This is a genomic window from Escherichia sp. 93.1518, from assembly GCF_013368915.2.
GTDB classification, from domain to species: domain Bacteria; phylum Pseudomonadota; class Gammaproteobacteria; order Enterobacterales; family Enterobacteriaceae; genus Escherichia; species Escherichia ruysiae.
This window is the reverse complement of record NZ_JABWMT020000009.1, coordinates 1-57,671: the sequence shown is the minus strand read 5'-3', so window position 1 is coordinate 57,671 and position 57,671 is coordinate 1. Positions and strand designations below refer to the sequence as shown.

Genomic DNA, 57,671 nt, shown 5'->3' with positions numbered 1-57,671 from the left:
TCTATTGTGCCAGGTTTGCTTTATCACATAGAGCAAATACGCATAAAAATTTGTTAAATACCGTTTTTTAATTACAGCTATAGTTTCAAACCCTGGCTAAAGTTATTCTTGCGAGGCTTTTATATAGCGAGCAATGCTGGCCGGGAGAGAGTTCTCTTTTCTTGCACCGCGCCGATAAAAAATATGCACGTTTATTGCATATCTTTCAGTGTGACAACTTTTGTTCGTTTGTTAACGAACTTTCAGAAGGAAAGAGATATGACCGCCTTAAATAAAAAATGGCTATCGGGTCTGATTGCGGGTGCTCTGATGGCCGTCTCTGTCGGCACGCTCGCGGCTGAACAAAAAACACTCCACATCTATAACTGGTCTGATTATATCGCCCCGGATACGGTGGCAAATTTTGAAAAAGAGACCGGTATCAAAGTCGTCTACGATGTTTTTGATTCCAACGAAGTGCTGGAAGGCAAATTAATGGCGGGGAGTACCGGCTTTGATCTCGTTGTGCCGTCAGCCAGCTTTCTTGAACGCCAGTTGACTGCGGGAGTATTCCAGCCACTGGATAAAAGCAAATTGCCGGAGTGGAAGAATCTCGATCCAGAACTGCTGAAGCTGGTTGCCAAACACGATCCCGACAATAAATTTGCTATGCCCTATATGTGGGCGACTACCGGGATTGGGTATAACGTCGATAAAGTCAAAGCGGTGCTGGGCGAAAACGCGCCGGTCGATAGCTGGGACTTGATCCTCAAACCTGAAAATCTGGAAAAACTGAAAAGCTGTGGCGTCTCTTTCCTCGATGCGCCGGAAGAGGTTTTTGCCACTGTCTTGAATTATCTCGGTAAAGATCCCAACAGCACTAAAGCGGATGATTACACCGGACCGGCTACCGATCTGCTGTTAAAGCTGCGCCCGAACATTCGTTATTTCCATTCATCTCAATACATTAACGACCTGGCAAACGGCGATATATGCGTCGCTATTGGCTGGGCGGGCGATGTCTGGCAGGCCTCAAACCGCGCGAAGGAAGCGAAGAATGGCGTGAATGTCTCTTTCTCAATTCCGAAAGAAGGGGCGATGGCATTCTTTGATGTATTCGCCATGCCTGCCGATGCCAAAAATAAAGACGAAGCGTATCAGTTCCTGAATTATTTGCTGCGTCCGGATGTGGTGGCACACATCTCTGACCATGTGTTCTATGCCAATGCGAACAAAGCAGCTACGCCGCTGGTGAGCGCGGAAGTGCGTGACAATCCTGGTATTTATCCTCCGGCAGATGTCCGCGCCAAAATGTTCACCCTGCAAGTGCAGGATCCGAAAATTGATCGTGTGCGCACCCGCGCGTGGACCAAAGTGAAGAGCGGAAAATAATCCGCAGCCTTAGATGCCGGACGGGCGCACCACCCCCGCCGGCAATTCGCACCATCATGGTGCGCTTGCACACATTAAATGCCGGAGAGCAGCCGTGAATGACGCTATCCCTCGCCCGCAGGCGAAAAGTCGTAAGTCTCTGACACCACTATTAGAAATCCGTAATTTGACCAAATCTTACGATGGTCAACATGCGGTCGATGATGTCAGTCTGACCATTTATAAAGGCGAAATCTTTGCACTGCTGGGCGCATCCGGCTGTGGCAAGTCCACACTGCTGCGTATGTTGGCAGGTTTCGAACAACCTTCTGCCGGGCAGATTATGCTTGATGGCGTCGATTTGTCACAGGTTCCGCCTTATCTGCGCCCCATCAACATGATGTTCCAGTCCTACGCGCTATTCCCCCATATGACCGTGGAGCAAAACATTGCCTTTGGTCTGAAACAAGACAAGTTACCAAAAGCGGAAATTGCCAGTCGGGTCAACGAGATGCTGGGGCTTGTGCATATGCAGGAGTTTGCCAGACGCAAACCGCATCAGCTTTCCGGTGGTCAACGTCAGCGAGTGGCGCTGGCCCGAAGCCTTGCCAAACGCCCGAAACTATTACTGCTCGATGAACCGATGGGCGCGTTGGATAAAAAACTGCGCGACCGGATGCAGCTTGAAGTGGTGGATATTCTGGAGCGTGTCGGCGTGACCTGTGTGATGGTAACGCACGATCAGGAAGAGGCGATGACCATGGCGGGGCGCATCGCGATTATGAATCGCGGTAAATTTGTTCAGATTGGCGAGCCGGAAGAAATTTATGAGCACCCGACCACGCGATATAGCGCCGAGTTCATTGGATCGGTCAATGTTTTCGAAGGACTGCTAAAGGAACGCCAGGAAGATGGCCTGTTGCTTTATTCGCCTGGGCTGGTGCATCCGTTGAAAGTCGATCCCGATGCGTCAGTGGTGGATAACGTGCCGGTGCATGTGGCGCTGCGTCCGGAAAAAATCATGCTCTGTGACGAACCGCCTGCTGATGGCTGCAATTTTGCAGTGGGAGAGGTGACACATATTGCCTATCTCGGTGATTTGTCTGTTTATCATGTCCGCCTGAAAAGCGGGCAGATGATCAGCGCCCAGTTACAAAACGCCCATCGTTTTCGCAAAGGGTTACCGACCTGGGGCGATGAAGTTCGTTTGTGCTGGGAATCAGACAGTTGTGTGGTGCTGACGGTTTAAGGAGCAAAGATGAGTACACTTGAACCTGCTGCCCAGCCGGGTGGATTAAAGCAATGGCTTACACAGTGGCAAATGAAGCACGGGCGCAAACTGGTGATTGCGCTGCCGTATATCTGGTTGATTTTGTTGTTTCTGCTGCCATTTCTGATTGTCTTTAAAATAAGCCTGGCGGAGATGGCGCGCGCTATTCCACCTTATACCGAACTGATGGAGTGGGCTGACGGGCAACTTTCCATCACTCTTAATCTCGGTAATTTTCTGCAACTGACTGACGATCCGCTCTATTTCGATGCTTATCTCCAGTCGTTACAGGTGGCGGCGATTTCGACCGTTTGTTGCTTATTGCTCGGCTATCCGCTGGCGTGGGCAGTGGCGCACAGTAAACCGTCGACCCGCAATATCTTATTGCTGCTGGTGATCCTGCCTTCGTGGACCTCATTTTTGATCCGCGTTTACGCCTGGATGGGGATACTAAAAAACAATGGCGTGCTGAATAATTTTCTGCTGTGGCTGGGGGTTATCGATCAGCCGCTGACCATTCTGCATACCAATCTGGCAGTTTATATCGGCATTGTTTACGCCTACGTACCGTTTATGGTGCTGCCGATCTACACCGCCTTGATTCGTATTGATTATTCGCTGGTGGAAGCCGCGCTGGATCTCGGCGCGCGTCCGCTGAAGACTTTCTTTACGGTGATTGTGCCGCTTACCAAAGGTGGGATTATCGCCGGATCAATGCTGGTTTTCATTCCGGCGGTGGGTGAGTTTGTGATCCCGGAACTGCTCGGCGGCCCTGATAGCATCATGATCGGGCGCGTTCTGTGGCAGGAGTTTTTCAATAACCGCGACTGGCCGGTGGCTTCTGCGGTGGCGATCATTATGTTATTGCTGCTGATTGTGCCAATTATGTGGTTCCACAAATATCAGCAAAAAAGCGTGGGGGAACACGGATGAATAATTTACCGGTCGTTCGTTCGCCCTGGCGAATTGTGATTTTGTTGCTGGGCTTCACCTTTCTCTATGCGCCGATGCTGATGCTGGTCATCTATTCATTTAACAGTTCGAAGCTGGTGACGGTGTGGGCCGGTTGGTCAACGCGCTGGTACGGTGAGTTATTGCGTGATGATGCGATGATGAGCGCGGTCGGCTTAAGTCTGACGATTGCCGCCTGTGCGGCGACGGCGGCGGCGATCCTCGGGACTATTGCGGCGGTCGTGCTGGTACGTTTCGGGCGGTTTCGTGGATCGAATGGCTTTGCTTTTATGATCACCGCGCCGTTAGTCATGCCTGATGTGATCACTGGCCTGTCGCTGTTGTTATTGTTCGTTGCCCTTGCTCATGCCATCGGCTGGCCTGCCGATCGCGGTATGTTAACTATCTGGCTGGCGCACGTGACTTTCTGTACGGCTTATGTGGCAGTTGTTATTTCTTCGCGTCTGCGGGAACTGGATCGCTCCATTGAAGAAGCAGCGATGGATCTCGGCGCGACGCCGCTGAAGGTGTTTTTCGTCATTACACTACCGATGATCATGCCGGCGATCATTTCTGGTTGGTTGCTTGCTTTTACTCTGTCGCTCGACGATCTGGTGATCGCCAGCTTTGTTTCCGGGCCGGGAGCCACCACGTTACCGATGCTGGTCTTCTCCAGCGTGCGGATGGGGGTGAATCCGGAAATCAACGCCCTGGCAACATTGATTCTCGGTGCGGTCGGAATTGTCGGATTTATCGCCTGGTATTTAATGGCGCGCGCAGAAAAGCAGCGGATACGCGATATCCAGCGTGCAAGACGTGGCTGAAGACACTAAAATTTGCCAACCTGGCTACATAATGCCGCGCATGTCGCGGCATTGTTTTCATGGAAGACGAAACGTTGGGATTTTTTAAGAAAACATCTTCATCACATGCTCGCCTGAATGTGCCTGCACTGGTGCAGGTGGCGGCGCTCGCCATTATTATGATCCGTGGCCTCGACGTGCTGATGATTTTCAATACGCTGGGCGTGCGCGGTATCGGCGAGTTCATTCATCGCAGCGTACAAACCTGGAGTTTAACGCTGGTCTTTCTAAGCAGCCTTGCGCTGGTTTTTATTGAAATCTGGTGTGCGTTTTCGCTGGTGAAAGGGCGTCGCCTGGCGCGCTGGCTGTATCTGTTGACGCAAATCACGGCCGCCAGTTACCTGTGGGCAGCTTCGCTCGGTTATGGTTACCCTGAGCTGTTCAGCATTCCTGGTGAATCGAAACGTGAAATCTTCCATAGCCTGATGTTACAAAAGCTGCCGGATATGCTCATCTTATTGCTGTTGTTCGTTCCCGCCACCAGTCGGCGGTTCTTCCAGTTGCAATAATGTGTATAATCCTCGCCCCTGATGATGTGAAGGTCAATGTATGCAGTGCGCACTTTACGACGCGGGTCGCTGTCGCTCCTGTCAGTGGATAATGCAGCCGATTCCAGAGCAACTCTCCGCTAAAACCGCCGATCTTAAAAATCTGTTGGCCGATTTTCCGGTTTCGGAGTGGTGTGCGCCGGTGTCTGGTCCGGAACAAGGGTTTCGCAATAAAGCCAAAATGGTGGTGAGTGGTAGCGTTGAAAAACCACTGCTCGGAATGCTACACCGCGACGGTACGCCAGAAGATCTTTGCGATTGCCCGCTTTACCCTGCCTCATTTGCGCCCGTTTTTTCGGCGCTAAAACCGTTTATCGCCCGTGCGGGTCTGACGCCCTACAACGTGGCGCGCAAGCGTGGCGAACTGAAATATATTCTGCTGACTGAAAGCCAGATAGATGGCGGTATGATGCTGCGCTTTGTACTGCGTTCTGAAACCAAGCTGGTGCAACTGCGTAAGGCGCTGCCGTGGTTACAGGCACAACTGCCACAGCTAAAAGTCATTACCGTCAATATTCAGCCAGTGCATATGGCGATAATGGAAGGGGAGACGGAGATCTACCTGACCGAACAGCAGGCGCTGGCAGAGCGTTTTAATGACGTGCCGCTGTGGATCCGCCCGCAAAGTTTCTTCCAGACAAATCCGGCGGTCGCCAGCCAGCTGTATGCCACCGTGCGTGACTGGGTGCGGCAATTGCCGGTAAATCATATGTGGGATCTGTTCTGCGGCGTTGGCGGTTTTGGTTTGCATTGCGCAACGCCAGAAATGCAGTTAACGGGGATTGAGATTGCGCCAGAAGCGATTGCCTGTGCGAAACAATCTGCTGCTGAACTGGGTCTAGCGCGTCTGCAATTTCAGGCGCTGGACTCCACTCAGTTTGCCACCGCTCAGGGTGAAGTGCCGGAACTGGTGCTGGTTAATCCACCGCGTCGCGGCATTGGTAAACCGCTGTGTGATTATCTTTCGACGATGGCACCGCGTTTTATTATCTACTCAAGCTGTAACGCCCAAACGATGGCGAAAGATATCCGCGAACTGCCAGGATATCGCATTGAGCGGGTACAGCTTTTCGATATGTTCCCCCACACCGCACATTATGAAGTGCTGACGCTGCTGGTGAAGCAATAAAAAAGCCGCATCTGCGGCTTTCTGAATCTTACTGCGGGAACCACTGATCGCTGATTTTCTGATATGTACCGTCTGCTTTAACGGCTGCCAGTGCCTTATTCAGTTTCTCCAGCAGAGCTTTGTTATCCGGACGTACAGCGATGCCCAGACCGGTGCCGAAGTACTGCGGATCGGTTACTTTCTCAGTCGCAACGCCCAGTTGCGGATTGGTTTTCAGCCACTCATTAACTACCGCTGTATCACCAAATACCCCATCAATACGACCATTTTTCAGGTCGATAAATGCATTCTGATAACTGTCATAAGAGACGGTTTTCACTTCCGGATGCTGATCCTGAATATATTTCTGGTGAGTGGTGCCGTTTTCCATACCAATACGTTTACCTTTCAGGTCGGCAAAAGTCTTATAGGTATCTTTTTTGGCAATCACGACGGCTGAGTTTTCGTAATAGGGGGTGGTAAAGGCTACCTGCTTGCTACGTTCCGGTGTGATGTCCATCCCGGAAATCACTGCGTCATATTTTCTGAATTTCAGTGACGGGATCAGGCTGTCGAAAGCGTGATTAGTAAAAGTACATTCTGCCTGCATTTGTTTGCATAACGCCTTTGCCAGATCGATATCAAAGCCGACGATCTGGTTATTTGCATCCATCGATTCGAATGGTGGATAAGTGGCAGAGACGCCGAAATTGATTTTCTCTGCGGCAGAAGCGCCGAATGCACAGGATGCAAGTAATGCGGCAAGAACTAGCTTTTTCATGATGGAACTCCCGTCTGTCAATCTTATGATTATTAGCCGTGTCTGCGGCATGGATTTACAATGCCATCAAATGAATTTATATGCAATAAATATGATTAAATAGTTTGTGCTAGATAAAAAAAAACGGACAACTTAGTGGGTTGTCCGTCTTCATTATAAGGATTTATGCACTATGTACGCCGCATCCGGCACAGGCCCCGTGCAGGTGTCTGATGCGACGCTGGCGCGTCTTCTCAGACCTACAAACCCCCCCGGCGAATGTGTACGCAGTCACATTAATTCCGACGTTCAAATGCCAGTGCTTTACGCTCAATCAGACGCATCATCAGCGTCAGCAGGCCGTTGACGACGAGGTAAATAATCCCCGCCGCGCCAAACACCATTACGTCGTAGGTACGTCCGTACAGTAACTGGCTGTAGCCCATCACTTCCATTAGCGTAATGGTGTATGCCAGAGAGGTACTTTTGAACACCAGCACTACTTCGTTGGAATAGGAAGAGAGCGAGCGTTTAAAGGCATACGGCAGGAGGATCGCCAGCGTATCTTTTTTGCTCATTCCCAGCGCGCTACAGGACTGCCATTGACCTTCCGGGATCGCGCGAATCGCCCCGTAAAACAGTTGCGTGGTATACGCCGCACTGTTCAGCGACAACGCAATTAGCGCACACAGCCACGGTTCCGACAGCAAATGCCACAGCGCCGGATACTCCTGCAACGTCGGAAACTGACCCGGTCCGTAGTAAATCAGGAAGATCTGCACCAGCAGCGGCGTACCGGTAAACAGCGTGATATAGCCACGCACCAGCCACACCAGCACCGGTGTTTTCAGCGTCAGGATGATGGTAAAAATCAACGCCAGAATCAGCGCCACAATCAGCGAGGCAACCGTCAGCGTCAGGCTGGTATGCAGCCCTTTCATCAGTTCGGGTAAATACTCAAGCATCAGCCAGGTCTCCGCTCAAAACGTGTCGCGCGCAGGTCAATGCGTTTGAGAATGTACTGGCTCAACAGGGTAATCACCAGGTAAATCGCCGCCGCCACAATGTACCAGGTAAACGGTTCCTGGGTACGGGTGGCGATGCTTTTGGTTTGCAGCATTAAATCATTCACACTAATCAAACTGACCAGCGCGGTATCTTTCAGCAGTACCAGCCACTGGTTGCCGAGACCAGGCAGCGCATGACGCCACATCTGCGGCATCACCAGACGGAAAAAGATAGCCGATTTCGACAGCCCCAGCGCCTGACCCGATTCCCACTGACCCACCGGCACCGCTTTCAGTGCGCCACGCAGAGTTTGCGAAGCATAAGCGGCATACAGCAGTGACAGAGCGATAACACCGCAAAGGAACGGGCTAACGTCGAAGTTCTCAATGTCCATCTGCACCGGGATCTGCACGAATCCAAGATTGATGGTGAAGCCATCCGCAAGCGTCAGCAGTAACTGCGAGGAGCCAAAGTAGATAAACAGCACCACCAGAATTTCTGGCAGGCCGCGTAGAATCGTCACTATCGCCGAACCTGCCCACGCAACAGGGCGCCATTTTGCTGACTCCCATACTGCAAAGAACATCGCCAGCGCCAGTCCGACAATCAATGCACAAACGGCAAGGCCGACGGTCATCCCGGCGGCGCTTGCTAAAGGAAAAAATTCATTCATCAGGAATTACTTCTGGAACCATTTGTTGTAGATGGTTTCGTAAGTGCCATCTTTCTTCACTTTTTCCAGCGCAGTATTAAATTTCTGCTGCAGTTCAGTGTTGCCCTGACGTACTGCGATGCCGAGGCCAGTACCGAAGTAATCTTTATCGGTCACTTTGTCGCCCACAGCCGCCAGTTTTGGATTATCTTTCAGCCATTCGGTTACCACTGCGGTGTCACCGAATACACCGTCGATACGCCCGTTTTGCAGATCCAGTTTTGCGTTCTGGTAGCTGTCATACGGGACTGTAGTGATTTCCGGATGTTTATCCATAATGAATTTCTGGTGTGTCGTCCCGTTCTGCACACCGACTTTTTTACCTTTCAGCTGATCAACGCTGGTGTATTTACCTTGCTGACCCACAAACAGGGCGGAGTTGTCATAGTACGGAGTGGTGAACAGCACCTGTTTTTCACGCTCTGGAGTGATATCCATACCTGCCATAACGGCGTCCACACGGCGGAATTTCAGACTCGGGATCAGGCTGTCAAATGCCTGGTTGGAGAAAGTACAGGTTGCATCAATCTCTTTACACAGTGCCTGTGCGAGGTCGACGTCAAAACCGACGATCTGGTTATTTGCGTCTATAGATTCAAACGGAGGATAGGATGCTTCGGTAGCAAAACGAATGGTTTCGGCAGCTGTGGCGGAAAGACTAAAACCTGCAATTAACGCGGCAATCAGAACTTTTTTCATTGTCGTTATCCCGAATCTTTAGTGAGAGAGATAGTTTTTAAATGCTTCGGTTTGCGGCTCGGAAAAGCAGCGCGCGTCGCCTTGTTCAACGATGTGACCGTTTTCCATATACACCACACGGCTGGCGGTTTTACGCGCCACTTCAACTTCGTGGGTGACGATCACCTGGGTAATATTGGTCTCCGCCAGCTCACGAATGATGCTGACGATCTGTGCCGTAATTTCCGGGTCCAGCGCGGCGGTCGGTTCATCAAACAGCAGTACCTGCGGCTCCATCATCAGCGCACGGGCAATAGCAACACGTTGTTGCTGACCACCAGAAAGGTGCAGCGGGTAACGATCGCTATAAGGTTTGAGACGCAGACGCTCAAGCAGTTTTTCTGCGCGAGCCAGCGCCTGATCTTTACTCAAGCCAAGTACGCGGCATGGCGCTTCGATCAGGTTTTGCTGCACGGTGAGATGCGGCCACAGATTGTATTGCTGAAACACCATGCCGACGTTGCGACGCAGGTCGCGAATCGCTTTGTCAGACGGTGTTTTGGTGAAATCGAAATGGTTGCCTGCAATGTTGAGCGTACCGGAGCGCGGCATCTCAAGCAGATTGAGTACACGCAGCAGCGAGCTTTTCCCCGCGCCGCTGGGGCCAAGTAACACCAGCGTTTCGCCTTGCGGGCAATCCAGCGTGATATCGAACAGCGCCTGGTGTGCGCCGTAGAAGCAATTAATGCCGTTTAATTGAATACTCATTGACACTCGTATACTGGCAGTCTGATAGCTATTGAGGTCGAAGATAGTACCTTTGACAGAATAATTATGCAATATTTCTGCTTTAAAAGTTAAAAGCAAAGCGCATTATTCAATAAACATAGCACAAAATAACGAGGGCGTTGTTCGGCGAGCATAAATGTCGGCATTCCTCACAGAATGCCGGACAATTTATGGGGGTTATAATCTAATCAAGGGATTAACGGTTCTCAATGGACTGGCGTAATGTCCCCGCTTTGGCGTGAACGCTGCCACCTAAATAGCGCACATCGTCGATGACCCAACACTGGCCTTCCTGAATCATCAGCACCTCATCCTGCCAGCTCTGGTCGCCTTGTTTCAGATCCACGCGCAACGGAATATTACGTGCATCGCGATTCGGGATGGTAGAAGCACTGGCGACGCGGGCGCTGTCTGGCAAGGTGGTACGACTGGAGAAGGGATCGCTGCTTAACAATTCACGTTGGTTGTTATTGCGGTTGGCATCGCTGAGCAGTGCCGCCAGTTTGTCACTCAAATACGGGCGCAGAGCGGTAATGTCGTTACTGCGATGCTGAATACGGTAGTCATAGAATTGCTGAGCCACGCTGTCAGGGCCGCCCTGGACGCAAGAACCTGTGCGGGAGCCGTTGTCTTTATAGGCTGGCGTGACGGTGGTGCAAGCACTGAGTAACAGTGCGCAAGGGATAAGCATGGTCAATTTGCTGTAGCGCATAATGATTTCCTTATAAGCGAACACCTTGAAAGCGTTCTACGATAATAATGATATCCTTTCAATAATAGCGTATCAGTCCGATAATGCTTTTGAGATCGAAGGCTTAGCATACAAGGAGATCGATCATGCAATTTTCCACAACCCCAACACTTGAAGGTCAGACCATCGTTGAATATTGCGGTGTGGTGACGGGCGAAGCGATTTTAGGCGCCAATATTTTCCGTGATTTCTTTGCCGGTATCCGCGATATCGTCGGCGGTCGTTCAGGGGCTTACGAAAAGGAACTGCGCAAGGCACGAGAAATTGCGTTTGAAGAATTAGGTTCCCAGGCACGGGCGCTGGGAGCGGATGCAGTGGTCGGCATTGATATCGACTACGAAACGGTCGGGCAAAACGGCAGTATGCTGATGGTCAGCGTCAGCGGAACGGCGGTGAAAACGCGTCGATGAGAAGAGTTTTCTGGCTGGTTGCGGCGATCCTGTTACTGGCAGGGTGCGCAGGGGAAAAAGGCATTGTCGAGAAAGAGGGATACCAACTCGACACCCGACGCCAGGCGCAGGCGGCATATCCCCGTATTAAAGTGCTGGTGATCCACTACACGGCGGATGATTTCGACACGTCGCTGGCGACGCTGACCGATAAAAAAGTCAGCTCGCACTACCTCGTGCCAGCCGTGCCGCCGCGTTACAACGGCAAACCGCGTATCTGGCAACTGGTGCCGGAACAAGAACTGGCCTGGCACGCGGGGATCAGCGCCTGGCGCGGGGCGACGCGGATTAACGACACCTCTATTGGCATTGAGCTGGAAAATCGCGGCTGGCAGAAATCAGCGGGGGTGAAATATTTTACGCCGTTTGAACCAGCGCAAATTCAGGCGCTCATTCCTCTGGCGAAAGATATTATCGCCCGCTATCACATCAAACCAGAAAACGTAGTGGCACATGCGGATATTGCCCCACAGCGCAAAGACGATCCGGGTCCACTGTTCCCGTGGCAGCAACTGGCGCAGCAGGGGATTGGTGCCTGGCCCGATGCATCGCGCGTTAGCTTTTATCTGGCCGGGCGCGCGCCATACACGCCGGTAGAAACCGCATCGTTGCTGGAACTTTTGGCACGCTACGGTTATGACGTAAAACCTGAAATGACGCCGCACGAACAGCAGCGAGTGATTATGGCGTTTCAGATGCACTTCCGCCCGACGTTATATAACGGCGAAGCGGATGCAGAAACTCAGGCGATTGCCGAAGCGTTGCTGGAGAAATACGGCCAGGATTAGCGCGGCAGTTTTCCGTGGTCGCGCAGCCAGGCGGCAGTTTGCTCAATACCTTCATTTAGCGTGATGATCGGCTGATAACCTAACTCTTCCTGCGCACGCGTAATATCCAGTGTAAAGTCAAAATTCAACTTGGAGACGCCGTAATGGGTCAGCGGCGGCTCTTTTGCTGACTTGCGTCCTAAACGCTCCATACTACGGGCAATCATATCCAGCATCGGGTAAGGCACCGACCGGATACGGCAATCAATGTTCAGTTCGTCGATCAGTTTCTGCACGATGCTGCGCAGAGTGCGATGTTCGCCGTTGGTAATGTTGTACGTACGACCAGAAGGCAACTTATCGCACGCTTCCTGACTCGCCAGCCACATAGCGTGCACGGCATTTTCATAGTAGGTCATATCGACCAGCGCGCTGCCGCCGTGGGGTAACAGAATGCTGCCGTAGTGGTGCATCATATGTGCCAGACGGGGAATAAAAACTTTATCGTGCGGGCCGAACAGACTTTGTGGGCGCAGAATAGTAAAGCGCGTTTGTGGGTTGGTCTGCGAAAGCATATTGATCACCTCTTCGCTGGCGGCTTTGCTGCGGGCAAATTCGTTGGCGAAGCGGTGAGGGCGAAAATCTTCTTTGATATCGCGATGGTGGTGATAGTCGAAGTACAGGGAGGGGGAAGAGATATGAATAAAATTACGCACGCCCCAGGCGACAGCCCATTCGCCCAGGCGGCGAGTGGCGCGAACGTTTGCCAGATCGAAAGCCTGCTGCGTTCCCCACGGCGAGGTAAAGCTGGAACAGTGCCACAGTGTATCAATGCCTGCGAGCATCACCTTCGCCTGCGATGAGACCAGCTCGGTCAGATCCGCATGGACAAACTCTGCACCTATTTTTTCCAGCAATTTGCCCATCGCTTCGTTGCGACCGGTTGCTCTCACACTGATGCCTTTCCGGCATAAAAACTCAACCGCGTTTCGACCTAAACCGCTGGTGGCGCCGGTAACCAGTACCTTCATATCATTCCACTGTTGTTGATAAAACGACGAGCGCATTCTTCCGTGATTTCCTCCTTGATGCAATGGGAAACGTGAAAGAATAACGCAGGTTTTTTTCGATTAATCTGTGCTTTGTTCTGCCAGTCTGGCGATTCGTTTTGCCATGCCGCGAAAAATAAACAGATGCGCGGGGATCATCAGTAGCCAGTAAAACAACCCTGGCATACCGTGAGGATGCCAGAAGGCGCGTACATCAATAGTGCGATAGTCGCCTTTATCTTCCAGCGTAAAACACAGTCGCCCAAGTCCTGGCGCTTTCATGCCAAATAACAGGGTAAGTTGTTTTTCCGGCTCGACGACAATCACTTTCCAGCTATCCACCGCATCGCCCGTTTGCAGATATTCCCGTGCGGGGCGACCTTTCGCCAGTTTGTGACCTATCGCGCGATCCATTAGCGCCCGGGTCTGCCACAAAATATTGCCAAAGAAATAACGTTCTTTACCGCCGATTTGATTCACCACCTGCCATAAAGCCTGAGGGCTGGCGGAAGTTTTAACGGTAAACCCCGCCTGTTTGGCGAAATAACCGTATTCTGGTCGCCAGCGGGCAAAAGCCTGAGCGTCGTATCCCCAGTCGCTGGAGTTAACCAGTTTTTCTTCTTCTTTCAGGGTGCGACGTACCGCGTCATCGAAGGCGATCAGCGGTTGTGGGATGAGCGCACGTAACGCGGTGTCATCCGCCAGCAGATCGTGTTTCAGCCCCTGAATCAACGCTTTGGCAGTAGTAGAGGGAACGGAGGTAATCACATTGAGAAACCACACCGAAATCCAGCGGGTGGGGAAGGGGACTGGAATCAACCAGCGATGTTTACCGCTCACCGCCATAAAATGTTCAAACTGCTGCTGATAGCTGAGCACCTCTGGTCCGGCGGCTTCGAATACCCGATGTTCGCTGGCCGGATGCTCCAACAGCGCCACCAGATAGTGCAGCAGGTTTTCCAGCGCGATGGGCGTGGTGCGTGAACGTACCCAGCGTGGCGGCGTTAACACTGGCAGGTTGTAAACCATATCACGCATCACTTCGAACGCTGCTGACCCGGCACCGACGATAATTCCGGCACGCAATTCGGTAACCGGTACATTCGCTTCACGCAGTATGTCCGCCGTAGCCTGACGAGCGCGCAGATGATCCGATTGCTCATGGGGCGGGGCTTGCAGTGAACTGAGAAAAATTAATTGCTTAACCGGCACTTCGCGCAGCGCATCGCGGACGTTGAGAGCCACCTGGCGCTCCTGCGCGATAAAATCGCCGCCTTCGCCCATGCTGTGCACCAGAAAATAGACGGTATCGATATCCTGCAATAGTGCCGGAAGATTATCCGGCCAGCTAAGATCGACTTTATGGCAACTGACATTAGCCAGTTGCAGCTTCGAAAGTCTGTCGACGTGACGTGCCGCCGCCAGAACCTGATGCCCCTGCTGGCTGAGTGTGCGCACCAGATGCTGACCAATGTAGCCACTGGCACCGAGAACTAAAATGCGTTGCGGCACGTCTCTCTCCTTAACGCGTCAGGAAAGCGCGCCAGTGGGCGGCAACTTCAGCCAGTTGTTCACGCGAGACGTCAAGATGCGTCACCAGGCGGACAATCGGCGAGGCGTTGATCAGTACGTTTCGCGCTTTCATGTATTCGCCTAACGCGGCAGCATTTTCTTCCCCGACGCGGACAAACAGCATATTGGTGTCCTGACGCATCACATCCGCGCCTGCCTCACGCAACTGCTCCGCCATCCAGGCGGCGTTGTCGTGGTCTTCCTGCAACCGTGCGACGTTATTTTTCAGCGCATACATCCCGGCGGCAGCCAGAATGCCGGACTGGCGCATCCCGCCGCCGGTCATTTTCCGCCAGCGGATGGCGCGTTTAATGTAATCACGATTGCCGACCAGTAACGAACCGACTGGCGTACCAAGACCCTTCGACAGACAAATGGTGAACGAGTCACAATATTGCGTGATCTCTTTCAGTTCGCAGCCGTAAGCCACTACGGCGTTAAAGATGCGCGCACCGTCAACGTGTAATGCCAGATTACGCTCGCGGCTAAATTCCCATGCTTCTTTCAGATATTCACGCGGCAGCACTTTGCCGTTGTGGGTGTTTTCCAGACTGAGTAATTTGGTGCGGGCGAAGTGAATATCGTCGGGTTTGATTTTCATCGCCACTTTATCCAGCGGCAGCGTGCCGTCAGCAGCAGCGTCGATGGGTTGCGGCTGAATACTGCCCAGCACCGCTGCGCCACCAGCTTCAAACAGATAGTTATGCGCGGCCTGACCGACAATATACTCTTCGCCGCGTTCGCAGTGACTGAGCAGAGCGACCAGGTTAGCCTGGGTGCCGGTCGGCAGAAAGATGGCGGCTTCTTTACCGGAAAGCTCTGCGGCGTAGTCCTGCAAAGCATTAACGGTAGGGTCGTCTCCGTAAACGTCGTCCCCAACCGGGGCGGCCATCATCGTTTCGAGCATGGCGCGGCTCGGTCGGGTTACGGTATCACTGCGTAAATCAATCATGGCATGTCCTTATTTATGACGGGAAATGCCACCCTTTTTACCTTAGCCAGTTTGTTTTCGCCAGTTCGATCACTTCATCACCGCGTCCGCTGATAATTGCCCGCAGCATATACAGGCTAAAACCTTTGGCCTGTTCGAGTTTGATTTGCGGCGGAATGGCTAATTCTTCTTTGGCAACAACCACATCCACCAGCACCGGACCATCGATGGAGAAGGCGCGTTGCAGGGCTTCATCGACTTCAGATGCTTTTTCCACGCGAATACCCGTAATGCCGCACGCTTCGGCAATGCGGGCAAAGTTGGTGTCGTGCAGTTCGGTGCCGTCTGTCAGGTAGCCTCCGGCTTTCATCTCCATCGCCACAAAGCCCAGCACGCTGTTGTTAAAGACGATAATTTTCACCGGCAGTTTCATCTGCACTACTGAGAGGAAATCGCCCATTAACATGCTAAAACCGCCATCGCCGCACATGGCGACCACCTGACGTTCCGGCTCCGTCGCCTGAGCACCCAGCGCCTGTGGCATAGCATTAGCCATCGAACCGTGGTTAAACGAACCTAACAGGCGACGCTTGCCGTTCATTTTCAGATAACGCGCTGCCCATACTGTTGGCGTGCCGACGTCACAGGTAAAGATGGCGTCATCGGCAGCAAAATGGCTAATTTGCTGCGCCAGATATTGCGGATGAATTGCTTTCTCGCTCGGTTTAGCTAAATCGTCCAGCCCTTTGCGGGCATCGCGGTAATTTTCCAGCGCCTTATCGAGGAACTTGCGATCGGTTTTTTCTTCCACCAGCGGCAGCAATGCACGCAGAGTCGATTTGATATCGCCGACCAGTGCCATATCCACCTTGCTGTGCGCACCAATGCTCGCTGGGTTGATATCAATCTGAATAATTTTGGCATCGGTTGGGTAGAACGCGCGGTAGGGGAACTGCGTGCCGAGCAGCACTAACGTGTCGGCGTTCATCATGGTATGAAAACCCGATGAGAAGCCGATTAATCCCGTCATTCCAACATCATACGGGTTATCGTATTCGACATGTTCTTTACCGCGCAGGGCATGAATAATAGGCGCTTTAATTTTCCCGGCAAACTCGACTAACTCTTTATGCGCTCCCGCACAGCCGCTGCCGCACATCAGGGCGATATTGCTGGAGTAACGCAGCAGTTGCGCCAGTTTGCGTAACTCTTCTTCTTCCGGTGTGACTACCGGCTGTGGCGCATGATACCAGTGCGTGGTCGCCCCTTCTGGCGCAGGTTTTAACGCCACGTCGCCCGGTAACACTACAACCGAAACGCCACGGTTTAACACCGCTTTGCGCATGGCAATCGCCAGCACTTGTGGGATCTGCTCCGGGCTGGAAACCAGCTCGCAATAGTGACTACATTCGCGGAATAACTCTTGCGGGTGGGTCTCCTGAAAATAACCGCTGCCGATTTCGCTGGAAGGGATGTGAGCGGCAATCGCCAGTACCGGAACGTGATTGCGATGACAATCGAACAGGCCGTTGATTAAGTGAAGATTGCCAGGGCCGCACGATCCGGCACAGACCGCCAGTTCTCCCGAAAGCTGGGCTTCAGCGCCAGCGGCAAAGGCCGCGACTTCTTCATGGCGGGTAGGCATCCACTCGAGAGTGCCCATGCGATTCAGGCTGTCGCTAAGGCCGTTAAGTGAGTCGCCCGTGACTCCCCAGATGCGTTTCACGCCTGCCGATTCGAGCGTTTTGGCGATATAAGCTGCAACCGTTTGTTTCATGGTTCTCCGTCTCCTGAATGTGATAACGGTAACAAGTTTAGTAGATGCTGCCTGTTGCGCTGGCTGAATACTGATATTTCTGTTGCTTTTAATCCGGGAATCGCCAAGGCTGATGCGAATGACATTTTTACGATAAAAGGACTTAATTCAGATGGTTACACCAATGTTAAATGCAGTGAACCGGATGCTGACGCATGAGGATTTTGGCAAATTATTGTTACGCCTGGCGGTGGGAGGATTGATGCTTTTCCACGGGATACATAAGTTATTTGCCGGAATTGACGGTATTAGTGGAATGCTGGTTGCAAAAGGTTTTCCTGGATTTATTGCCTACGGCGTACTGATTGGGGAAGTGGTTGCGCCGATATTGATTATATTAGGTATTTTGACGCGACCTGCCGCATTGGTTATCGCCCTGACAATGGTCGTGGCGTGGTTGATGGTGGGAATGGGAAAAACAGGGATGCTGGATAAAACCGGAGCCTGGGCGATTGAAAGCCTGGTATATTTTTTTATTGCAGCTCTGGCAGTCGCTTTTCTTGGTGCCGGGCGTTATGCCGTGGCGGGTAATTCTGCCTGGCGATAATTCCTTAAAAAATGCCCGGCTAAGTTTGCCGGGCATTAAACTTTAGGCGAGCACCATATCCCCCTGCGGATGACATGAACACGCCAGTACGTAACCCTCGGCGATTTCGGCGTCAGTCAGCGTCATTGTGCTGCTCACCGTATATTCACCGGAAACCACTTTCGTCTTACAGCAGCCGCAAACACCCGCACGGCAGGCGGCGACAACCGGAACTTTGTTGCTTTCCAGCGCCTCCAGCAGCGTGGTGCCAACCGGTGCGTAAAATTCTTGCGCCGGTTGCAGTTTGGTGAATTTCAGACCGCTGGTCGCCGCTTCCGCCACTGGCGTAAAGAATTTCTCTTTAAAGAAGCGTGTCACGCCAAGCGCCTTCACTTCCTGTTCTACCCAATCCATATACGGAGCCGGGCCACAGGTCATCACGGTACGTGAAGCCAGTTCAGGAACGCTTGCCAGCAATTCGCGAGTGAGACGACCCGCGATAAAGCCTTCGGTAACGTTATTTTCCGCCACCAGCGTCACCGGATAGTTGCGCCATTCGTCGGCAAAAATAACGTCCTGCGGCGTACGCACGTTGTAGATCACCTGCACATCTGCCTGCGGACGATTTTTCGCCAGCCAGCGACGCATCGACATAATCGGCGTGATGCCGCAGCCTGCCGCCAGTAACAGGAATTTATCTTCAGATTTATCGTCGCAGGTAAATTCCCCCATTGCGTCCGAAAGCCAGATATAGTCACCGCGTTTCACGTCGCGGGTCAGCCACTGGGAACCGACACCGTCATCAATCCGCCGCACTGTCAGGGTGATGTATTCACTCACGCCAGGTGTGGAGGAGATGGTATAAGCACGCAGCGTTTCGGCTGAGTTTCGTACGCTGACCAGCGCATATTGCCCGGCGCGATACGGATAGTAATCGTGGCAAATCAGGGAAATGGTCCACACATCCGGCGTTTCTTGCTTAATGTGATGAACCTGCATCCGCCACGGGCATTGATTCGTTGGCATCGTCATCGACAAACTCCTTACGCGCTCAACAGTTGCTTCATGTCTTCTTCAACAGTGGTGATAGAACGCAGGCCGAATTTCTCGTTCAGCACCGCCAGCAGATCTGGGGTCAGGAAGCCGGGTGCAGTCGGGCCGGTGACGATATTTTTCACGCCCAGAGAAAGCAGCGTCAGCAGAATGACAATCGCTTTCTGTTCAAACCAGGAGAGCACCAGCGACAACGGCAGATCGTTGACACCGCAGCCCAGTTTTTCTGCCAGCGTTACCGCCAGAATAATCGCTGAATAAGCATCGTTACACTGACCGGCATCCACCAGACGCGGCAGGCCTTCGATATCGCCAAACTCCAGTTTGTTAAAGCGATATTTACCACAGGCGAGAGTCAGGATCAGGCAGTCATCCGGCACGCTAGTGGCGAAATCAGTGAAGTAGTGACGTTCGCCGCGCGCGCCGTCACAGCCGCCAAGCAGGAAGATATGACGCAGTTTTTCGCGGCTCACCAGATCAATCAGCGTATCCGCCGCGCCAAGCAGCGTCTGGCGACCAAAACCAACGGTGATCAGGTGCGGAATTTCGCTGTACGGGAAGCCCGCCATTTGTTGCGCCTGGGCGATAACCGCAGAGAAATCTTCGCCATCCAGATGACGCACGCCCGGCCAGCCAACAATGCTGCGGGTCCAGATACGATCGTCATAAGCGCCGACGGTTGGGTCGATGATGCAGTTAGAGGTCATCACGATGGGACCAGGGAAGCGAGCGAACTCAACTTGTTGATTCTGCCAGCCGCTGCCGTAGTTACCGACCAGATGTTTGAATTTACGCAGTTCCGGATAGCCATGCGCTGGCAGCATTTCGCCGTGGGTGTAGACGTTAACGCCCGTGCCTTCGGTCTGTTCCAGCAGGTTGTAGAGATCTTTGAGATCGTGACCGGAAATCAGGATGCATTTACCCGCCGTCGCTTTCACGTTGACCTGAGTTGGCGTCGGGTGACCGTATTTACCGGTTTCGCCTGCATCCAGAATGCTCATCACTTTGAAGTTCATCTGGCCGATTTCCATTGAACATTCGAGAAGTGCGTTCATATCGGAAGGCCAGGTTCCCAGCCATGCCATGATTTTATGGTACTGGGCGTAAATATCGTTGTCATATTGACCGAGAACGTGTGCGTGTTCCATATAGGCCGCCGCACCTTTCAGGCCATACAGGCAGAGCAGACGCAGGCCGAGAATGTTTTCGCCAATCGCCGCTTTATCTTTGTTCGGGGTAAATTCTGCCGCCTGACGTTGCAGTTCGCCGAGATCGTCGCTCACCAGTTGTAAGTCCGCCATCGGGTTATCGACGTGGGCGTTGGCATCTACAGCCAGGCATTGTGCTTTCAGCGCCTCGCGCAGGGCAATCGCTTCACGGGCGTAGCCGACAATACGCGGAGAATCGAAGTTAACGTTGGTCAGGGTTGAGAAAAATGCGCGTGGCGCGAAGCTGTCAACGTCGTGGTTGATGATGCCGTATTCACGCGCTTTTACTGCCCAGGCAGAAAGCCCTTGCAGCGCCGCGATGAGTAAATCCTGAAGGTCAGAGGTTTCCGCCGTTTTACCACACATCCCCTGCGCGTATGAGCAGCCGTTTCCTGCCGGAGTACGGATAGTTTGTTCACATTGCACACAAAACATGATTACACCTTTTAAAGTTATATTTAATATACATGTTTAAGGTTAAGACTCTTCAAGACGGGATAAAAGGGGTTTTTCATGCAACTTTAAGGGAGATTGATTTAGCGCAATTTTGGCGGCAGGGATCTACCGCCAGAGAGGTATTACGCAGAGAAAAGGGCGATCAGAATTGGCACTAACAGACTAAGAATAAAACCGTGAACAATCGCCGCTGGAACCATCTCCAGCCCGCCTGTCCGCTGAAGCACGGGCAGGGTGAAATCCATTGATGTGGCACCGCACAAACCCAGTGCCGTTGAGCGACTGCGACGGATAAGGCCGGGGATTAACATAATGGCGATCAGCTCACGTGCCAGATCATTAAAAAACGCCGCGCTCCCGATTACCGGGCCAAAAGATTCAGTCAACAAAATACCGGAAAGAGAATACCAGCCGAAACCGGAGGCCATTGCCAGCGCGGTATTGATGGGGAGATCAAGAATAAAGGCATTAATTAAGCCACCAATTAAAGAACTGGCAACCACCACCATAGCGACAATCATTCCCCGGCGATTAAGGACAATCTGCTTTAAGGTCATGCCATTATTGCGTAGCTGAATACCGACGAGGAAAAGTAACAGAATTAATGTGTATTCGCTGGCTTCAGTAGCATGTTGTAAGAAACCTAATCCGCTAAGGCCAATGGCAAAACCAATTACGACTACGCCGCACAGTTTTAGCGACTCCAGCGCCATCGCAATACGTGACGGAAGTTTTTCTTGCTGGTGGTGATTACGCCACGGCAGACCGCGCTCCAGCCACAACAACGCAATAATATTGCAGAGTAAAATAATGGTAATGCTGACGGCGGAATAATGCAGTATCGCCAGCAAATTACTGGCGAGATTATCAAGGAACGCCAGACTGATGCCCATAAAAAAGAGAATGAGATAGACCATCCAGCTTAATAGCTGATTAATGCGTTTTAACGCAGCTTTTTGGCGAAGCGGAATGAGGTAACCCACAATCAGGGGAACCAGAATGATTAACAGCCCAGAAAACATGAAAACTCAGTCCTTGCAAAGAAGAAGTCGAAATGCGCGATGACACACTACTGAAAGCGGAAGGACGAGTAAAGTTGCAATTAAAAGGAAATGTTATGCATAAGGATCGGTAGGGTATTCATTTTCATTTAAAGATATTCTTGCGCTTTAATTACAAACCGCACCGGTGTTGGTGGCGTCAAAATCGCCGAGGCGTTCCCTGAAGGCCGGGGCAGCCCACATGGATGTGGGCTGAGGGCGCGTTTTACAGGGATGTTACCTCGCGCCCGACCCGGTAGCCGCAAGGGATAAGTCGAGGGCACCGCGCAGCGGCGATTTTGTTCGCCAGAGCCCGGGGGTGCAGGGGGCGGCGGCGATTGGCCGCCCCCTGCGCGCTCCCTGCGCCAGTGACTATATGTGGCTTAACACATCAAGGAGCGCAACAGGAAGATGAATCAATATATTTAAAAAAGGCCTGACATTGCGCCAGGCCTTCTGCGTTAATTAATTACGTTTTTCCAGCAGAGTACGGTAAATCAGACCACCGATAATACCGCCGACAATTGGCACCACCCAGAAGAACCACAGTTGTTCTAGTGCCCAACCGCCCTGGAAGATGGCAACCGCAGTACTGCGCGCCGGGTTAACGGAAGTGTTAGTTACCGGAATACTGATTAAGTGAATCAGCGTTAATGCCAGACCAATGGCAATGGGTGCAAAACCCGCCGGAGCGTATTTGTCAGTTGCACCGTGGATCACCAGCAGGAAACCCGCACTCAGTACCAGTTCAACCACCAGTGCAGAAAGCATGGAATAACCGCCCGGTGAATGCTCGCCATAACCGTTAGAAGCAAAACCGCTGGCTGCCGCGTCAAATCCAGCTTTGCCGCTGGCAATTAAATACAGCAGTGCCGCCGCAACAATACCGCCGACAACCTGGGCAATCACATAGCCAACGACTTCTTTTGCCGGGAAACGACCGCCTGCCCATAAACCAATAGTGACAGCCGGGTTAAAATGACCACCAGAAATATGACCAACAGCGAAGGCCATGGTCAGTACGGTCAGACCAAAAGCCAGCGCGACACCAGCAAAACCAATGCCTAATTCCGGGAACGCTGCTGCCAGCACCGCGCTACCGCAGCCACCAAATACAAGCCAGAAAGTACCAAAACATTCAGCTGCTAATTTTCTGAACATATCCACCTCAATTAAAAATTGACCCTGTGAAAAATATGGTCGTTTTATAGGGTCGTCGTAAAAAAGTGACGACAGAAATAATGCGTGGGTATTTTAAAAACGAAGGCGACTCATTCGCCAGATAAATAAATCCAGTAATTTTGATTTAGGGCAATAGTCAGTTCCCTCATATAGTCATTTGCCTGATTGACATTGTAGTGCAAACAACTGAATTAAGCCTTTGGAGGTAATAAAAATAATTCATAATGTAATTATTTGATTTCGTTGTTTTTTCAGGGGGATCGTTAAGAGGGGATATAACACAATTATTCGCTCATTTTTCAGACATTTGCCATGCTTAATTGTGATGACATCACGTATTGCCACGGCCTTTCTCGTTATACTGCCGGAGTAAAAGATAAATAACATATTTCTGGAGGGGATATGATTCTTGAGCGCGTTGAAATTGTGGGTTTTCGCGGCATTAACCGATTGTCATTGATGCTGGAACAAAACAATGTCCTGATTGGGGAGAACGCGTGGGGTAAATCCAGTTTGCTGGATGCCTTAACCCTGCTGTTATCGCCAGAGTCAGATCTCTACCATTTTGAGCGCGACGATTTCTGGTTTCCGACGGGAGATATCAATGGGCGGGAACATCATCTGCATATCATTTTGACCTTCCGTGAATCGCTGCCAGGCCGGCATCGGGTGCGCCGCTATCGTCCGCTGGAAGCGTGCTGGACGCCGTGCGCCGATGGTTATCACCGTATTTTTTATCGCCTGGAAGGGGAGAGTGCGGAAGACGGCAGCGTAATGACACTCCGCAGTTTTCTCGATAAAGACGGACATCCAATTGATGTCGAGGATATTAACGATCAGGCACGCCATCTGGTGCGTTTAATGCCAGTGCTGCGCTTGCGTGATGCCCGCTTTATGCGCCGTATTCGTAGTGGCACGGTGCCAAATGTCCCCAATGTGGAAGTCACCGCACGCCAGCTCGATTTTCTCGCCCGTGAGTTATCCTCGCATCCACAAAATCTCTCTGATGGGCAGATTCGGCAGGGACTTTCGGCAATGGTGCAATTGCTTGAGCATTATTTCTCCGAGCAGGGAGCCGGACAGGCGAGATATCGTTTAATGCGGCGGCGAGCCAGCAATGAACAACGAAGCTGGCGCTATCTGGATATCATCAACCGGATGATTGATCGGCCCGGAGGTCGTTCGTATCGGGTTATTTTGCTCGGCCTGTTTGCCACTTTATTGCAGGCAAAAGGGACATTGCGGCTGGATAAAGACGCCCGTCCATTATTGCTGATAGAAGATCCAGAAACCCGTTTACACCCCATTATGCTTTCAGTTGCCTGGCATCTGCTGAATCTTCTGCCATTGCAGCGTATTGCTACCACCAACTCTGGCGAACTGCTTTCGTTAACGCCGGTAGAACATGTTTGCCGCCTGGTGCGTGAATCTTCTCGCGTTGCCGCCTGGCGTCTGGGGCCGAGTGGCTTGAGTACCGAAGACAGCCGACGCATCTCCTTTCATATTCGTTTTAACCGTCCGTCATCGCTGTTTGCCCGTTGCTGGCTGCTGGTGGAAGGGGAAACAGAAACCTGGGTTATTAACGAACTGGCGCGTCAATGCGGGCATCATTTCGATGCCGAAGGGATTAAGGTCATTGAATTTGCCCAGTCCGGGCTAAAACCGCTGGTCAAATTTGCCCGGCGGATGGGGATTGAATGGCATGTGCTGGTCGATGGCGATGAAGCCGGGAAGAAATATGCCGCTACGGTGCGCAGCCTGCTGAATAACGATCGGGAAGCTGAACGAGAACATTTAACGGCGTTACCGGCGCTGGATATGGAACATTTTATGTATCGCCAGGGGTTTTCCGATGTGTTCCATCGTGTGGCGCAAATCCCGGAAAACGTGCCGATGAATCTGCGCAAAATTATCTCGAAGGCGATCCATCGCTCTTCCAAACCCGATCTCGCCATTGAAGTGGCAATGGAGGCCGGACGTCGTGGGGTGGAGTCCGTGCCGACGCTGCTGAAAAAAATGTTTTCACGCGTGCTGTGGCTGGCGCGCGGTCGGGCAGATTAACCGCGAAACATTGTTGTCATCTGTGGCTGAATGGCGTCGAGCATCTCATAGCGCCGACGGTATTCAGCTCGTTTTTTACTGGCGATTTCGGCAATCTCTTTTCGTGCTATCTGTGCCGGAAGGCGGTAATGGTGTTCAGCATCACATATGCCGCCAACCGATTCCCAGAAAGCGTTGTAATCAGCATGGATCTTGCCTTCTTTATCGCGATAACGCAGGCTGCGGTAAATATGCGTTTCATTACTGACGGCAATGATCTGCTCTACCTGTAAACGTTGGGCAAACAGGCAGGCCGCTTCCATCACGAGGCGTTTTGGAAATAGCCCGTGACAGGCTTTCGTCGCATTCTGGATTTCCTGATGCGGAATTTCCCATTTCGCACCTTGCAGTCCGCCAATAAACATCGTTCTTTTCCCCTGATATTCACACAGGGTAAAAGTGATCTCCGCCAGAGGAATACCCTCACTATTACGGAACAGGATTGTGCTGTCACCTTCTTTATCCATTGAGATCATCATGGTCAGCTCAAGCGTGAACTGCTCGCCGTTTTTGCCTTCCAGCTTCGCCAGTTGCAGGCCGGGGGTATTCAAATATAAGCTGAATTCTTCTGCCGACATACACGCACGCAGCAATGCATAATGGTAACGTAGCGCCTCGAGTAATTGCTTACGGTTAAGATTGGCGGCAAGGTAAGGGCGATGCAGACGAACAGGCAGTCGCGGCTGGCGTGTTAACAGCGTATTGAGATTAGGCCAGTGGGATAGTTCGTTCATCCACTCAACGCTTAAGCGCGGCATAATCAACGAGCGCAGCAAAAATTTCTGACGAAAGCTACGTCGGTGCCAGAATTTACCTGGTCGACACTGTCCGCGTGCCAGACTAAGAAAAAGAGACAGGCTGCTGAGAGATTCAGATGGCGTAAAGGACCGTTCAGTTAGCTGCGACATATTCATGAAATCAATGGTTATACATGACGCCGATTTCACCATTGCGTATCTTAACCAAACATCAATAGTGTGATTACTAACGTAAATTTTAGGGTTTTGTTGATATTTCGTTGAAGTTGATGACCCGGATTGGCATATGGAGTATTCAGAATATTTATGAAAAATCGGAGAACCGTGAAGAAACGTTACGTTATTGCGCTGGTGATAGTCATCGCCGGGCTGATTGCGTTATGGAGAATTCTCAACGCGCCCGTGCCGACTTATCAGACACTAATTGTGCGCCCCGGTGATTTGCAGCAAAGCGTACTGGCGACCGGAAAGCTGGACGCGCTGCGTAAGGTTGACGTGGGCGCGCAGGTCAGCGGTCAGTTGAAAACGCTGTCGGTGGCGATTGGCGATAAAGTTAAAAAAGATCAGCTTTTAGGGGTTATTGATCCTGAACAGGCAGAAAACCAGATCAAGGAAGTGGAAGCCACACTGATGGAGCTGCGCGCGCAGCGGCAGCAGGCGGAAGCGGAGCTGAAACTGGCGCGGGTGACGTATTCACGTCAACAACGTCTGGCGCAAACGCAGGCGGTTTCACAACAGGATCTCGACACCGCCGCGACGGAGATGGCTGTGAAACAGGCGCAAATCGGCACTATTGACGCGCAAATCAAGCGCAATCAGGCCTCTCTCGACACAGCTAAAACTAATCTCGATTACACCCGCATCGTGGCTCCAATGGCCGGGGAAGTCACGCAAATCACCACTCTGCAAGGTCAGACGGTGATTGCCGCACAACAAGCACCGAACATTCTGACGCTGGCAGATATGAGCACTATGCTGGTAAAAGCGCAGGTTTCTGAAGCGGATGTTATCCACCTGAAGCCGGGGCAAAAAGCCTGGTTTACGGTGCTTGGCGATCCGCTGACGCGCTACGAAGGGCAGATTAAAGACGTGCTACCGACGCCGGAAAAGGTTAACGATGCCATTTTCTACTATGCCCGCTTTGAAGTGCCAAACCCCAATGGTTTGCTGCGGCTGGATATGACGGCGCAGGTGCATATCCAGCTCACCGATGTGAAAAACGTGCTGACGATCCCTCTGTCAGCGTTAGGTGATCCGGTTGGCGATAATCGTTATAAGGTCAAATTGTTACGTAACGGTGAAACACGCGAGCGTGAAGTGACGATTGGCGCACGTAACGATACCGATGTTGAGATTGTCAAAGGGCTGGAAGCGGGCGATGAAGTGGTGATTGGTGAGGCCAAACCAGGAGCTGCGCAATGACGCCTTTGCTCGAATTGAAGGATATTCGCCGCAGCTATCCCGCTGGGGATGAGCAGGTCGAAGTGCTGAAGGGCATCAGCCTTGATATTTATGCCGGTGAGATGGTGGCGATTGTCGGCGCTTCGGGTTCCGGTAAATCGACCCTGATGAATATTCTCGGCTGCCTGGATAAGGCCACCAGCGGCACCTATCGCGTAGCCGGTCAGGATGTTGCCACACTGGACGCCGATGCGCTGGCGCAACTGCGCCGCGAGCATTTCGGCTTTATTTTCCAGCGTTACCATTTGCTTTCGCATTTAACCGCCGAGCAGAACGTTGAAGTTCCCGCCGTCTATGCCGGTCTTGAGCGAAAACAGCGACTGCTGCGTGCCCAGGAGTTGCTGCAACGACTGGGGCTGGAAGACCGTACAGAGTATTACCCGGCACAGCTTTCGGGTGGTCAGCAACAGCGCGTCAGTATCGCGCGGGCATTGATGAACGGCGGTCAGGTAATACTTGCCGATGAACCGACAGGCGCACTGGACAGCCATTCTGGCGAAGAGGTCATGGCGATCCTGCATCAGTTGCGCGATCGCGGGCACACGGTGATTATCGTCACCCACGATCCGCAGGTCGCGGCTCAGGCCGAGCGGGTGATCGAAATTCGCGACGGCGAAATCGTGCGCAATCCGCCCGCTATTGAAAAGGAGAATGTTGCTGGCGGGACGGAGCCTGTAGTCAAAACGGTGTCTGGCTGGCGGCAGTTTGTCAGCGGTTTTAACGAGGCGCTGACGATGGCGTGGCGGGCGCTGGCAGCGAATAAAATGCGTACCTTACTGACCATGCTGGGGATTATTATCGGTATTGCGTCGGTGGTTTCTATTGTCGTAGTGGGCGATGCCGCCAAACAAATGGTGCTGGCGGATATTCGTTCTATTGGTACGAATACTATTGATGTCTATCCCGGGAAAGATTTTGGCGATGACGATCCGCAATATCAACAGGCGCTAAAATACGACGATTTAATCGCTATTCAAAAACAACCGTGGGTCGCCTCTGCCACCCCCGCTGTCTCGCAAAACCTGCGCCTGCGTTATAACAATGTTGATGTTGCTGCCAGTGCCAACGGCGTGAGCGGCGATTATTTCAATGTCTATGGCATGACCTTCAGCGAAGGGAATACCTTTAATCAGGAGCAACTTAACGGTCGCGCGCAGGTCGTCGTTCTCGACAGTAATACCCGCCGTCAGCTTTTCCCGCATAAAGCGGATGTGGTTAGCGAGGTGATTCTGGTTGGTAATATGCCAGCGAGGGTCATCGGCGTGGCGGAAGAAAAACAGTCGATGTTTGGTAGTAGTAAAGTGCTGCGCGTGTGGTTGCCTTACAGCACGATGTCCGGGCGAGTTATGGGACAGTCGTGGCTTAACTCAATTACCGTAAGAGTGAAAGAAGGCTTTGACAGCGCCGAGGCGGAACAGCAACTGACGCGTTTGTTGTCGCTGCGTCACGGCAAAAAGGATTTCTTCACCTGGAACATGGACGGCGTCTTGAAAACCGTTGAAAAGACCACACGTACTCTACAACTGTTTCTGACGCTGGTAGCGGTGATTTCGCTGGTGGTCGGAGGCATTGGTGTAATGAACATTATGCTGGTGTCAGTGACCGAGCGAACGCGGGAAATTGGCATTCGCATGGCTGTAGGGGCGCGAGCCAGCGATGTACTGCAACAGTTTCTGATCGAAGCCGTGCTGGTTTGTCTGGTGGGCGGTGCGTTGGGGATCTCTCTTTCGCTGTTAATCGCTTTCACCTTGCAGCTTTTTTTACCCGGCTGGGAAATTGGCTTTTCTCCGTTGGCGCTGCTGCTGGCGTTTCTTTGCTCGACCATTACCGGGATTTTATTCGGCTGGTTGCCTGCGAGAAATGCGGCACGGCTGGATCCAGTGGATGCTCTGGCGCGAGAGTAGTATTTGAGATAAAAATGCCAGCCGATCGGGCTGGCATTTTGCCTGTAGGATGTACACAATGAGACAGAAGAGCTATGCGACTGCCGCTTCTACTTCGACGGGCACAATAACACTGGCATGATTGCCTTTTGGCCCCTGGTGGACATCAAACTGAACGGATTGCCCAGCTTTTAGCGTTCTGTAACCATCCATCTGGATGGTGGAATAATGAGCGAAAATATCTTCGCCGCCGCCTTCAGGGCAGATGAAACCAAACCCTTTGGCATTGTTGAACCACTTAACAGTACCCTTTTCCATGCTTCGACATCCTTCGCAAATCTTATACAAGTAAGATGGAATAAACCGGGGTCAGAGAGGGGGCAGTTCAAAACCTCGCCAACTCTAGAAATACAATTTAGAGAAATAGGGCGAGTCGTCAAGCGTTTGACAGGGGCCAGGGGGTAGGTATGCATCAAAAATTTGAAGCAGTTAACGCTATTGACAGTAATGTGACTGATGTCGCTGATGCCAACGATAGATGATACTTATCTATTATGTGGAGTAGATTGGTCAGGCAAATAAGCTCTTGTCAGCGGCAGAGCGTTCTGCCGATAACCGTAACCGAAGATGATAACTGACAATGGGTAAAACGAACGACTGGCTGGACTTTGATCAACTGGCGAAAGAAAAAGTGCGTGACGCGCTAAAACCGCCATCTATGTATAAAGTGATATTAGTCAATGATGATTACACTCCGATGGAGTTTGTTATTGACGTGTTACAAAAATTCTTTTCTTATGATGTAGAACGTGCAACGCAATTGATGCTCGCTGTTCACTACCAGGGGAAGGCCATTTGCGGAGTCTTTACCGCCGAGGTTGCAGAAACCAAAGTGGCGATGGTGAACAAGTACGCGAGGGAGAACGAGCATCCATTGCTGTGTACGCTGGAAAAAGCCTGAATGCAGGCATAAAAATTGGGGGAGGTGCCTATGCTCAATCAAGAACTGGAACTCAGTTTAAACATGGCTTTCGCCAGAGCGCGCGAGCACCGTCATGAGTTTATGACCGTCGAGCACTTGTTACTGGCATTGCTCAGTAATCCGTCTGCTCGGGAGGCGCTGGAAGCATGTTCCGTGGATCTGGTGGCGCTCCGTCAGGAACTGGAAGCCTTTATTGAACAAACCACACCCGTTCTGCCTGCCAGTGAAGAGGAGCGCGACACGCAGCCGACGCTGAGTTTTCAGCGGGTACTGCAACGTGCGGTCTTCCATGTTCAGTCCTCCGGTCGCAGTGAGGTTACCGGTGCGAATGTTCTGGTTGCTATCTTTAGCGAACAGGAGTCACAGGCGGCGTATCTGTTGCGCAAACATGAAGTCAGCCGTCTCGATGTGGTGAACTTTATTTCTCATGGCACGCGTAAAGACGAGCCATCTCAGTCTTCTGAACCCGGAAACCAGCCGAGCAGTGAAGAACAAGCTGGTGGGGAGGACCATATGGAGAATTTCACGACTAACCTGAACCAGCTTGCACGCGTGGGAGGAATCGACCCGCTGATTGGTCGTGAGAAGGAACTGGAGCGCGCCATTCAGGTTCTCTGTCGCCGCCGTAAAAACAACCCGCTGCTGGTCGGGGAGTCTGGCGTCGGTAAAACCGCGATTGCGGAAGGTCTTGCCTGGCGTATTGTTCAGGGCGATGTACCGGAAGTGATGGCTGACTGTACGATTTACTCCCTCGATATCGGTTCACTGTTAGCGGGCACCAAATATCGCGGCGACTTTGAAAAACGTTTCAAAGCATTGCTTAAACAACTTGAGCAGGATACAAACAGCATCCTGTTTATTGATGAGATCCACACCATCATCGGCGCAGGTGCAGCCTCTGGCGGTCAGGTGGATGCAGCTAACCTGATCAAGCCGTTGCTCTCCAGCGGTAAAATTCGCGTGATTGGTTCGACGACGTATCAGGAGTTCAGCAACATTTTCGAGAAAGACCGTGCTCTGGCGCGTCGCTTCCAGAAAATTGATATTACTGAACCGTCGATCGAAGAAACTGTTCAAATCATCAACGGCCTGAAACCGAAGTATGAAGCGCACCACGACGTGCGTTATACCGCGAAAGCGGTGCGTGCGGCGGTAGAGCTGGCGGTGAAATACATAAACGATCGTCATCTGCCGGATAAAGCGATTGACGTTATCGACGAAGCGGGCGCTCGTGCACGCCTGATGCCGGTAAGCAAGCGCAAGAAAACGGTCAATGTGGCGGATATTGAATCCGTGGTGGCTCGTATTGCACGTATTCCAGAGAAGAGCGTTTCTCAGAGTGACCGCGATACGCTGAGAAACCTCGGCGATCGCCTGAAAATGCTGGTCTTCGGTCAGGATAAAGCCATTGAGGCGCTTACCGAAGCCATCAAGATGGCGCGTGCGGGTTTGGGTCATGAACATAAACCTGTCGGTTCATTCCTGTTTGCCGGTCCAACCGGGGTCGGGAAAACCGAGGTGACGGTACAGCTTTCGAAAGCTTTGGGCATTGAGCTTCTGCGTTTTGATATGTCCGAGTATATGGAACGTCATACGGTTAGCCGCCTGATTGGAGCGCCTCCGGGGTACGTTGGTTTTGATCAGGGTGGTCTGCTGACCGATGCGGTGATCAAACATCCACACGCGGTACTGCTGCTGGACGAAATCGAGAAAGCGCATCCGGACGTGTTCAACATTCTGTTGCAGGTGATGGACAACGGCACGCTGACCGATAACAACGGACGCAAGGCAGACTTCCGTAACGTGGTGCTGGTAATGACCACCAACGCCGGGGTACGTGAAACCGAGCGTAAATCCATTGGCCTTATCCACCAGGATAACAGCACCGACGCGATGGAAGAGATCAAGAAGATCTTTACGCCGGAATTCCGTAACCGTCTCGACAACATTATCTGGTTCGATCATCTGTCAACTGACGTGATCCATCAGGTGGTGGATAAATTTATTGTTGAGTTGCAGGTTCAACTGGATCAGAAAGGTGTTTCTCTGGAAGTGAGTCAGGAAGCGCGTAACTGGCTGGCTGAGAAAGGTTATGACCGGGCAATGGGTGCACGTCCGATGGCACGCGTCATTCAGGACAACCTGAAAAAACCGCTCGCTAACGAACTGCTGTTTGGCTCGTTGGTGGACGGCGGTCAGGTCACCGTTGCACTGGATAAAGAGAAAAATGAGCTGACCTACGGGTTCCAGAGTGCGCAAAAGCACAAGGCGGAAGCAGCGCATTAATCTGATGTTGTAAAGCCTTTTAAGTAGGTTGATAAAGTCCGTAATCCTGTATGGGGTTACGGACTTTTTTCTTTGTGAGGTGAGGGCGGTTGTAACCCTAATTTTTATGGTTACTGTAACTTATTGATAATTAATGCTGCTGGAAGGTAAGGATAAAAAAGGATAGCAGCAGGGAAATTAGATAGTTTTACTTTATTAACAACGGGCTAAACGTGTAGTATTTGAGTTCACTGCCGTACAGGCAGCTTAGAAAAGAAGATGTCTGCATTCATTACTGCGTATACCGTTCACTGCCGTACAGGCAGCTAAAATACAAAAAAAGCTCGTACTTTCGTACGAGCTCTTCTTTAAATATGGCGGTGAGGGGGGGATTCGAACCCCCGATACGTTGCCGTATACACACTTTCCAGGCGTGCTCCTTCAGCCACTCGGACACCTCACCAAATTGTTTTGTTGCCTGACCTCATGGGGGGCAACGGGGCGCTACTATAGGGAGTTGGAGTAAAACGGTCAAGAAGAATTTTAATGATAATTATTGTTTGCTCATACTGTAAACAAGTTGTGCAGTATATCTACATCGAGACAAGTTATGGATTTATACTTCCAAAGTATTTCATACATATCACAAAATAAAAAGGCCGGCTAAACCGACCTTTTACTCGTTCTTTCTCTTCGCCCATCAGGCGGTAAAACAATCAGCGACTACGGAAGACAATGCGGCCTTTGCTCAGGTCGTACGGGGTCAGTTCAACAGTCACTTTGTCGCCCGTCAGGATGCGGATGTAGTTTTTGCGCATTTTACCGGAGATGTGTGCAGTAACCACGTGACCGTTTTCTAACTCTACGCGGAACATGGTGTTAGGCAACGTTTCAAGAACGGTGCCTTGCATTTCAATATTGTCTTCTTTGGCCATCTAATCCTCTGGGGTATCACTACCGTAATTTGAACCGGCAAGATAATGCCGAAGTTCTGTAAATAAGTAAAGATTTGCGCGCTAAATCGCAACAAACAGGTTTGGCACATAACTCCGAAAACACACGGCTAAGCCGCACCAAAAGCGCAACGTATAAGGGAGCGGTGAGATAAACGATGGGCGTTACCTGACGCGAAAAATTCCTTATCGGCAGCGGAGTAATGAGCGTAACCAACTCTGCGACCGCAATTATAACACTCTGGAGAGAAATGTGCCGAAAACATTCATTTCTGAGGCGAAAACAATTGCCGTGGCACCCAGAAGTTATTCGGCAATCGTTCCGGGCGCATTTGATTAAGATAATTGAGGTAATCCCTGCGGGGAATTTCGCAGGCGCCAAGCGAAGCTGTGTGATCATTAAGCACCTGACAATCGATTAATTTGCCACCGTGATAGATAAATTCTTCGCAGAATACCAGGAGCGCCGTTTTGGACGCATTTTCCATGCGGCTGAACATCGACTCACCACAAAATAACGTTCCCTGCGCCACGCCATATATGCCGCCGACAAGCTCGTCTTCACGCCAGACTTCAATAGAGTGGGCATGACCCAGCTCGTGCAGGCGGTAGTAAGCTTCAACCACGTCGCGCGTGATCCAGGTTCCTTCTTCGCGATCGCTGGCACAACCTTCAATAACCTGACCAAATGCGTAATTCATCGTGACACGATAGGGCGAGCGTCTATGAAAACGTTTCATACTGCGACTAATATGCAGTGATTCTGGCCATAATACCGCGCGAGGGTCGGGCGACCACCACAGAATAGGGTCGCCAGGAGAAAACCACGGAAAAATACCGCGTTGATAAGCCATCAACAGACGCGCAGGGCTTAGATCGCCCCCCAGCGCCAGCAAGCCGTTAGGCTCACGTAATGCGCCTTCCGGGGAAGGGAAGGCTATTGAATGGCGAGAAAGCTGAACCAGGCGCATGACCGCAAAACTCCACTACGCAAGTCGGATCGTTCAATAATAGCTTACAAACCCTGCTTAAACTGGTAATAACGCCCCTGTCTGGCAAGCAGTTCTGCATGAGTACCTTGCTCAATAATTTGTCCGTTGTCCATCACAATTATTTGTTGGAAACGAGAGAGTCCGCGAAGTCGATGTGTAACCATTAATACCGTTTTCTCGTGCATCATTTCTGCAAGTAATTCAAGGATCTGACTTTCAGTTGTGGCATCCAGGCCTTCGGTTGGTTCGTCCAGCAATACCAGCGGCGCATCGTGTAATAGCGCACGGGCGATAGCCAGACGGCGCAGTTCGCCACCGGAGAGTTGGCGTCCACCTTCACCCAGCCAACTGTTGAGTCCTGCGTCTTCAAGCAGCTTCTCCAGACCGACGCGGCGCAAGATCTCCGCCAGAGCCTCATCACAGCTGCCTGGTGCTGCAAGTAACAGATTATCTCGCAGCGTTGCGCTAAACAGATGTACACGCTGTGGCACAACGCTGATGGCCTTACGCAGAGCCGTTTCATTCAGGCTGGCTATAGGGCTACCGTTAAGCAAAATCTCGCCCTGTTGCGGATCCCATGCGCGGGTCAGCAGTTGTAATAGTGTCGACTTGCCGCATCCCGTTCGACCGAGAATCGCAATATGTTCTCCGGCGTTTGCCTGAAGGGAAATCTCTTTAAGAGCTTGCTGTGATTGCTCAGGATAAGTGAACTGAACATCACGTAACGTCAGGGAAACCTGATCGGCAACATGGGTTTGGGTATCAGGGAAGGTGACTTCTGGTTTTTGATCCGTTAAGTCAGTGATCCGTACTGCAGAGGCAATGACTTGCCCCAGATGCTGAAATGCACCTGTCACCGGCGCCAGAGCCTCAAACGCAGCTAACGCACAGAAGACAAACAAGGCAATTAACGCGCCGGGTTGAGCATTGCCGCCAACGCCGCCAGACGCCATCCACAGCATCAGGATCACCGCTAACGCACCAATTAGCAGCATTATCGCTTGCGATAAAGCGGTCAGTTCAGATTGACGGCGTTGCGCTTCCAGCCACTGAATTTCAGTATTCTCTAACTGCGTGCGATAACGATCGCTGGCACCAAAAATGGTCAGTTCAGCTTGCCCTTGCAGCCAGGCGGTCAGTTGCTGGCGATACTGCCCGCGAAGATGAGTCAGATTATGCCCTGTGCTTTTACCAGCACGATAAAATAGCGGAGGCATCAGGAACAACGTCAGCAACATAATGCCGCCCAGCGTGAAGGCGAGGGTGAAATCAAGGAAACTTAACCCGATTGTCACCACCATAATCACCACAAAAGCGCCCACCAGCGGTGAGATAACGCGCAAATAAAGATGATCGAGCGTATCAACATCCGCCACGACGCGGTTGAGCAATTCGCCCTGACGATAGCGCGCAAGCCCGGCAGGGGAGAGCGGCAAAAGTTTACTGAATGTGTAAATGCGCAGATGCTGCAATACGCGGAAAGTCGCGTCATGACTCACCAGACGTTCAAAATAACGCCCTGCGGTACGGGTGATTGCTGCGCCACGCACCCCTGCGGCGGGGAGCATATAGTTGAAGCTGTACAGTCCTGCAACGCCCGCAACCGCAGAGGCGGAGAGGAACCAGCCGGAAAGTGTCAACAGACCGATACTGGCGAGCAGAGTAATAATCGCCAGCACAATACCAAGGCTTAACATCCATTTATGACGTTTATACAGAGCCAGATAGGGTAGCAAAGCGCGCATTTAAATCTCCTCCTGACGATGGGCCAGCAATGTAGCGAAAGGACCGTTAGCCACGCTTAATTCCGCGTAACGTCCTTGCTCGACAATCTGACCATCCTGCATTACCCAAATGACATCCCAGTCAGCAAGATCTTCTAACTGGTGGGTGACCATTAACGTAGTCTGGCGTAGCGAGGCGGCATTCAGCGCCTCCATTACGCGCTGTTCGCTGTGTGCATCCAGGCTGGCAGCGGGTTCATCCAACAGTAATAGCGAACAGGGATGCAGTAATGCACGCGCCACCGCCACGCGCTGCGCCTGACCTACGGAAAGGCGGGCAGCCTGGTCGCCAACAGGCGTATCAACTCCTTGTGGCAGGAGCGGTAGAAACTCACTGACCCATGCGTTATCCAGTGCTGTTTGTAACTCTTGTTCGCTGGCATCAGGTCGCGCCAGTAGCACATTGTCCCGTAGTGTTGCTGCTGGTAGTTGTGGATTCTGCCCAACCCAGGAGAGATGTTTGCGCCATGATTCCGGTGATAAATCGCGCAATTCGATACCGTTGACCCGTAGCGATCCCTGATATGAGAGGAAACCGGAAAGTGCATTCAACAGTGAGCTTTTACCTGAACCGCTACGGCCAACCAATACAGCTCGTTGGCCTGCTGGCAAAGTAAAGTTCAGCGGTCCGGCCAGCGTTTTACCTTCCGGCGATGTGATAAACAGATCCTCGGCCTCAATGGTCACCGGATCGGTTGATGCTAATTCCGTCTCACCGCGCTGCGGATGGGCGAGCGGGGTTTCCATAAACGTTTTCAGACTGTCAGCCGCGCCAACAGCCTGGGCTTTAGCATGATAAAACGTACCAAGATCGCGCAATGGCTGGAAAAACTCCGGCGCAAGGATCAGCGCCAGAAAACCCGCAGCCAGCGTCACGCCAGTATCATAGTGACCAAAATCCAGCTCGCCGAGATAGGAAAAACCAAAGTACACCGCCACCAGAGCAATTGACAGCGAGGTAAAGAATTCCAGAATGCCGGAGGATAAAAATGCCAGTCGCAACACTTCCATTGTCCGTTGACGGAAATCTTCAGAAGCAGAACGAATGCTTTCAATTTCAGCTTCACCACGACCAAAAATACGCAGCGTTTCCATGCCGCGCAGGCGATCGAGGAAATGCCCACTTAAGCGAGCAAGTGCGAGAAAGTTACGTCGGTTAGCATCGGCGGCGCCCATTCCAACTAACGCCATAAACAACGGGATTAACGGCGCAGTGCCCAGCAGAATAAGCGCCGCAGCCCAGTTAGAAGGGAATATTGCTACCACAATCAGCAGCGGCACTGACACCGCCAGCGCCATTTGTGGCAGGTAGCGAGCATAGTAATCATGCATATCGTCAATTTGCTCGAGTACCAGCGTCGCCCAACTCCCCGCAGGTTTGCCCTGAATCCACGCCGGTCCTGCTTGCTGCAAACGGTCGAGAACCTGGCGGCGGATGGCAAAACGGATATGCTGCCCGGCGTGATACCCCACCCGTTCGCGCAACCAGACCACCCATGCGCGCAATACAAAGGTCAGAACCAGTAACGTAAAGGGCAGCAGCAGGGCTTCACGGGGGATGTTCTCCATAATCATGTGCTGCAGAATACGCGCCATGAACCAGGCTTGGGCAATTATCAATATGCCACTCACAAAGCCCAACAGACGAGAAATATTCAGCCAACGTTGGGAGATGACGCTTTGCTGTTTTAACCAGCGGGTTAACTCTTTTTGACGGGATTTATTCATTGCACGCTTAGCAGGTGAGTTATCAGAATTTTTTGCAGGGCAATGTTACAACGGAGGAATAATAAAGGCGACCCATAGTCGCATGGTGTCGCCTTCTTTACTTTTGTTACTGATTTGTAAAATTATTTTGCGTCAGCTAAACCGTCGAGGTAGCGTTCAGCATCCAGTGCCGCCATGCAGCCTGTACCGGCGGAAGTAATAGCCTGGCGATAAATATGATCCATCACGTCACCTGCGGCAAAGACGCCCGGAATGCTGGTCTGGGTGGCATTACCATGAATACCCGATTGTACTTTGATGTAGCCGTTTTCCAGTTCCAGTTGCCCTTCGAAAATGGCGGTATTCGGGCTGTGGCCGATAGCAACAAACAGACCGGCAACGTCGAGTGACTCGATGTTATCGCTGTTTTGCGTATCGCGAAGACGAACGCCAGTGACGCCCATCTGATCGCCGGTCACTTCTTCCAGCGTACGGTTGGTGTGCAGAATGATGTTGCCGTTCTCCACTTTATCCATCAGACGCTTAATCAGAATTTTTTCTGCGCGGAAAGTATCGCGGCGGTGAATCAGGTGTACTTCAGAAGCAATGTTAGACAGATACAATGCCTCTTCAACAGCGGTATTACCGCCGCCGATAACCGCAACCTTCTGATTACGGTAGAAGAATCCATCGCAGGTCGCACAGGCAGAAACCCCACGTCCTTTAAAGGCTTCTTCAGAGGGCAGGCCGAGATAGCGTGCAGAAGCTCCGGTAGCAATAATCAGCGCATCGCAGGTGTACTCGCCGCTGTCGCCAGACAGACGGAACGGACGATTCTGCAAATCCACTTTGTTGATGTGATCAAAGATGATTTCAGTTTCAAATTTGGTGGCATGTTCATGCATGCGTTCCATTAATAACGGACCGGTCAGATCGTTTGGATCGCCTGGCCAGTTTTCCACTTCCGTGGTGGTGGTCAGTTGGCCGCCTTTTTCCATGCCGGTAATCAGCACGGGTTGCAGGTTGGCGCGCGCCGCGTAGACAGCAGCGGTATATCCCGCCGGGCCTGAACCCAGGATAAGCAGTTTACTGTGTTTGGTCGTGCCCATGAGATCCCCATAGTTGTTGGCAGACAATGGGCAGGATTGTAGGGAATTTACAGACGTAAAAAAAGAGTATGACGATTTTGTTAACGATTTGTGCAATCGTCAGAAGCGATAAGCGTGTCAAATTCTTCGGTCATTATCACGCCTGCTACTTAATTTTTTCGGTTTATAAGCCGATTAAATGATGATTAAACGCGACTGTTAATGAATAACTGGCATGTTGTACTAAAAAACGATGTTTTGCTTTGACAATCACCTGGTGTTTTGCGAAAACATTCGAGGAAGAAAAAAACAGTATTCTTATATGCGCATAATCATGCATGTAAATACCATGTTTACCGTGCTAGTGAAATCTACGCATGGCGTGGACAGACGCCATTCGTGATGTCGATAGCGGCCTCCAGGCAACGGTCTTCTCACCGTAGACCCAGGCATTGCGCGCCGTGAATCTTAATGATTTCGGTCTATCGTGACGGGTAGCGACTCTGAACAGTGATGTTTTCAGGGTCAGACAGGAGTAGGGAAGGAATACAGAGAGACAATAATAATGGTAGATAGCAAGAAGCGCCCTGGCAAAGATCTCGACCGTATCGATCGTAACATTCTTAATGAGTTGCAAAAGGATGGGCGTATTTCTAACGTCGAGCTTTCTAAACGTGTGGGACTTTCCCCAACGCCATGCCTTGAGCGCGTGCGTCGGCTGGAAAGACAAGGGTTTATCCAGGGCTATACGGCACTGCTGAACCCGCATTATCTGGATGCATCACTTCTGGTATTCGTTGAGATTACTCTGAATCGTGGTGCTCCGGATGTGTTTGAACAATTCAATACCGCTGTACAAAAACTTGAAGAAATTCAGGAGTGTCATTTAGTATCTGGTGATTTCGACTACCTGTTGAAAACACGCGTGCCGGATATGTCAGCTTACCGTAAGCTGCTGGGGGAAACTCTGCTGCGTCTGCCTGGCGTCAATGACACACGGACATACGTTGTTATGGAAGAAGTCAAGCAGAGTAATCGTCTGGTTATTAAGACGCGCTAACACGGAACAGGTGCAAAATCGGCGTATTTTGATTACACTCCTGTTAATCCATACAGCAACAGTACTGGGGTAACCTGGTACTGTTGTCCGTTTTAGCATCGGGCAGGAAAAGCCTGTAACCTGGAGAGCCTTTCTTGAGCCAGGAATACACTGAAGACAAAGAAGTCACATTGACAAAGTTAAGCAGCGGGCGCCGACTTCTGGAGGCGTTGCTGATTCTTATTGTCCTGTTTGCCGTCTGGTTGATGGCAGCTTTATTGAGTTTTAACCCTTCGGATCCTAGCTGGTCGCAAACGGCCTGGCATGAGCCTATCCATAATTTAGGCGGGGCACCTGGTGCGTGGCTGGCCGATACCCTGTTCTTCATTTTTGGCGTGATGGCTTACACCATCCCCGTCATCATTGTCGGTGGCTGTTGGTTTGCGTGGCGTCATCAGACCAGCGACGAATACATTGATTATTTTGCCGTTTCGCTACGTATTATTGGCGTGCTGGCGCTCATCCTTACCTCCTGTGGTCTAGCAGCCATTAACGCCGACGATATCTGGTATTTTGCCTCCGGTGGCGTAATCGGTAGCTTATTAAGCACCACGTTGCAGCCTCTGCTACACAGCAGTGGGGGAACAATTGCGCTGCTTTGCGTCTGGGCAGCGGGCCTGACGCTGTTTACCGGCTGGTCCTGGGTGACTATTGCCGAAAAACTGGGCGGCTGGATTTTAAACATTCTCACCTTCGCCAGTAATCGTACCCGTCGCGATGATACCTGGGTCGATGAAGATGAGTATGACGATGACGAAGAGTACGAAGATGAAAACCACGGTAAACAGCATGAATCGCGCCGTGCTCGTATTCTTCGTGGCGCGTTAGCGCGTCGTAAACGCCTGGCGGAAAAATTCATTAATCCGATGGGGCGACAAACGGACGCTGCGTTGTTCTCCGGCAAGCGAATGGATGATGAAGAAGATGTTACCTACACTGCGCGCGGAGTAGCGGCCGATCCTGATGACGTCCTGTTTTCGGGCAATCGTGCAACGCAGCCAGAATATGACGAATACGATCCTTTATTAAATGGTGCGCCGATTACCGAGCCTGTCGCTGCCGCAGCGGCTGCAACCACGGCGACGCAAAGCTGGGCCGCGCCGGTTGAACCTGTTACTCAGACGCCGCCTGTTGCCTCTGTTAATGTTCCACCTGCGCAACCTACTGTAGCTTGGCAGCCTGTACCGGGGCCGCAAACGGGCGAGCCGGTTATTACTCCTGCAGCGGAAGGTTACCCACAGCAGCCACAATATGCGCAGCCTGCGGTGCAATATAATGAGCCGCTGCAACAGCCTGTACCGCCACAGCAGTCATACTATACGCCTGCAGCGGAACAACCGGTTCAACAGCCGTATTATACATCTGCACCGGAACAGCCGGTGGCAGGTAACGCCTGGCAAGCCGAAGAGACGCAATCCACTTTTGCTCCACAGCCTACATACCAGGCGGAGCAAACTTACCCGCAGCCAGCCGTTCAGGAGCCGTTGTACCAACAGCCGCAACCTGTTGAACAGCAGCCTGTCGCGACACCGGAGCCTGTTGTAGAAGAGACAAAGCCTGCGCGTCCGCCGCTTTACTATTTTGAAGAAGTGGAAGAGAAGCGTGCCCGTGAACGTGAACAACTTGCGGCCTGGTATCAACCAATTCCTGAACCGGTTAAGGAACCAGAACCGATCAAATCTTCGCTGAAAGCACCTTCTGTTGCAGCAGTACCTCCAGTAGAAGCCGCTGCCGCTGTTTCACCGCTGGCATCGGGCGTGAAAAAAGCGACCCTGGCGACGGGAGCCGCAGCGACGGTTGCTGCGCCTGTTTTCAGCCTGGCAAATAGCGGTGCGCCGCGTCCGCAAGTGAAAGAGGGCATTGGCCCGCAGTTACCTCGACCGAAGCGTATCCGCGTACCAACACGTCGTGAACTGGCGTCATATGGCATTAAGCTGCCATCGCAGAGAGCGGCGGAAGAGAAGGCTCGTGAAGCGCAGCGCAACCAGTACGATGCTGGCGGGCAGTATAACGATGATGAAATCGATGCGATGCAGCAGGATGAACTGGCACGTCAGTTCGCCCAGACACAGCAGCAACGCTATGGCGAACAGTATCAACATGATGTGCCCGTAAACGCAGAAGATGCAGATGCTGCGGCAGAGGCTGAGCTGGCTCGTCAGTTTGCCCAGACTCAGCAGCAGCGTTATTCCGGTGAACAACCGACTGGGGCGAATCCGTTCTCGCTGGATGATTTCGAATTTTCACCGATGAAAGCGTTAGTGGATGATGGTCCACACGAGCCGCTGTTTACGCCAATTGTTGAACCTGTTCAACAGCCGCAGCAACCAGTCGTGCCGCAGCCGCAATATCAACAGCCGCAGCGATCGGTAGTGCCGCAGCCGCAGTATCAACAGCCGCAGCAACCGGTAGCACCGCAGCAGCACTATCAGCAGCCGCAGCAACCGGTAGCGCCACAGCCGCAGTATCAGCAGCCGCAACAACCGGTAGCGCCACAGCAGCACTATCAACAGCCGCAACAACCGGTAGCGCCGCAGCCGCAGTATCAGCAGCCGCATCAACCGACGGCACCACAGCCGCAGGATACCCTGCTTCATCCGCTGTTAATGCGCAATGGCGACAGTCGTCCGTTACACAAACCGACGACGCCGTTGCCTTCTCTGGATTTGCTGACGCCGCCGCCGAGCGAAGTGGAACCCGTAGATACCTTTGCGCTTGAACAAATGGCGCGTCTGGTAGAGGCGCGCCTGGCTGACTTCCGCATTAAAGCCGATGTCGTCAACTATTCTCCGGGGCCAGTTATCACTCGCTTTGAGCTGAACCTGGCACCGGGCGTAAAAGCTGCGCGTATTTCTAACTTGTCACGTGACCTGGCCCGTTCGCTATCAACTGTGGCGGTTCGTGTCGTTGAAGTTATTCCGGGTAAACCTTACGTAGGTCTGGAGTTACCTAACAAAAAACGCCAAACCGTTTACCTGCGCGAAGTGCTGGACAACGCTAAGTTCCGCGATAACCCATCGCCATTAACGATAGTGCTGGGTAAAGATATCGCTGGCGATCCGGTCGTTGCCGATCTGGCAAAAATGCCGCACTTGTTGGTTGCGGGGACTACCGGTTCCGGTAAGTCTGTCGGTGTGAACGCCATGATTCTGAGTATGCTCTATAAAGCGCAGCCGGAAGATGTGCGTTTCATTATGATCGATCCGAAAATGCTCGAGCTTTCAGTTTATGAAGGTATCCCGCACCTGTTAACGGAAGTCGTGACCGACATGAAAGATGCTGCCAACGCTTTACGCTGGTGCGTCAACGAAATGGAGCGTCGATATAAACTGATGTCGGCTTTGGGTGTACGTAACCTGGCGGGTTATAACGAAAAAATTGCTGAAGCTGACCGTATGATGCGCCCAATACCAGACCCGTACTGGAAACCGGGCGACAGTATGGATGCTCAGCATCCGGTGCTGAAAAAAGAGCCTTATATTGTTGTTCTGGTGGACGAATTTGCCGACCTGATGATGACGGTGGGTAAAAAAGTGGAAGAGCTGATTGCACGTCTGGCGCAAAAAGCCCGTGCCGCAGGAATCCACCTCGTACTGGCAACGCAACGCCCATCAGTTGATGTTATTACTGGTCTGATTAAAGCGAATATTCCAACTCGTATCGCCTTTACGGTATCCAGTAAGATTGACTCGCGTACCATTCTTGATCAGGCTGGTGCCGAATCGTTACTGGGAATGGGCGATATGCTCTACTCCGGGCCGAACTCCACCATGCCGGTACGTGTTCATGGTGCCTTTGTTCGCGATCAGGAAGTTCATGCCGTGGTGCAGGACTGGAAAGCGCGTGGTCGTCCGCAGTATGTCGATGGCATCACTTCCGACAGTGAAAGTGAAGGTGGAGCCGGTGGTTTCGATGGCGCAGAAGAGCTGGATCCGTTGTTCGATCAGGCGGTGCAGTTCGTCACTGAAAAACGCAAAGCGTCAATTTCAGGCGTACAGCGTCAGTTCCGCATTGGTTATAACCGTGCGGCGCGTATTATCGAACAGATGGAAGCGCAGGGGATCGTCAGCGAACAGGGTCACAACGGTAATCGTGAAGTGCTGGCTCCACCGCCGTTTGACTGATTAGGGCATTGTAGGCCGGATAAGACGCGATAGCGTCGCATCCGGCACACTATCAACTGAAAATTCAGTATTTTCTTCTTTCCTCAAGCTGATTATTAGCCTGGAATAGAGAGTAGAGGGAACTCCCGTTTGGGAGTGACGTAATTTGAGGAACCATGATGAAAAAAATTGCCATCACCTGTGTATTACTCTCAAGCTTTGTGGCGAGCAGCGTTTGGGCTGATGCCGCAAGCGATCTGAAAAGCCGCCTGGATAAAGTCAGCAGCTTCCATGCCAGCTTCACGCAAAAAGTGACTGACGGTAGCGGCGCTGCAGTACAGGAAGGTCAGGGCGATCTGTGGGTGAAACGTCCTAACTTGTTCAACTGGCATATGACTCAACCTGATGAAAGCATTTTGGTTTCTGACGGTAAAACACTGTGGTTCTATAACCCGTTCGTTGAGCAGGCTACGGCAACCTGGCTGAAAGATGCTACCGGTAATACGCCGTTTATGCTGATTGCCCGCAACCAGTCCAGCGACTGGCAGCAGTACAACATCAAACAGAATGGTGATGACTTTATCCTCACGCCGAAAACCAGCAATGGCAATCTGAAGCAATTCACCATTAATGTGGGGCGTGATGGTACGATCCATCAGTTCAGTGCGGTGGAGCAGGACGATCAGCGCAGCAGTTATCAGTTAAAGTCCCAGCAGAATGGCGTTGTGGATGCAGCGAAATTTACCTTCACCCCGCCGCAAGGCGTAACGGTAGATGACCAACGTAAGTAGAGGCACCTGAGTGAGCAATCTGTCGCTCGATTTTTCGGATAATACTTTTCAACCTCTGGCCGCGCGTATGCGGCCAGAAAATTTAGCACAGTATATCGGTCAGCAACATTTGCTGGCTGCGGGGAAGCCGTTGCCGCGTGCTATTGAAGCCGGGCACCTGCATTCTATGATCCTCTGGGGGCCGCCAGGTACGGGTAAAACGACCCTTGCCGAAGTGATCGCCCGCTACGCAAACGCTGATGTGGAACGTATTTCTGCCGTTACCTCTGGTGTGAAAGAGATTCGCGAGGCGATCGAGCGGGCGCGGCAGAACCGCAACGCCGGACGCCGCACCATTCTGTTTGTCGACGAAGTGCACCGCTTCAACAAGAGCCAGCAGGATGCTTTTCTACCGCATATTGAAGATGGCACCATCACTTTCATTGGCGCGACGACTGAAAACCCCTCGTTTGAGCTTAATTCGGCGCTGCTTTCCCGTGCCCGCGTTTATCTGCTGAAATCCTTGACGACCGAGGATATTGAGCGAGTACTTACTCAGGCAATGGAAGACAAAACGCGTGGCTATGGCGGGCAGGATATTGTTCTGCCAGATGAAACACGCCGTGCGATTGCTGAACTGGTGAATGGTGACGCGCGCCGGGCGTTGAATACGCTGGAAATGATGGCGGATATGGCCGAAATCGATGGCAGCGGCAAACGTGTTCTAAAGCCTGAATTACTGACAGAAATCGCCGGTGAGCGTAGCGCCCGCTTTGATAACAAAGGCGATCGCTTTTACGATCTGATTTCCGCGCTGCATAAATCTGTGCGTGGTAGTGCACCCGATGCGGCGCTGTACTGGTATGCGCGCATTATTACTGCTGGTGGTGATCCGTTATATGTCGCGCGTCGCTGCCTGGCGATAGCGTCGGAAGATGTCGGTAATGCTGATCCACGTGCGATGCAGGTAGCGATTGCTGCCTGGGATTGCTTTACCCGCGTTGGTCCGGCAGAAGGCGAACGCGCCATTGCCCAGGCGATTGTTTACCTGGCCTGTGCACCAAAAAGTAACGCTGTGTATACCGCGTTTAAAGCCGCGCTGGCCGATGCTCGCGAACGTCCGGATTATGACGTGCCGGTTCATTTGCGTAATGCGCCGACAAAATTAATGAAGGAAATGGGCTACGGGCAGGAATATCGTTACGCTCATGATGAAGCAAACGCTTATGCTGCCGGTGAGGTTTACTTCCCGCCGGAAATAGCACAAACACGCTATTATTTCCCGACAAACAGGGGGCTGGAAGGCAAGATTGGCGAAAAGCTCGCCTGGCTGGCTGAACAGGATCAAAATAGCCCCATAAAACGCTACCGTTAATGTTATCGTTGCGGTAATGTTGTTACTGTATCCCTGTGGTCGCAGGCTGTGGCCACATCTCCCATTTAATTCGATAAGCACAGGATAAGCATGCTCGATCCCAATCTGCTGCGTAATGAGCCAGACGCAGTCGCTGAAAAACTGGCACGCCGGGGCTTTAAGCTGGATGTAGATAAGCTGGGCGCTCTTGAAGAGCGTCGTAAAGTATTGCAGGTAAAAACGGAAAACCTGCAAGCGGAGCGTAACTCCCGATCGAAATCCATTGGCCAGGCGAAAGCGCGCGGGGAAGATATCGAGCCTTTACGTCTGGAAGTGAACAAACTGGGCGAAGAGCTGGATGCAGCAAAAGCCGAGCTGGATGCTTTACAGGCTGAAATTCGCGATATCGCGCTAACCATCCCTAACCTGCCTGCAGATGAAGTGCCGGTAGGTAAAGACGAAAATGACAACGTTGAAGTCAGCCGCTGGGGTACCCCGCGTGAGTTTGACTTTGAAGTTCGTGACCATGTGACGCTGGGTGAAATGCACTCTGGCCTCGACTTTGCAGCCGCAGTTAAGTTGACCGGTTCCCGCTTTGTGGTAATGAAAGGGCAGATTGCTCGCATGCACCGCGCACTGTCGCAGTTTATGCTGGATCTGCATACCGAACAGCATGGCTACAGTGAGAACTATGTTCCGTACCTGGTTAACCAGGACACGCTGTACGGTACGGGTCAGCTGCCGAAATTTGCTGGCGATCTGTTCCATACTCGTCCGCTGGAAGAAGAAGCAGACACCAGTAACTACGCGTTGATCCCAACGGCAGAAGTTCCGCTGACCAACCTGGTTCGCGGTGAAATCATTGATGAAGATGACCTGCCGATTAAGATGACCGCCCATACTCCATGCTTCCGTTCTGAAGCCGGTTCTTATGGTCGTGATACCCGTGGTCTGATCCGTATGCACCAGTTCGACAAAGTTGAAATGGTTCAGATCGTGCGCCCGGAAGACTCTATGGCGGCGCTGGAAGAGATGACCGGTCATGCAGAAAAAGTCCTGCAACTGTTGGGTCTGCCGTACCGTAAAATCATCCTTTGCACTGGCGACATGGGCTTTGGCGCTTGCAAAACGTACGACCTGGAAGTATGGATCCCGGCGCAGAACACCTACCGCGAAATTTCTTCCTGCTCTAATGTCTGGGACTTCCAGGCGCGTCGTATGCAGGCACGCTGCCGCAGCAAGTCTGACAAGAAAACCCGTCTGGTGCATACCCTGAACGGCTCCGGTCTGGCTGTTGGCCGTACGCTAGTTGCGGTAATGGAAAACTACCAGCAGGCCGATGGTCGTATTGAAGTACCAGAAGTTCTGCGTCCATACATGAACGGACTGGAATATATTGGCTAATACCCAATTTTTCTGAATCTAAAAAGCGCCTGCGGGCGCTTTTTTTGTCTCCCTTTGATACCAAACAATAATTACTCGTTACTTAAGCGCAATACTACTTACGAGTGAAAATCTACCTATCCCGTTGATTTTCAAATCATTCGATGTATACAAACCTATATAGCGCCAGCTATAAAAATAATTACACAATACGGTTTGTTACTGGAATTAATCGTGAGCAAGCTTGAGTGAGCCATTATGAAAACGAAAATCCCTGATGCGGTATTGGCTGCTGAGGTGAGTCGCCGTGGTTTGGTTAAAACGACAGCGATCGGTGGCCTGGCGATGGCCAGCAGTGCATTAACATTACCTTTTAGTCGAATAGCGCACGCTGTCGATAACGCCATTGCGGCAAATTCTGACGAGAAGGTTATCTGGAGCGCATGTACAGTTAACTGCGGTAGCCGCTGCCCACTGCGAATGCATGTCGTGGACGGTGAAATCAAATACGTCGAAACGGATAATACCGGTGATGACAATTACGACGGCCTGCATCAGGTACGCGCCTGTCTGCGTGGGCGTTCGATGCGTCGTCGCGTTTATAACCCAGATCGCCTGAAATATCCGATGAAACGCGTCGGGGCGCGCGGTGAAGGCAAATTCGAGCGTATTAGCTGGGAAGAAGCCTACGACATTATCGCTACTAATATGCAGCGACTGATTAAAGAGTACGGTAACGAATCCATCTATCTGAACTATGGCACCGGTACGCTGGGCGGCACAATGACCCGTTCCTGGCCACCGGGAAATACCCTGGTCGCGCGCCTGATGAACTGCTGCGGCGGTTATCTGAACCATTATGGTGATTATTCCTCCGCGCAAATTGCAGAAGGGCTGAACTATACCTATGGTGGCTGGGCGGATGGCAACAGCCCGTCAGATATCGAAAACAGTAAGCTGGTGGTGCTGTTTGGTAATAACCCGGGCGAAACGCGAATGAGCGGTGGCGGGGTAACTTATTACCTTGAACAGGCTCGTCAGAAATCAAATGCCCGCATGATCATCATCGATCCGCGCTATACCGACACCGGTGCCGGGCGTGAAGATGAGTGGATCCCGATTCGTCCGGGGACAGATGCCGCACTGGTTAACGGTCTGGCGTACGTCATGATCACCGAAAATCTGGTTGATCAGGAATTCCTCGATAAATATTGCGTTGGCTACGACGAGAAAACCCTGCCAGCCAGTGCGCCGAAAAATGGTCACTACAAAGCCTATATTCTGGGTGAAGGGGCAGACGGCGTTGCCAAAACGCCGGAATGGGCATCGCAAATCACTGGCGTTCCGGCAGACAAAATCATCAAACTGGCACGTGAAATCGGCAGTACCAAACCGGCGTTTATCAGCCAGGGGTGGGGGCCGCAGCGTCACGCTAATGGTGAAATCGCTACTCGAGCTATCTCAATGCTGGCAATTCTGACCGGCAACGTCGGGATTAACGGTGGTAACAGCGGCGCGCGCGAAGGTTCATACAGCTTACCGTTTGTGCGGATGCCGACTCTCGAAAACCCGATCCAGACCAGCATTTCCATGTTTATGTGGACCGATGCCATTGAACGTGGCCCGGAAATGACGGCGCTGCGTGATGGTGTTCGCGGGAAAGATAAGCTGGATGTGCCGATCAAGATGATCTGGAACTATGCCGGTAACTGCCTGATTAACCAGCATTCAGAAATTAACCGTACCCATGAAATCCTTCAGGATGATAAGAAGTGTGAGCTGATTGTGGTTATCGACTGCCACATGACATCATCCGCGAAATACGCTGATATCCTGCTGCCGGACTGCACCGCTTCCGAACAGATGGACTTTGCGCTGGATGCATCCTGCGGGAATATGTCTTACGTGATTTTCAACGATCAGGTGATTAAACCGCGCTTTGAATGTAAGACCATCTATGAAATGACCAGCGAACTGGCAAAACGTCTTGGCGTTGAGCAACAGTTTACGGAAGGTCGTACTCAGGAAGAGTGGATGCGTCACCTGTATGCGCAGTCGCGGGAAGCGATCCCTGAGTTGCCGACCTTTGAAGAGTTCCGCAAGCAGGGGATCTTTAAAAAGCGCGACCCACAAGGGCATCACGTTGCTTATAAAGCCTTCCGTGAAGATCCGCAGGCTAATCCACTGACCACGCCATCGGGCAAAATTGAGATCTATTCCCAGGCGCTGGCTGACATTGCCGCTACCTGGGAATTGCCGGAAGGCGACGTGATCGATCCACTGCCGATCTACACGCCAGGTTTTGAAAGTTATCAGGATCCGCTGAACAAACAGTATCCGCTGCAACTTACAGGTTTCCACTATAAATCTCGCGTTCACTCCACCTACGGCAACGTAGACGTGCTGAAAGCGGCTTGCCGCCAGGAAATGTGGATCAACCCGCTTGATGCGCAAAAACGCGGTATCAGCAACGGCGATAAAGTTAGGATCTTTAACGATCGTGGTGAAGTTCATATTGAGGCGAAAGTGACGCCACGAATGATGCCGGGTGTGGTCGCACTGGGCGAAGGCGCCTGGTATGACCCGGATGCAAAACGTGTCGATAAGGGCGGTTGTATCAACGTACTGACCACTCAACGTCCGTCTCCTCTCGCCAAGGGGAATCCGTCGCATACAAACCTTGTTCAGGTTGAAAAGGTGTAAGGAGTAACCGATGACAACCCAGTATGGATTTTTTATTGATTCCAGCCGTTGCACCGGTTGCAAAACCTGCGAACTGGCTTGTAAAGACTACAAAGATTTGACGCCAGAAGTCAGCTTCCGCCGCATTTATGAATATGCTGGCGGCGACTGGCAGGAGGATAACGGTGTCTGGCATCAAAACGTGTTTGCCTACTATCTCTCGATTTCATGCAATCATTGCGAAGATCCGGCGTGTACCAAAGTCTGCCCGAGCGGTGCGATGCATAAACGTGAAGATGGTTTTGTCGTTGTTGATGAAGATGTGTGCATCGGCTGTCGTTACTGCCATATGGCTTGCCCGTATGGCGCACCGCAGTATAACGAAACCAAAGGGCATATGACCAAATGCGATGGTTGCTATGACCGTGTCGCGGAAGGTAAAAAGCCGATCTGCGTCGAATCTTGCCCGCTGCGGGCGCTGGATTTCGGCCCCATCGACGAGCTGCGTAAAAAACACGGCGATCTGGCGGCCGTTGCGCCATTGCCACGAGCGCACTTTACCAAACCGAATATTGTGATCAAACCTAACGCCAACAGCCGCCCAACCGGGGATACCACTGGCTATCTGGCAAATCCGAAGGAGGTGTGAGATGGGAAGTGGATGGCATGAATGGCCGTTGATGATCTTCACGGTCTTCGGGCAGTGCGTCGTGGGCGGTTTTATCGTTCTGGCATTCGCCTTGTTGAAAGGCGAGCTTCGGGCCGATACCCAACAGCGGGTGATTACCTGTATGTTTGGCTTGTGGGTACTGATGGGCATTGGCTTTATCGCCTCAATGCTTCACCTTGGCTCACCCATGCGCGCTTTTAACTCACTCAACCGGGTTGGCTCTTCGGCATTGAGTAACGAAATCGCCAGTGGTTCGATCTTTTTTGCCGTAGGTGGCATCGGCTGGTTGTTGGCAGTGCTGAAAAAGCTGTCACCGGCATTACGCACGCTGTGGCTGGTGGTGACGATGATTCTCGGCGTGGTGTTTGTCTGGATGATGGTGCGAGTTTATAACAGCATCGATACCGTACCGACCTGGTACAGCATCTGGACACCGATGGGTTTCTTCCTGACTATGTTTATGGGAGGCCCGCTGCTGGGATATTTGTTACTGCGTCTGGCGGGGGTTAATGGTTGGGTGATGCGTTTACTTCCGGCCATTTCAGTGCTGGCGCTGGTGGTGAGCGGTGTAATGTCTGTAATGCAGGGGGCTGAACTCGCTACGATTCACTCTTCTGTACAGCAGGCAGCGGCGTTAGTGCCGGATTACGGTGCGCTGATGGCCTGGCGGATTGTGCTTATCGCCGTGGCACTGTGCTTGTGGATTGTACCGCAGTTAAAAGGTTCTCAGCCTGCGGTATCGCTGCTTTCCGTGTCATTCATCCTGCTTCTGGCTGGTGAGTTAATCGGGCGCGGCGTGTTCTACGGGTTGCATATGACTGTAGGGATGGCCGTTGCCAGCTAAGATGTTTATAACCGGGGTCTCGGCCCCGGTTTTCTTTTATTTCTGTTTCGTTAAGGTGTCATAACTGGTCATCAAATTACGATAATCAGGAATGTGGTTAGAGAACAGCGTCGCCAGACCTTCGATATCGTTGCGCCAGTCACGGTGCAGTTCGCAGGCGACACCAAACCACGTCATCAATTGTGCCCCTGCTTGTGACATACGATCCCATGCCGAATGCCGGGTAATTTCGTTAAAGGTTCCTGACGCGTCAGTCACCACAAAGACATCGAAACCTTCTTCAATCGCCGAAAGTGCCGGGAATGCTACGCAAACTTCGGTGACCACTCCGGCGATAATCAACTGCTTTTTACCTGTCGCCTTGACCGCTTTAACAAAATCTTCGTTATCCCAGGCGTTAATATTTCCCGGACGGGCAATATACGGTGCATCCGGGAACTGTGCTTTCAGTTCAGGGACCAATGGGCCGTTAGGACCGGTTTCAAAACTGGTAGTAAGAATGGTGGGTAGATTGAAATATTTGGCTAAGTCACCCAGCGCCAGCACGTTATTTTTAAATTTGTCAGGTTCAATATCCCGCACGAGGGAAAGTAAACCGGCCTGGTGATCAACTAACAAAACAGCAGCATCATTTTTATCGAGACGAACATACGGTTTGGTCATTCTCTTCTCCTTTCGAGAGTCAGTGGTACGCCTGAAATCGTTCAGACGCGATGCGTTGCCCTGAAAGCATAGACGGGAAATTCAGGTTTGCAGTGACCATGAAATTTTTCGACTGAACTAAACATATGAACGTTATGTTAGATCAATAAAAACAATTAGATGAGACTGATTATCTTTTCGTTATTAGTGTTATGAATGAGTAATATAAATCGATAATACAGCCGCTGCGTTATGTACGTATTTTCACCCATTGACAATGTTTTTGGCGGTGGCATGATGCGCATGAAATTTGAACTTCCTCACGGTTTTCATTCATGTCCACGTATACCCGGCCTGTCATGCTTTTGCTGTCTGGCCTACTTTTGTTGACTCTGGCGATCGCGGTGTTAAATACACTCGTGCCGCTATGGCTCGCCCAGGTACACTTGCCCACATGGCAGGTCGGCGTCGTCAGTTCGTCTTATTTTACCGGCAACCTGGTCGGTACTTTACTGACAGGGTATGTCATTAAACGCTTTGGGTTTAATCGCAGCTATTACCTTGCTTCCTTTATTTTTGCTGCGGGTTGTGCCGGGCTTGGCTTGATGATTGGTTTCTGGAGCTGGTTAGCCTGGCGTTTCGTCGCAGGCGTTGGTTGCGCCATGATTTGGGTGGTGGTAGAAAGCGCGCTGATGTGCAGCGGTACGTCACGTAACCGTGGGCGGTTACTTGCCGCCTATATGATGGTTTATTACGTGGGGACGTTTTTAGGTCAGTTACTGCTCAGTAAAGTTTCAACAGAGTTGATGAGCGTATTGCCGTGGGCTACAGGGTTGACCCTGGCAGGGATCTTGCCGCTGCTGTTTACTCGTATCGTGAATCAGCAGGCTGAGAACCATGCTTCGACGCCAATTACGTCAATGCTAAAACTTCGTCAGGCGCGGCTTGGCGTGAACGGCTGTATTATCTCGGGAATCGTTCTGGGTTCTTTGTATGGCCTGATGCCGCTGTACCTCAATCATAAAGGGATTAGCAACGCCAGCATTGGCTTCTGGATGGCGGTTCTGGTTAGTGCTGGTATCCTTGGGCAATGGCCAATTGGTCGTCTGGCAGATAAATTTGGTCGCCTGCTGGTACTACGCGTTCAGGTATTTGTCGTCATTCTCGGTAGCATTGCGATGTTAAGTCAGGCGGCAATGGCACCTGCGTTGTTCATCCTCGGTGCAGCCGGTTTTACGCTCTATCCGGTGGCGATGGCCTGGGCTTGCGAGAAAGTTGAACATCATCAGCTGGTGGCAATGAATCAGGCGTTATTGTTAAGCTATACCGTCGGTAGTCTGCTTGGCCCGTCTTTTACTGCCATGTTAATGCAGAATTTCTCTGATAATCTGCTGTTTATCATGATCGCCAGTGTGTCGTTTATTTATTTACTCATGCTGCTTCGTAACGCCGGTCATACACCAAAACCCGTTGCTCACGTGTAAATGAATGAGTGCAGAGTGTGAACTGCCTGTTTCGCACTCTGTTTTTTGTTTCCTCTGTACAACTATTTTTTAGCAAATTTTATTCGTAAAAAAATAAAGTGTGCAGCAGGTTATAATTTTGCATTCCGCTATTTCCGCACGTCTTGTTTGCCGCGCATAATTCCTCGTTTTCTAAATATCCATTAAATATTGGCGAAGGATCGATCTATGGCTGGGAACGTTCAGGAAAAACAGTTGCGATGGTACAACATTGCTTTGATGTCATTTATTACCGTTTGGGGCTTTGGCAACGTTGTAAATAACTATGCCAACCAGGGACTGGTGGTTGTTTTTTCATGGGTATTTATTTTTGCGCTCTATTTCACACCTTATGCCCTGATTGTCGGCCAGTTAGGTTCGACCTTTAAAGACGGGAGAGGGGGCGTTAGTACCTGGATTAAACATACCATGGGGCCAGGGCTGGCTTACCTTGCAGCATGGACCTACTGGGTGGTGCATATTCCTTATTTGGCACAAAAACCGCAGGCAATACTGATCGCGCTCGGTTGGGCGATGAAAGGCGATGGTTCGTTAATCAAAGAATATTCGGTCGTAGCGTTACAGGGGTTAACGCTGGTGCTGTTTATCTTCTTTATGTGGGTTGCCTCCCGAGGCATGAAGTCACTGAAAATTGTTGGTTCTGTGGCAGGGATTGCAATGTTTGTCATGTCGCTCCTTTATGTGGCGATGGCGGTAACCGCGCCTGCGATTACTGAAGTGCATATTGCGACTACTAACATTACCTGGGAAACATTCATACCACATATCGATTTCACCTACATTACCACCATTTCAATGCTGGTTTTTGCGGTTGGTGGTGCTGAGAAGATTTCTCCTTACGTTAACCAAACACGCAACCCAGGAAAAGAATTTCCAAAAGGGATGTTGTGTCTGGCGGGGATGGTAGCAGTATGTGCGATTCTCGGCTCACTGGCGATGGGGATGATGTTTGACTCGCGTAATATTCCCGATGATTTGATGACTAACGGTCAGTATTACGCCTTCCAGAAGCTGGGGGAGTATTACAATATGGGTAATACCTTAATGGTGATTTATGCCATTGCGAACACTCTGGGGCAAGTTGCCGCACTGGTATTTTCGATTGATGCACCGCTTAAAGTGTTATTAGGCGATGCCGACAGCAAATATATTCCTGCCAGTTTATGTCGTACCAACGCTTCCGGTACGCCCGTGAATGGCTATTTTCTGACTCTGGTGCTGGTGGCGATCCTGATTATGCTCCCGACTCTCGGCATCGGTGATATGAACAATCTCTATAAATGGCTGTTGAATCTTAACTCGGTAGTGATGCCACTGCGTTATTTGTGGGTATTTGTTGCGTTTATTGCTGTCGTTCGCCTGGCGCAGAAATATAAACCAGAGTATGTCTTTATTCGTAATAAGTCGCTGGCAATGACCGTTGGGATTTGGTGTTTTGCCTTTACCGCGTTTGCCTGCCTGACAGGAATCTTCCCGAAAATGGAAGCCTTCACTGCAGAGTGGACATTCCAACTGGCACTGAACATTACTACGCCATTTGTCCTCGTTGGACTGGGGCTGATATTCCCGCTGCTCGCACGTAAAGCGAATATAAAATAGTCATCATGCCCCGGTTCTCCGGGGCTATGATATTAAATAGATTAAAATTAGAGCAGGTCTGCCAAGGCAAAAGTTAAGTTTTTCTTAAGGGATGAAAGAATATAAACGCTGCCGTGATAATACAAATTTTAGTTATCGGAGACCTTTATTTTTAGATATGGTGATAGTTTTAATTATTGGTTATTTTGCAAGTTATTATTTGGAGCTCTGGAGTAAACTCTTGCGCATCGTAATAACATGATTTTTACGGCTAAATTTTCAACAAAGAGTGGTAATGTAAACTCGGATTTTTTGATCTGTATCAATAAATTTGCACGTTGCTAATTATGGTTAAATTTTCTGAGAATGATTGCAATTATTGTTTGGTTATGCAGATGGTATATTGATTTCTTGGTGCAATATTCTGGTAAAGCTATATTTTATAGGATTTTAATCCAACAAGAATCATCTCCCGACAGAATCTTCTCATACCTGGTGTAGTTCACAGTCTTTTGTTTTAAAAATAAAATAGTGCTCTAATGTTGCATCTATTGTTTTATCGAACGTGTACTCCTGAAAATATTTATCTGTTAGGTTGATGGACAAATTACAGCCCTGGCAGTGAAATTTTCGCGATCACTTTCTGACTAAATTTTACTTTAAGGTTACTGATTAATATATTTTGGGCTAAGAGAGTCGTATTACACATGTCTTGAATAAGATAAATAAACAGAATGGATTACTGATAATAGATGCTAATACCTCTTTTGGATAATTATAGAGTAGATGTCACAACTCGGCAGGATGTGCTAGTTGTGTTGTTATAGGGTAATTTTTTCATATCTAAATTATTTCGTTGCAAATTTAACGAAAGGCGGTAGCGTGGATGAAAGATACAAAAATGAGCATTACATATAACAATATTGTTCTGGTTAAAATAAGAAGCATGATAATCACTTGTGGAAATTAAGAAAAAATCAATCTTCTCATCATGACATATTTGTTATATGGGAATAATGAAATTAAGAAAGTCATAAAGAGAAGGGTAACATCGTCTAATATACAGAACTTTATACGATATTATATTAAAGCAATTGATAACATTTTAGTCAGAACACCAGTATGTATAGCATTACCGAAAAATTAAACTCAAGATTTAACACTGCGGTTATATTAGCTGTTACTGTCTATATTGTCTTGTCATTTATTACCGCAATTGATTTCCATAAAAAAATAGCAGAAAACTCTTCACGGATTAACCTTATACTCATCAATAACAATTTGAATAATTTTTTTTCTAAAGTTGAAAAAGAGGCTGATGCATTAAAAGATGCAATTTATCTGTTAAATGATGAAGATGAGATAAAGCGAGCAGTCCTTCATCGCATGAAAAAAATAGATGCGGTTAATTTAGTGGGGATAATGCTCAATAATGGAAGCTATCTTAGCTTTATTCGAGCGGAGAATGGTGAGGTAAAATTCCTGGGAAAATCAGAACCCGGTAAACCTTTTATTGGGGACGATGGTAATAGTAGCGATAACTACTTTAACCCGGAATCACGTCCCTGGAATAAATTACCGGCAGGGACTTATTCAAAATGGTCACCATGGTATAATTGTTATGGTATTGCCGGAAAAAAATGTTTTTCATTTTCTCTACGACCATCCGAAGAAGAAAAAGATTCATTTGCTCTGAAGTTAATACATCTGGATCTTGATGAAAGATATTTCAGTAATTTTTTAAATAAACTAGGTGGTGATGCTGATATTCTATTCATGGAACAAAATAAAAGGATTATGGTAGGTAATGAAAAATCAATGTTACATCTTATTGTCCGCGAGTCATCGGGAAGTTATAACATAAGTAATAATAGTGGCAACTATATAGACAATATTATCTCACTCCCCAGGCTTCCTGATGTCAGATTCCATTACTTTTACTATCAAAAAGCAGAAGATGCAAACATCAATAAATATTTTACATTGATGTTTTTATGTGGCTTGGTTTGTTTTTGTTTATTATGGTATATCGTTGAAAAAATAACAAAAAAAATTAAAGGCGAATCCAGCAAACTAATAGAACATCTGAAAAAATTAGCTAATTCAGTATATCGCAACGACACAATTGATATTGTGCAAAATGATAGTAGCGAGATTGTTGAACTCAAAAAAATCATTAATAATATCAGTTATAAATACAAGGAGCGTATGGA

At 50.8% G+C, this 57,671-nt stretch carries 48 protein-coding genes and 1 tRNA gene; 26 read left to right on the top strand and 23 right to left on the bottom strand.

Annotated features, from left to right (window positions below; translation table 11 throughout):
• Positions 1-258: 258 nt before the first annotated feature.
• The 6 genes from potF to rlmC all read left to right on the top strand — a co-directional run bounded on the left by potF (position 259) and on the right by rlmC (position 6,111).
• Positions 259-1,371 (top strand): spermidine/putrescine ABC transporter substrate-binding protein PotF, encoded by a 1,113-nt coding sequence (gene potF, locus HEN21_RS08665; RefSeq protein WP_000126057.1) that lies wholly within the window; start codon positions 259-261, stop codon positions 1,369-1,371.
• A gap of 94 nt (positions 1,372-1,465) precedes the next feature.
• Positions 1,466-2,599: a putrescine ABC transporter ATP-binding subunit PotG gene (potG, locus tag HEN21_RS08660; protein WP_016159000.1), complete on the top strand. Its 1,134-nt coding sequence runs from the start codon at positions 1,466-1,468 to the stop codon at positions 2,597-2,599.
• Between the two features lie 9 nt (positions 2,600-2,608).
• Positions 2,609-3,553 carry a putrescine ABC transporter permease PotH gene (gene potH, locus HEN21_RS08655; protein ID WP_016158999.1) on the top strand — a complete coding sequence of 315 codons (945 nt, stop codon included), beginning with the start codon at positions 2,609-2,611 and terminating at the stop codon, positions 3,551-3,553.
• A complete protein-coding gene (gene potI / locus HEN21_RS08650; RefSeq protein ID WP_001061658.1) occupies positions 3,550-4,395 on the top strand; it encodes a putrescine ABC transporter permease PotI in 846 nt (281 codons plus the stop codon). Before potH ends, potI begins: the two co-directional genes overlap by 4 nt.
• Positions 4,396-4,454: 59 nt before the next feature.
• Positions 4,455-4,943 carry a YbjO family protein gene (locus HEN21_RS08645; protein ID WP_000389254.1) on the top strand — a complete coding sequence of 163 codons (489 nt, stop codon included), beginning with the start codon at positions 4,455-4,457 and terminating at the stop codon, positions 4,941-4,943.
• Positions 4,944-4,983: 40 nt separating this feature from the next.
• A complete protein-coding gene (gene rlmC / locus HEN21_RS08640) occupies positions 4,984-6,111 on the top strand; it encodes a 23S rRNA (uracil(747)-C(5))-methyltransferase RlmC (protein ID WP_176252374.1) in 1,128 nt (375 codons plus the stop codon).
• A gap of 28 nt (positions 6,112-6,139) precedes the next feature.
• Here the strand turns inward: rlmC and artJ are convergent, their stop codons facing one another.
• The 6 genes from artJ to HEN21_RS08610 form a co-directional block, all read right to left on the bottom strand.
• Positions 6,140-6,871, bottom strand: a complete 732-nt coding sequence (artJ, locus tag HEN21_RS08635) for an arginine ABC transporter substrate-binding protein ArtJ (protein ID WP_010349646.1) — start codon at positions 6,869-6,871, stop codon at positions 6,140-6,142.
• 275 nt (positions 6,872-7,146) lie between these two features.
• Positions 7,147-7,815 carry an arginine ABC transporter permease ArtM gene (gene artM / locus HEN21_RS08630; protein WP_000895401.1) on the bottom strand — a complete coding sequence of 223 codons (669 nt, stop codon included), beginning with the start codon at positions 7,813-7,815 and terminating at the stop codon, positions 7,147-7,149.
• Positions 7,815-8,531, bottom strand: a complete 717-nt coding sequence (gene artQ / locus HEN21_RS08625) for an arginine ABC transporter permease ArtQ (protein ID WP_176252375.1) — start codon at positions 8,529-8,531, stop codon at positions 7,815-7,817. The genes artM and artQ overlap by 1 nt, the downstream gene beginning before the upstream one ends.
• A 6-nt stretch (positions 8,532-8,537) precedes the next feature.
• The gene (gene artI / locus HEN21_RS08620) at positions 8,538-9,269 is read right to left on the bottom strand and encodes an arginine ABC transporter substrate-binding protein ArtI (protein ID WP_000756564.1); all 732 of its coding nucleotides are present in this window, start codon (positions 9,267-9,269) and stop codon (positions 8,538-8,540) included.
• A gap of 18 nt (positions 9,270-9,287) precedes the next feature.
• The gene (artP, locus tag HEN21_RS08615) at positions 9,288-10,016 is read right to left on the bottom strand and encodes an arginine ABC transporter ATP-binding protein ArtP (RefSeq protein WP_000027203.1); all 729 of its coding nucleotides are present in this window, start codon (positions 10,014-10,016) and stop codon (positions 9,288-9,290) included.
• 217 nt (positions 10,017-10,233) lie between these two features.
• Positions 10,234-10,749, bottom strand: a complete 516-nt coding sequence (locus tag HEN21_RS08610) for a lipoprotein (RefSeq protein WP_010349649.1) — start codon at positions 10,747-10,749, stop codon at positions 10,234-10,236.
• 125 nt (positions 10,750-10,874) lie between these two features.
• Here HEN21_RS08610 and HEN21_RS08605 point away from each other — a divergent pair, with 125 nt between their 5' ends.
• Positions 10,875-11,198 carry a heavy metal-binding domain-containing protein gene (locus HEN21_RS08605; protein ID WP_001160737.1) on the top strand — a complete coding sequence of 108 codons (324 nt, stop codon included), beginning with the start codon at positions 10,875-10,877 and terminating at the stop codon, positions 11,196-11,198.
• Positions 11,195-12,025 (top strand): N-acetylmuramoyl-L-alanine amidase AmiD, encoded by an 831-nt coding sequence (gene amiD, locus HEN21_RS08600; protein ID WP_001255190.1) that lies wholly within the window; start codon positions 11,195-11,197, stop codon positions 12,023-12,025. Before HEN21_RS08605 ends, amiD begins: the two co-directional genes overlap by 4 nt.
• Here the strand turns inward: amiD and HEN21_RS08595 are convergent.
• The 4 genes from HEN21_RS08595 to poxB all read right to left on the bottom strand — a co-directional run bounded on the left by HEN21_RS08595 (position 12,022) and on the right by poxB (position 17,333).
• Positions 12,022-13,035 (bottom strand): NAD-dependent epimerase/dehydratase family protein, encoded by a 1,014-nt coding sequence (locus HEN21_RS08595; protein ID WP_024191085.1) that lies wholly within the window; start codon positions 13,033-13,035, stop codon positions 12,022-12,024. The two genes, amiD and HEN21_RS08595, sit on opposite strands and share 4 nt — an antisense overlap.
• Before the next feature lie 99 nt (positions 13,036-13,134).
• A complete protein-coding gene (locus HEN21_RS08590) occupies positions 13,135-14,565 on the bottom strand; it encodes an SDR family oxidoreductase (RefSeq protein WP_176252376.1) in 1,431 nt (476 codons plus the stop codon).
• Between the two features lie 10 nt (positions 14,566-14,575).
• Positions 14,576-15,577 (bottom strand): low-specificity L-threonine aldolase, encoded by a 1,002-nt coding sequence (ltaE, locus tag HEN21_RS08585; RefSeq protein WP_000566423.1) that lies wholly within the window; start codon positions 15,575-15,577, stop codon positions 14,576-14,578.
• A 37-nt stretch (positions 15,578-15,614) separates the two neighbouring features.
• Positions 15,615-17,333 (bottom strand): ubiquinone-dependent pyruvate dehydrogenase, encoded by a 1,719-nt coding sequence (gene poxB, locus HEN21_RS08580; protein ID WP_176252377.1) that lies wholly within the window; start codon positions 17,331-17,333, stop codon positions 15,615-15,617.
• A 151-nt stretch (positions 17,334-17,484) separates the two neighbouring features.
• On the opposite strand from poxB, the gene HEN21_RS08575 reads away from it, so the two are divergent.
• Complete coding sequence (locus HEN21_RS08575; RefSeq protein WP_000258530.1) at positions 17,485-17,919, top strand: DoxX family protein; 435 nt, start codon at positions 17,485-17,487, stop codon at positions 17,917-17,919.
• A 42-nt stretch (positions 17,920-17,961) separates the two neighbouring features.
• Here the strand turns inward: HEN21_RS08575 and hcr are convergent, their stop codons facing one another.
• The 4 genes from hcr to aqpZ form a co-directional block, all read right to left on the bottom strand.
• Positions 17,962-18,930 carry an NADH oxidoreductase gene (gene hcr, locus HEN21_RS08570; RefSeq protein WP_000178638.1) on the bottom strand — a complete coding sequence of 323 codons (969 nt, stop codon included), beginning with the start codon at positions 18,928-18,930 and terminating at the stop codon, positions 17,962-17,964.
• Positions 18,931-18,941: 11 nt separating this feature from the next.
• On the bottom strand, positions 18,942-20,594 hold the full coding sequence (gene hcp / locus HEN21_RS08565; RefSeq protein ID WP_000458802.1) for a hydroxylamine reductase: 1,653 nt from the start codon (positions 20,592-20,594) through the stop codon (positions 18,942-18,944).
• 143 nt (positions 20,595-20,737) lie between these two features.
• Positions 20,738-21,637 (bottom strand): L-lysine exporter LysO, encoded by a 900-nt coding sequence (gene lysO / locus HEN21_RS08560; RefSeq protein WP_105285203.1) that lies wholly within the window; start codon positions 21,635-21,637, stop codon positions 20,738-20,740.
• A gap of 483 nt (positions 21,638-22,120) precedes the next feature.
• Complete coding sequence (gene aqpZ, locus HEN21_RS08555) at positions 22,121-22,816, bottom strand: aquaporin Z (protein WP_105286641.1); 696 nt, start codon at positions 22,814-22,816, stop codon at positions 22,121-22,123.
• A 423-nt stretch (positions 22,817-23,239) separates the two neighbouring features.
• On the opposite strand from aqpZ, the gene HEN21_RS08550 reads away from it, so the two are divergent.
• Complete coding sequence (locus tag HEN21_RS08550; protein ID WP_000599824.1) at positions 23,240-24,898, top strand: ATP-dependent endonuclease; 1,659 nt, start codon at positions 23,240-23,242, stop codon at positions 24,896-24,898.
• Here HEN21_RS08550 and HEN21_RS08545 read toward each other — a convergent pair.
• Positions 24,895-25,851, bottom strand: a complete 957-nt coding sequence (locus HEN21_RS08545) for a VirK/YbjX family protein (protein ID WP_016231646.1) — start codon at positions 25,849-25,851, stop codon at positions 24,895-24,897. The genes HEN21_RS08550 and HEN21_RS08545 overlap by 4 nt on opposite strands.
• A gap of 150 nt (positions 25,852-26,001) precedes the next feature.
• On the opposite strand from HEN21_RS08545, the gene macA reads away from it, so the two are divergent.
• Together macA and macB are read left to right on the top strand one after the other, a co-directional pair.
• Positions 26,002-27,117, top strand: a complete 1,116-nt coding sequence (macA, locus tag HEN21_RS08540) for a macrolide transporter subunit MacA (protein ID WP_000797455.1) — start codon at positions 26,002-26,004, stop codon at positions 27,115-27,117.
• Positions 27,114-29,060 (top strand): macrolide ABC transporter ATP-binding protein/permease MacB, encoded by a 1,947-nt coding sequence (gene macB, locus HEN21_RS08535; RefSeq protein ID WP_176252378.1) that lies wholly within the window; start codon positions 27,114-27,116, stop codon positions 29,058-29,060. Before macA ends, macB begins: the two co-directional genes overlap by 4 nt.
• A 72-nt stretch (positions 29,061-29,132) precedes the next feature.
• On the opposite strand, the gene cspD is transcribed toward macB, so the two are convergent.
• Positions 29,133-29,357, bottom strand: coding sequence for a cold shock-like protein CspD (cspD, locus tag HEN21_RS08530; RefSeq protein ID WP_000410785.1), 225 nt, complete (start codon positions 29,355-29,357; stop codon positions 29,133-29,135).
• Between the two features lie 149 nt (positions 29,358-29,506).
• Between cspD and HEN21_RS23030 the strand changes: the two genes are divergently transcribed.
• From HEN21_RS23030 to clpA, 3 genes are all read left to right on the top strand, one after another.
• The gene (locus HEN21_RS23030; protein ID WP_212741843.1) at positions 29,507-29,581 is read left to right on the top strand and encodes a hypothetical protein; all 75 of its coding nucleotides are present in this window, start codon (positions 29,507-29,509) and stop codon (positions 29,579-29,581) included.
• 98 nt (positions 29,582-29,679) lie between these two features.
• Entirely contained in the window at positions 29,680-30,000 is a 321-nt protein-coding gene (clpS, locus tag HEN21_RS08525) for an ATP-dependent Clp protease adapter ClpS (RefSeq protein WP_000520784.1), read from the top strand.
• A gap of 30 nt (positions 30,001-30,030) precedes the next feature.
• Positions 30,031-32,307: an ATP-dependent Clp protease ATP-binding subunit ClpA gene (gene clpA / locus HEN21_RS08520; RefSeq protein WP_176252379.1), complete on the top strand. Its 2,277-nt coding sequence runs from the start codon at positions 30,031-30,033 to the stop codon at positions 32,305-32,307.
• A gap of 354 nt (positions 32,308-32,661) precedes the next feature.
• Here clpA and HEN21_RS08515 read toward each other — a convergent pair.
• From HEN21_RS08515 to trxB, 6 genes are all read right to left on the bottom strand, one after another.
• Positions 32,662-32,749: transfer RNA gene (locus HEN21_RS08515), tRNA-Ser, on the bottom strand.
• Between the two features lie 253 nt (positions 32,750-33,002).
• Complete coding sequence (gene infA / locus HEN21_RS08510; RefSeq protein WP_001040187.1) at positions 33,003-33,221, bottom strand: translation initiation factor IF-1; 219 nt, start codon at positions 33,219-33,221, stop codon at positions 33,003-33,005.
• A gap of 284 nt (positions 33,222-33,505) precedes the next feature.
• Positions 33,506-34,210 (bottom strand): leucyl/phenylalanyl-tRNA--protein transferase, encoded by a 705-nt coding sequence (gene aat / locus HEN21_RS08505; RefSeq protein ID WP_016158981.1) that lies wholly within the window; start codon positions 34,208-34,210, stop codon positions 33,506-33,508.
• A 44-nt stretch (positions 34,211-34,254) separates the two neighbouring features.
• On the bottom strand, positions 34,255-35,976 hold the full coding sequence (cydC, locus tag HEN21_RS08500; RefSeq protein ID WP_016231647.1) for a heme ABC transporter ATP-binding protein/permease CydC: 1,722 nt from the start codon (positions 35,974-35,976) through the stop codon (positions 34,255-34,257).
• The gene (cydD, locus tag HEN21_RS08495; protein WP_016231648.1) at positions 35,977-37,743 is read right to left on the bottom strand and encodes a heme ABC transporter permease/ATP-binding protein CydD; all 1,767 of its coding nucleotides are present in this window, start codon (positions 37,741-37,743) and stop codon (positions 35,977-35,979) included. It lies immediately after the preceding gene.
• Between the two features lie 122 nt (positions 37,744-37,865).
• Positions 37,866-38,831 (bottom strand): thioredoxin-disulfide reductase, encoded by a 966-nt coding sequence (gene trxB / locus HEN21_RS08490; protein WP_000537426.1) that lies wholly within the window; start codon positions 38,829-38,831, stop codon positions 37,866-37,868.
• A 544-nt stretch (positions 38,832-39,375) separates the two neighbouring features.
• Here trxB and lrp point away from each other — a divergent pair.
• From lrp to HEN21_RS08450, 8 genes are all read left to right on the top strand, one after another.
• On the top strand, positions 39,376-39,870 hold the full coding sequence (gene lrp / locus HEN21_RS08485) for a leucine-responsive transcriptional regulator Lrp (RefSeq protein ID WP_000228473.1): 495 nt from the start codon (positions 39,376-39,378) through the stop codon (positions 39,868-39,870).
• A 134-nt stretch (positions 39,871-40,004) separates the two neighbouring features.
• Positions 40,005-44,033, top strand: a complete 4,029-nt coding sequence (gene ftsK, locus HEN21_RS08480; RefSeq protein WP_107164583.1) for a DNA translocase FtsK — start codon at positions 40,005-40,007, stop codon at positions 44,031-44,033.
• A 158-nt stretch (positions 44,034-44,191) separates the two neighbouring features.
• Complete coding sequence (gene lolA, locus HEN21_RS08475; RefSeq protein WP_010352066.1) at positions 44,192-44,803, top strand: outer membrane lipoprotein chaperone LolA; 612 nt, start codon at positions 44,192-44,194, stop codon at positions 44,801-44,803.
• A gap of 10 nt (positions 44,804-44,813) precedes the next feature.
• On the top strand, positions 44,814-46,157 hold the full coding sequence (gene rarA / locus HEN21_RS08470) for a replication-associated recombination protein RarA (protein ID WP_000067772.1): 1,344 nt from the start codon (positions 44,814-44,816) through the stop codon (positions 46,155-46,157).
• Between the two features lie 90 nt (positions 46,158-46,247).
• Positions 46,248-47,540 (top strand): serine--tRNA ligase, encoded by a 1,293-nt coding sequence (gene serS / locus HEN21_RS08465; RefSeq protein WP_000886683.1) that lies wholly within the window; start codon positions 46,248-46,250, stop codon positions 47,538-47,540.
• 237 nt (positions 47,541-47,777) lie between these two features.
• On the top strand, positions 47,778-50,222 hold the full coding sequence (dmsA, locus tag HEN21_RS08460; protein ID WP_000850273.1) for a dimethylsulfoxide reductase subunit A: 2,445 nt from the start codon (positions 47,778-47,780) through the stop codon (positions 50,220-50,222).
• A 10-nt stretch (positions 50,223-50,232) separates the two neighbouring features.
• A complete protein-coding gene (gene dmsB / locus HEN21_RS08455) occupies positions 50,233-50,850 on the top strand; it encodes a dimethylsulfoxide reductase iron-sulfur subunit DmsB (RefSeq protein ID WP_000213098.1) in 618 nt (205 codons plus the stop codon).
• 1 nt (position 50,851) lies between these two features.
• Complete coding sequence (locus HEN21_RS08450; protein ID WP_000534710.1) at positions 50,852-51,715, top strand: dimethyl sulfoxide reductase anchor subunit family protein; 864 nt, start codon at positions 50,852-50,854, stop codon at positions 51,713-51,715.
• Positions 51,716-51,751: 36 nt separating this feature from the next.
• Here the strand turns inward: HEN21_RS08450 and ycaC are convergent, their stop codons facing one another.
• Positions 51,752-52,378: an isochorismate family cysteine hydrolase YcaC gene (gene ycaC / locus HEN21_RS08445; RefSeq protein ID WP_000165876.1), complete on the bottom strand. Its 627-nt coding sequence runs from the start codon at positions 52,376-52,378 to the stop codon at positions 51,752-51,754.
• Positions 52,379-52,692: 314 nt separating this feature from the next.
• Between ycaC and HEN21_RS08440 the strand changes: the two genes are divergently transcribed.
• The 3 genes from HEN21_RS08440 to HEN21_RS08430 all read left to right on the top strand — a co-directional run.
• Positions 52,693-53,841 carry an MFS transporter gene (locus HEN21_RS08440; RefSeq protein ID WP_000109306.1) on the top strand — a complete coding sequence of 383 codons (1,149 nt, stop codon included), beginning with the start codon at positions 52,693-52,695 and terminating at the stop codon, positions 53,839-53,841.
• A 207-nt stretch (positions 53,842-54,048) separates the two neighbouring features.
• Complete coding sequence (locus HEN21_RS08435; protein ID WP_000918533.1) at positions 54,049-55,479, top strand: APC family permease; 1,431 nt, start codon at positions 54,049-54,051, stop codon at positions 55,477-55,479.
• A 1,101-nt stretch (positions 55,480-56,580) separates the two neighbouring features.
• Positions 56,581-57,671 (top strand): CHASE9 sensor domain-containing protein (locus HEN21_RS08430; protein WP_183082906.1); only part of this gene is annotated, 1,091 nt, incomplete at its 3' end.

Bases quoted from the DNA above. Each gene is read 5' to 3' on its own strand.
- potF (WP_000126057.1), top strand. From the start codon at position 259: ATGACCGCCTTAAATAAAAAATGGCTATCGGGTCTGATTGCGGGTGCT.
- potH (WP_016158999.1), top strand. From the start codon at position 2,609: ATGAGTACACTTGAACCTGCTGCCCAGCCGGGTGGATTAAAGCAATGG.
- potI (WP_001061658.1), top strand. From the start codon at position 3,550: ATGAATAATTTACCGGTCGTTCGTTCGCCCTGGCGAATTGTGATTTTG.
- HEN21_RS08645 (WP_000389254.1), top strand. From the start codon at position 4,455: ATGGAAGACGAAACGTTGGGATTTTTTAAGAAAACATCTTCATCACAT.
- rlmC (WP_176252374.1), top strand. From the start codon at position 4,984: ATGCAGTGCGCACTTTACGACGCGGGTCGCTGTCGCTCCTGTCAGTGG.
- artJ (WP_010349646.1), bottom strand. From the start codon at position 6,871: ATGAAAAAGCTAGTTCTTGCCGCATTACTTGCATCCTGTGCATTCGGC.
- artM (WP_000895401.1), bottom strand. From the start codon at position 7,815: ATGCTTGAGTATTTACCCGAACTGATGAAAGGGCTGCATACCAGCCTG.
- artQ (WP_176252375.1), bottom strand. From the start codon at position 8,531: ATGAATGAATTTTTTCCTTTAGCAAGCGCCGCCGGGATGACCGTCGGC.
- artI (WP_000756564.1), bottom strand. From the start codon at position 9,269: ATGAAAAAAGTTCTGATTGCCGCGTTAATTGCAGGTTTTAGTCTTTCC.
- artP (WP_000027203.1), bottom strand. From the start codon at position 10,016: ATGAGTATTCAATTAAACGGCATTAATTGCTTCTACGGCGCACACCAG.
- HEN21_RS08610 (WP_010349649.1), bottom strand. From the start codon at position 10,749: ATGCGCTACAGCAAATTGACCATGCTTATCCCTTGCGCACTGTTACTC.
- HEN21_RS08605 (WP_001160737.1), top strand. From the start codon at position 10,875: ATGCAATTTTCCACAACCCCAACACTTGAAGGTCAGACCATCGTTGAA.
- amiD (WP_001255190.1), top strand. From the start codon at position 11,195: ATGAGAAGAGTTTTCTGGCTGGTTGCGGCGATCCTGTTACTGGCAGGG.
- HEN21_RS08595 (WP_024191085.1), bottom strand. From the start codon at position 13,035: ATGAAGGTACTGGTTACCGGCGCCACCAGCGGTTTAGGTCGAAACGCG.
- ltaE (WP_000566423.1), bottom strand. From the start codon at position 15,577: ATGATTGATTTACGCAGTGATACCGTAACCCGACCGAGCCGCGCCATG.
- poxB (WP_176252377.1), bottom strand. From the start codon at position 17,333: ATGAAACAAACGGTTGCAGCTTATATCGCCAAAACGCTCGAATCGGCA.
- HEN21_RS08575 (WP_000258530.1), top strand. From the start codon at position 17,485: ATGGTTACACCAATGTTAAATGCAGTGAACCGGATGCTGACGCATGAG.
- hcr (WP_000178638.1), bottom strand. From the start codon at position 18,930: ATGACGATGCCAACGAATCAATGCCCGTGGCGGATGCAGGTTCATCAC.
- hcp (WP_000458802.1), bottom strand. From the start codon at position 20,594: ATGTTTTGTGTGCAATGTGAACAAACTATCCGTACTCCGGCAGGAAAC.
- lysO (WP_105285203.1), bottom strand. From the start codon at position 21,637: ATGTTTTCTGGGCTGTTAATCATTCTGGTTCCCCTGATTGTGGGTTAC.
- aqpZ (WP_105286641.1), bottom strand. From the start codon at position 22,816: ATGTTCAGAAAATTAGCAGCTGAATGTTTTGGTACTTTCTGGCTTGTA.
- HEN21_RS08550 (WP_000599824.1), top strand. From the start codon at position 23,240: ATGATTCTTGAGCGCGTTGAAATTGTGGGTTTTCGCGGCATTAACCGA.
- HEN21_RS08545 (WP_016231646.1), bottom strand. From the start codon at position 25,851: ATGAATATGTCGCAGCTAACTGAACGGTCCTTTACGCCATCTGAATCT.
- macA (WP_000797455.1), top strand. From the start codon at position 26,002: ATGAAAAATCGGAGAACCGTGAAGAAACGTTACGTTATTGCGCTGGTG.
- macB (WP_176252378.1), top strand. From the start codon at position 27,114: ATGACGCCTTTGCTCGAATTGAAGGATATTCGCCGCAGCTATCCCGCT.
- cspD (WP_000410785.1), bottom strand. From the start codon at position 29,357: ATGGAAAAGGGTACTGTTAAGTGGTTCAACAATGCCAAAGGGTTTGGT.
- clpS (WP_000520784.1), top strand. From the start codon at position 29,680: ATGGGTAAAACGAACGACTGGCTGGACTTTGATCAACTGGCGAAAGAA.
- clpA (WP_176252379.1), top strand. From the start codon at position 30,031: ATGCTCAATCAAGAACTGGAACTCAGTTTAAACATGGCTTTCGCCAGA.
- infA (WP_001040187.1), bottom strand. From the start codon at position 33,221: ATGGCCAAAGAAGACAATATTGAAATGCAAGGCACCGTTCTTGAAACG.
- aat (WP_016158981.1), bottom strand. From the start codon at position 34,210: ATGCGCCTGGTTCAGCTTTCTCGCCATTCAATAGCCTTCCCTTCCCCG.
- cydC (WP_016231647.1), bottom strand. From the start codon at position 35,976: ATGCGCGCTTTGCTACCCTATCTGGCTCTGTATAAACGTCATAAATGG.
- cydD (WP_016231648.1), bottom strand. From the start codon at position 37,743: ATGAATAAATCCCGTCAAAAAGAGTTAACCCGCTGGTTAAAACAGCAA.
- trxB (WP_000537426.1), bottom strand. From the start codon at position 38,831: ATGGGCACGACCAAACACAGTAAACTGCTTATCCTGGGTTCAGGCCCG.
- lrp (WP_000228473.1), top strand. From the start codon at position 39,376: ATGGTAGATAGCAAGAAGCGCCCTGGCAAAGATCTCGACCGTATCGAT.
- lolA (WP_010352066.1), top strand. From the start codon at position 44,192: ATGAAAAAAATTGCCATCACCTGTGTATTACTCTCAAGCTTTGTGGCG.
- serS (WP_000886683.1), top strand. From the start codon at position 46,248: ATGCTCGATCCCAATCTGCTGCGTAATGAGCCAGACGCAGTCGCTGAA.
- dmsA (WP_000850273.1), top strand. From the start codon at position 47,778: ATGAAAACGAAAATCCCTGATGCGGTATTGGCTGCTGAGGTGAGTCGC.
- dmsB (WP_000213098.1), top strand. From the start codon at position 50,233: ATGACAACCCAGTATGGATTTTTTATTGATTCCAGCCGTTGCACCGGT.
- HEN21_RS08450 (WP_000534710.1), top strand. From the start codon at position 50,852: ATGGGAAGTGGATGGCATGAATGGCCGTTGATGATCTTCACGGTCTTC.
- ycaC (WP_000165876.1), bottom strand. From the start codon at position 52,378: ATGACCAAACCGTATGTTCGTCTCGATAAAAATGATGCTGCTGTTTTG.
- HEN21_RS08440 (WP_000109306.1), top strand. From the start codon at position 52,693: ATGTCCACGTATACCCGGCCTGTCATGCTTTTGCTGTCTGGCCTACTT.
- HEN21_RS08435 (WP_000918533.1), top strand. From the start codon at position 54,049: ATGGCTGGGAACGTTCAGGAAAAACAGTTGCGATGGTACAACATTGCT.